The organism is Sphingorhabdus buctiana (assembly GCF_042680825.1).
Classification (GTDB): Bacteria; Pseudomonadota; Alphaproteobacteria; order Sphingomonadales; family Sphingomonadaceae; genus Sphingorhabdus_B; species Sphingorhabdus_B buctiana.
This window is the reverse complement of sequence record NZ_JBHUEL010000010.1, coordinates 223,637-277,231: the sequence shown is the minus strand read 5'-3', so window position 1 is coordinate 277,231 and position 53,595 is coordinate 223,637. Positions and strand designations below refer to the sequence as shown.

Genomic DNA, 53,595 nt, shown 5'->3' with positions numbered 1-53,595 from the left:
GCGCACCTTCATCCGGCGCGAACCATCGGCCCATTCCATCAGAGTGCCAAAGTCCCCTACCAGTTCAGGCTGCAGCGTCGGGACGGCGCCCGCCATCACCTCGCCGGTCGCACCATCAATGGTGATGATATCGCCTTCCTTGAGCTCACGGCCCGATACCCGCAGCAGCTTTGCCGCATTGTCGATGGCAAGGCTGCCTGCGCCTGAGACGCAAGGGCGGCCCATGCCGCGCGCCACCACTGCTGCGTGGCTGGTCATCCCGCCACGCGCGGTCAGGATGCCGCGCGCTGCGTGCATGCCGTGAATGTCTTCAGGGCTGGTCTCGACGCGTACAAGGATCACGGCCTCGCCGCGATCGTTCCATTTCTCGGCGGTATCGGCATCAAACACGATCTTGCCCGAAGCGGCACCCGGCGATGCTGGCAAGCCTTTGGTGAGCACATCACGCGGCGCCTGCGGATCGAGCGTCGGGTGGAGCAGCTGGTCCAATGCCATCGGATCGACGCGCAGCACGGCTTCCTCTTGGCTGATCAGCCCTTCGGCCGCCATGTCGACCGCAATCTTGAGCGCGGCCTTGGCGGTGCGCTTGCCCGAACGGGTCTGCAGCATCCACAGCTTACCGCGTTCAACGGTGAACTCGATATCCTGCATGTCGCGATAATGGCGCTCAAGCGTATCAAAGACCCGCGCCAGCTCGGCATAAGCCTCGGGCATCGCCTCTTCCATGCTCAAGGGCTTGGCGCCTGCTGCCTCACGCGCGGCTTTGGTCAGATATTGCGGGGTGCGGATACCCGCGACAACGTCTTCCCCCTGCGCATTGATCAGATACTCGCCATAATAGGCATTCTCACCGGTGGCGGGGTCACGCGTAAAGGCCACACCCGTCGCCGAGGTATCGCCCATATTGCCGAACACCATCGCCTGCACATTGACCGCAGTGCCCCAGTCGCCCGGAATGGAGTTCAAGCGGCGATAGACCTTGGCACGGTCCGATTCCCAGCTGGCAAATACTGCGCCCACCGCGCCCCACAGCTGCTCGTTCACATCCTGCGGGAAGGGTTTGCCCCATTCGGCTTCGACAAGGCTCTTATATTCGCCGACCAGCTCGATCAGGTCATTGGCCTGCAATTCGGTGTCGAGGAAGTAACCGCGATCTTCCTTGGCAATCTCCAGTGCATCCTCGAACGCATGATGGTCCAGCCCCAGCACGACATCGGCATACATCTGGATGAAGCGGCGATAGCTATCCCACGCAAAGCGTGCATCACCCGATGAGGCCGCCAGCCCTTCCACGGTCACATCGTTAAGGCCCAGGTTGAGGACCGTATCCATCATCCCCGGCATCGACACCCGCGCACCCGAACGCACCGAGACGAGCAATGGATTGGCAGGATCGCCAAAGCTTTTGCCGGTCACGCCTTCGATATGCGCGATGCCCTTTGCAACCTGATCGGTCAGGCCATCGGGAAAGGCCTCGCCATTGGCGTAATATGCGGTGCAGACCTCGGTCGTGATCGTAAAGCCGGGGGGCACAGGCAGGCCAATCGCGGCCATGCCGTCAAGGTTCGCGCCCTTGCCGCCGAGGAGGTTCTTGTTCCCCTCGCCCTTGTCATCAACGCCGCCGCCGAAGCGATACACATATTGGGTCATGCACTTTCCTTTATGGCTATCTCGCATTCCCCGGGGAGAAAATGTCAGCCTTCGATTCGGGAGAAATCCGCCACGCGGTGCACCGCATCACGAAACCTTGCCAGCAACCCCAGCCTGAATGCCCGTTTTGCCGGTTCTGGATCATTCACCATAACGCCATCAAAAAAGGCGTCGATCGGTGCGCGCAATGAGGCGAGTGCCGCCATGGCGTCTTCAAATTTTTCGGCTTCGATCGCGGCCGCAGCCTTGGGCTCGGCGCTGTCGAGGGCGGTGAGAAGCGCTCGTTCTTCTGCGACCAGATCGGCTGGTGCTGCGGCATTGGGATCAACGCCTTCGGCCTGTTTCAATATGTTCGCCGCACGCTTGTAACCCGCAAGCAGGTTTGTGCCTTCGTCGGTGTCGACAAAGCCCTGCAACGCCTTCACCCGCGCGAGCAGGCGGACGAGATCGTCTTCCCCGCCAAGTGCGAATACCGCATCGATCAGGTCATGCCGAACGCCAGCCTCGCGCTGCTGGACTTTGAGGCGGTCTGCGAAGAAATCGAGAACGGCGCCTTCTCCGATTCCAAAGCGGAGACTGTTGGTCGTCACTATCTGAATGATTCCGATCGCTGCGCGACGCAGGGCGAACGGATCCTTGGATCCAGTGGGCTTTTCGTCAATCGCGAAGAAGCTTCGGACGGTATCCAGCTTATCCGCCAAACTCACCGCAACCGTTACCGGAGCGGTGGGTACATCGTCACCTTGCCCTACCGGCTTGTAATGGTCGCGCACCGCGTCGGCGACGGCATCGGCCTCGCCCTGCGCGCGGGCGTAATAGCCGCCCATGATGCCTTGCAGTTCGGGGAACTCGCCGACCATGCCAGTGACGAGATCGGCCTTGGCTAGGCGAGCTGCGCGTTCGGCATCATCGGCGCTTGCGCCTTTGACGATGCCTTGCTCGACCAGCCAGCGAGCAAGCTTCGCCAAGCGCTCAACCTTGTCGGCGACGGTGCCCAATTTCTCATGGAAGGTAATTTGCGACAGTTTCTTCGCCTGCTCATCGAGCGGGATCTTCAGGTCCTGCTCCCAGAAGAATTTGGCATCGCTCAATCGCGCCGCAAGCACCTTTTCATTGCCCGCAACAATCGCCGCGCCGCCATCGTTGGCGACGATATTGGCGGTGCATACAAAGGCGTTTGCGAGCTTGCCCGACTTGTCATGGCAGACGAAATATTTCTGGTTCACCCGCGCGGTCAGTTGGATGACTTCCTCCGGCACCTCAAGATAGGCCGGGTCGAACCGGCCGAGCATCGGCACCGGCCATTCGGTGAGGCCGCTATTTTCGTTCACCAGCCCTTCGTCGGGCACCAGCACCAGCCCGGCATCGGCGGCAGCCTTTTCCGCACCCGCACGGATGATCGCGCGGCGTTCTTCCTGATCGACAATCACATGGCAGGCGCGCAGTTTTTCGACATAATCGTCAGCGCCGCCGATGGTGATTTCGCCCGGATGGTGGAAACGGTGGCCGAGCGTCTGGTAGCCGCTCAAAATGCCATCAACCTCGCACGGCACGACATCCTGCCCGAACAGCGCGACAATGCCCTGCAACGGACGCACCCAGCGCAGCGATTCTGTCGAGATCGACGCCGCGCCCCAGCGTTGCGATTTGGGCCATGGGAAAGCGCGCACAATGGCCGGAATGGCCTGTGCCAGCACTTCGGATGTCGAACGGCCGGGTTTTTCAACCACGGCAAAATAAACACCGTCGCGTTCGACCAGTTGGTCCTGCGTCAGGCCGACCTTGCGCAGGAAGCCCTCCATCGCCTGCGGCGGGGCGCCGACCTTGGGCCCCTTGGTCTCTTCCGACACTGCCTCGGTTTCTTGCGGCAGGCCCTTGGCAATCAGCGCCAGTCGGCGAGGAGTTGCGTAGGTGACGATCTCGGCAGCCGCGAGGCGTGCCTTGTCGAGTTCGGCGGTGAACAGGCGCGCCAGATCCTCGCGCGCCTTATCCTGCATGCGCGCAGGGATTTCCTCGCTGCGCAGTTCAAGAAGGAAGTCGGTCATTCCGCCCACCCATTCTTGTGCATCCATGCCTCGCAGCTGCCCTTCGCCAAGTCACGCACGCGGCCGATATAGCTGGCGCGTTCCTGCACGCTGATCACGCCGCGCGCCTGCAAAAGGTTGAAGAGGTGGCTTGCCTCGATCGCCTGATCATAGGCGGCGAGCGGAACGCCCGCATCGATGCAGCGCTTGCACTCCGCCTCTGCATGCTGGAAGCCTTTGAAGAGCTGTTCGGTATCGGCAACCTCGAAATTATACTTCGAATGCTCGCGTTCATTCTCAAGGAAGACGTCGCCATAGGTGACACCCGCCGAGTTAAACTTCAGGTCATACACCCGGTCGACGCCCTGAATATACATCGCCAGGCGTTCGAGGCCGTAGGTCAGCTCGCCCGCAACCGGTTTGCAGTCAAACCCGCCAACCTGCTGGAAATAGGTGAACTGGGTCACTTCCATCCCGTCGCACCAGACTTCCCAGCCAAGGCCCCAAGCGCCGAGCGTGGGCGATTCCCAGTCATCCTCGACGAAGCGGATATCGTGCTTCAGCGGATCGATGCCGATTGCATCGAGCGAACCCAGATAGAGTTCCTGCAGGTTTGCAGGGCTGGGCTTCATGATCACCTGATATTGGTAATAATGCTGCAGCCGGTTCGGGTTCTCGCCATAGCGACCGTCGGTCGGGCGGCGCGACGGCTGGACATAGGCCGCATTCCATGGATTCGGACCAAGCGCGCGCAGCGTGGTCGCCGGGTGAAAGGTACCCGCGCCCATGCGCATGTCATAAGGTTGCAGGATGACGCAGCCCTGTTTGCCCCAATAATCATGGAGCGTCAGGATAAGGTCCTGGAAAGTTAGGGGCCCGGATTCAGACATGGTTCGCCCTTGGCGGATGGACGCCCCTAAATCAAGCATCTGTGCCGCAGCGCAGCAAAAGGCCTGCGCAAAGCCGCAGCCAAGCTGGTTTTTGTCAGGTTTTACATACAAAATGTCAGGGGTTGTTGACATTGTCAGCGAATCGCGACATGTAGTCATGGAAAGCTGACATATGGACAATAAAAGCTGACATGGAAAACCGATTGAGAGTGTTGCGTGCCGAGCGCCAATGGAGCCAGGCCGAGCTTGGCGAAAGGCTGGATGTCTCACGTCAGGCGGTGAACGCGATCGAAACGGGGAAATATGACCCCTCGCTTCCGCTCGCGTTCAAAATCGCCCGGCTGTTCGGCATGAAGATAGAGGAAATTTTCGACGATGGTTTCGATGGAGAACAAAATGACTGATCTTTCTCCCATGGATGATGCCCCAGCCGAGGGCAGTATCGGCCGCCCGATTGCCTGGATGGCGGCGGCAGGCCTTGCCACTGTATTCACTGCAGGTGCGATCGTCGGCGTGATTGCCGCCTCGAAGGAAGATGGCGGTGCATTATCGACAACCGCCATTGCCATTATCGCGGCGTTTGTCGCGATCATTGGTGGCCTGATCTATGCCCAATGGCGGCTTGCCCGCCGGATCGCGGCGAGCGGCGGAGCGATGACGCGGCGCGAGCGGCTGAACCGCAACATCATGATTGCCTGTGGCGTGATGGGCGGGTTAATCGGTTTGGTGCTCGCGATCACCAGTGACACGTTGACTGCTGATCCACTCACCGTCTTCAGCGAGGCACCCCTGCCCTTGGCGCTGGCCATTTTGCTGGCGCTATTCTGGGGTGCGGTCATGTCGGTCATCGCATGGTTCTGGCATACCCGCGCTATCGATGAACAGGAGGCGCACGCCTATCGCGATGGAGGCTATTATGCCGCCTATGCCTATCTGATCGCCGCCCCGACCTGGTGGTTCCTGTGGCGCGGCGGGATTTTGCCAGAGCCGAATGGCATAGCCATCTTCATTGGCTTTTCGTTAATCTGGAGCAGTGTCTGGTATTGGAAAAAATACCGCTGAACCTGAATTTCCCTTTCCCCCAACCTGACTGAAAACAAGGACCTAAAAATGAAGAAACTGCTTTTGAACAGCACCCTGCTTGCAATCACCCTCTCCCTTTCGGCCGTGGGCGGGCCGATTTCCTCCCCGGCGCTAGCCGCAGATACACCTGCGCCGGCCGCCGTACCCCCTGTCGATGTCGACCCTGCTTTATGGGTGGTGAAGGATGCCGACACGACGATCTATCTTTTCGGCACTGTGCACATTCTGAAACCCGGAATGGGCTGGTTCGACGAAGCGGTGAAGGACGCGTTCGACAAATCCGATCGTCTTGTGCTTGAAATCGTCGAGCCTGACCAGGCAACCACGCAGCAGCTGTTCGCCAAATATGGCCTCGACCAGAGCGGCAAGACGCTGACATCGAAGATGACCGAAGAGCAGAAGGCCACTTACACCAAGGCGATGGAAAAGGTCGGTCTGCCGGCAGCGGCATTCGAACCCTTCGATCCCTGGGCCGCAGCCGTGACCATGCAGGTCATGGGTCTGCAAAAGGGCGGTTATGATGTGAATAGCGGCGTCGAAACGCAGCTGACCGCAGCAGCAAAGGCATCGAAAAAGCCGATTGGCGCGGTCGAAACCATGGAACAGCAACTGCAGATTTTCGACTCGCTGTCGCAAGAAACGCAGGTCAAGTTCCTCGTGGAATCGGCGGCAATGGTCGACCAGATGACGAGCAGCATGGACAATATGGTGACGCTGTGGGCAAAGCCCGACCCCGATGGGCTGGCGCAAGTGATGAACCAGGGCCTGTCCGACCCCAAACTGCATTCGGCGCTTCTCACCAACCGCAACGCCAACTGGGCGGCTTGGATCAAACAGCAGCTTGAAAAGCCGGGCACCACCTTCATGGCCGTGGGTGCCGGCCACCTTGCAGGCAGCACCAGCGTGCAACACCTGCTATCGGCCTATGGCATCGAGGCACAGCGCGTCGAATATTGAGCATAGCCACAAAGTTGGATGGGGCGGGCCGCATAGCCTGCCCCATTTGTTTTGTGCGGGGCACCCAGCAATGGGCGTTGCGACTCTAACGCTTGCAATTGCGCGGATTTGCGCCTAATGGCGCGCGCTTGCCGTGATGGTCATCCCTGGAGGCGTGACGGCAAATATCGAACTTATTTGGAGAAATACTATGAGCGATCTGCTGACTTTGTCGGCTGAGCCGCGCGAACGGGCTGGCAAGGGAGCCTCCCGTGCATTGCGTCGCGAAGGCCGTGTACCTGCCGTAATCTATGGCGACAACAAGGACCCGGAAACCATCCATGTCGAGGAAAAAGCCCTCGTCAAGGCGTTGATGACCGGCCATTTCGGCAACTCGATTGTCGAAGTCACCGTCAACGGCAAGACCGAGCGTACCCTGCCCAAGGATGTGGCATTCCATCCGGTCACCGATCGCCCGATCCATGTGGACTTCATGCGTCTTTCGAAGAACGCGACCGTCCATGTCGACGTCCCCGTGTCGTTCACCAATGAAGACGCATCGCCCGGCCTGAAGCGCGGTGGCGTTCTCAACATCGTTCGCCACGAACTCGAACTGATCTGCGACGCCAATGCGATCCCCGACGAAATCGTCATCGACGTGACCGGTTTCGACGTGGGCGATTCGATCCATATCAGCCATGTTACGCTGCCGGCTGGTTCGAAGAGCGCGATCACCGACCGCGACTTCACCATCGCGACCGTTGTTGCTCCTTCGGGCCTGAAGAGCCAGGAAGGCGACACGACCAAGACCGAAGGCGAAGCTTGATTTGACGTGCAGCCCCTGCGAATGCGGGGGCTACAGTCGGACAAGGCCTGAACGGTTCAAAGCCAAGTGGCCCCCGCCTGTGCGGGGGCTTCGTTTTTTCAGGAAGGTGCGATGCAAATCTGGGCAGGCCTAGGCAATCCAGGACCGCAATATGCCATGCACCGGCACAATGTCGGCTTCATGGCGATAGATGCGCTTGCTGATCGCTATGACGCCCCGGCACCAGCCAAGAAATTCCAGGGATGGGTGCAGGAAACCCGCATCGGCGGTGACAAGATGATCCTGCTCAAACCCGGTACCTTTATGAATGAGAGTGGCCGCAGCATTCGTGCCGCGATGGATTTCTACAAGCTCTCGCCTGCCGACATCACCGTCTTTTATGACGAACTCGACCTTGCACCATTCAAGATCAAGGTGAAGCAAGGCGGGGGTGCCGCAGGGCACAATGGCATCCGCAGCACCATCGACCATATCGGCGCCGATTTCCGCCGCGTGCGGCTTGGCATCGGCCACCCTGGCCATAAAGACAAGGTAACCGGCCATGTCCTTGGCAATTTCGCCAAATCCGAAATCGACCCGCTGGCCGATATGCTGGGTGCGATTGCTGCCGAAGCCGACTGGCTCGCCAAAGGCGATGATGTGCGCTTCATGAGCGAGGTCGCGCTCCGGCTGCAGGACTGATCCAATGCAGCGTGTCCTGATTGTCGGGCCATGCGGTGCAGGCAAATCAACGCTCGCAGCACAATTGGGGCCGGCCCTCGATTTGCCACTATTTCATATGGACCAGCTCAACTGGAAACCCGGCTGGGTCGAAAGCAGCAAGGAAGAAATCCGCGAAAAGCTGGCCGCTATAACCGCACAGGAACGCTGGCTGATCGACGGCACTTATGGAGGCACGCTGGCGCCGCGGCTCGAACGCGCCAATACTGTGCTCTATCTCGATTACCCCATTCGACTGTGTGTCGCTCGGCTTTTGAAGCGGATCTGGACCCACAGGGGGCAATCGCGGCCTGACATGACCGAAGACTGCCCGGAACGGTTCGACCTTGGTTTCCTCTTCTACCTACTGCGCTGGAACAGCGGCCCCAAACACAGGCTGGAGGCTGCACTGAAAGGCCACGAGGCCAAGGTCATCCGATTTCACGATCCGATACAGTTGAAACGCTGGCTGGACTCGCAATCGGCGTGAATCCAGATATCTTAGCATTCGAAGGAGAGCCAAGATGTCCGACATGGAACGCCGCACTGTAATCAAAACCGCATTGGCCGCAGGCGCCGCCGCTGCCATTCCCTCCACCGCCTCCGCTTCAGACAAGCCACTCGCCGGCAAATCGATTCTGATCACCGGAGCCTCGTCCGGTTTCGGCTATCTGGGTGCGCTGCATTATGCGCGACTGGGGGCAAAGGTGATTGCCTCGATGCGCGGGCTGCCACGCAAGGAAGCCGATGAACTCAAGGCCGAGGCGGCGAAGGAAAAACTCGATATCCATATCATCCAGATCGACGTCACCTCGGATGAGCAGGTCGCCGATGGGGTTGAAGAAGCGGAGCGTATCGCTGGCGGGCCGCTCGATATCCTGATCAACAATGCCGGTGTCGGCTATGCCGGGCCGATCGAATTGCAGGATATGCAGGCAACTGCACTGATCTTTGACACCAATGTCTATGGCTCGCACCGCATGGCGCGCGCCGTGCTGCCCGGCATGCGCAAAGCGAAACGCGGGTTGATCTTCAACATTTCCTCGCAACTCGGTCGGGTGATCGTGCCCTCTGCCGGCCATTATTCTCCCACCAAATTCGCGTTGGAGGCGATGAGCGAAGCAATGGCCTATGAACTGGTGCCGCACAATGTTGACGTCTGCGTGATCCAGCCGGGCGGCTATCCGACCAAGGTTTGGGTGAACCGCAACCAATTGGCGAGCGAACTGAAATCAAGACTTACCGAAGATCAGGCTGCGGCCTATCCAGCACTGGTCAACTCCATGGGTAAGGAAGATGGCACCCGTAGAAGCGCCGATCCGATGGATGTACCCCGCGCCATCGCCGAAATCGCAGCCATGCCAGCCGGCACCCGTCCGCTGCGCCGTGCAGTGCATCCGGGCATGAAACCGCAGGAAGCAATCAACAAGGTATCTGCGGAAACGCAACTGGCCATGCTGGGCAATTCGCCATTCGGGCCCTGGGTGAAGGCGGTGCACGACTAGCCTGATCATTCCCCCTTGGGTGGCATGATCGGCGATCCATCCCTTGTCTGGGCGAGGACGATGACGCACATGTTGCGCCATTGCCGGTGGCTGCCGCAAGCGACGCCGGCATAGCGATATTGCGGCAAAAACAGCAGTTTGCGATGCCCGCGATCGGGTACGCCATCATCGACGACCAGTTGCTGGACGGCATTTTGCGCGCTCGTGTAGTTGTAAACGATCACCTCGCCGACATAGACATTGCCACCGCGGGCTTTGACACGCTGCCCGGGTCCCTTCCCGTTGGAATAGTGCCCAGTCTGACCGCTGGCCCCCTGCGCACGCACATGATCGGCGGCAGCGCGGGCCAATAGGTCGCTGGGCATCAGGGTATTGACCGCGCGCCTGCGGCGCAACTCGCGCGCTGCTTCAGAAACCGCTCTAGGACCTTCATGGGTTGTGAAGTCTGGGCCATCTCCCTCTCCCAACAGGATATCGCCATCGAAGCGGTCCCTCAAATCATCCAGTTCCCGCGCAAAGGCGCTCGGATTGCTTCGAAGGAAATTGACCTCTTCGAGTATGTCTGCCTCGACGCCACTGCGACCCGATAAGGGTGCAGCCATCATACCAAACATCGAAATTAGGAGGACTTTCGATTTGAATCCTGCTGTCATCTTGCCACCCGAGCGAATTTGTCTCCAGGCGCTGGCCTAGCAACACTTGCCTGAACGGCAGGCTACAAACAGTTGAACCATGGCAAGGCTGGCCTTTCGCGCCCACTACCGCTAAGGCGCGCGCAATTCATTCCCAACGAGGATTTTATGGGTTTCAAATGCGGTATTGTCGGGCTGCCCAATGTGGGCAAGTCCACCCTCTTCAACGCGCTGACCGAGACGCAGGCAGCGCAGGCGGCCAACTATCCCTTTTGCACCATCGAGCCCAATGTGGGCGCGGTGGCAGTGCCCGATCCGCGCCTGCATATAATCGCCAAAATTGGTGGCAGCGCCAAGGTTATCGAAACCCAACTGAGTTTTGTCGACATTGCCGGCCTGGTGCGCGGTGCCTCCAAGGGTGAAGGACTCGGCAACCAGTTCCTCGCCAATATCCGCGAAGTCGATGCCATCGTCCATGTGCTGCGTTGTTTCGAAAATGACGACATCCAGCATGTCGACAACAAGATCGATCCGATTTCGGATGCCGAAACGGTCGAGACCGAATTGATGCTCGCCGACCTCGAAAGCCTCGAGAAACGCGTGCCCGCCTTCCAGAAAAAGGCGACCGGCGGCGACAAGGAAGCGAAAATTGCGGCAGCCGTGCTGGGTCGCGCGCTCGACCTGTTGCGCGATGGCAAGCCTGCGCGCTTGCTGACACCCAACGATCCCGAAGAGGCGCGGATCTTCCAGCAAGCCCAATTGCTGACGTCAAAGCCTGTCCTCTATGTTTGCAATGTCGAGGAAGCCTCGGCTGCAAATGGCAATGCGCTTTCGGCCAAGGTGTTTGAAAAGGCGAAGGCTGAAGGTGCCGAGGCCGTTGTGGTTTCGGCGGCGATCGAAGCGGAAATCTCGACCATGCCGGCCGAAGATCGTGAGGTTTTCCTCGCTGACCTTGGGCTTGAAGAAACCGGCCTCGCCCGCGTGATCCGCGCCGGATACGAACTGCTCCACCTCATCACCTTCTTCACGGTCGGCCCCAAGGAAGCGCGTGCCTGGACGGTGTTCAAGGGTGCGAAGGCCCCGCAGGCCGCGGGCGTGATCCATAGCGATTTCGAGAAAGGCTTTATCCGCGCCGAGACGATGGCCTATGATGACTATGTCCAATATAATGGCGAGGCCGGCGCCAAGGAAGCGGGCAAGTGGCGGTCTGAAGGCAAGGAATATGAAGTCAAGGACGGCGACATAATGCTGTTCCGCTTCAACGTTTGATTTCGCTCAAGGACAATCCAGCGCGATAGCGACAAAAGCAACAGCATGAGCGAAGCCGATCCCAAATCCCGACCGCAATTGCCCTTTGACCGTATTGGCGGGCGCGAACCGATTGCGCGCATGGTGAACCGCTTTTACGACCTGATGGAAAGCGAGCCCGATTTCGCCGAGCTGCGTGCAATGCACGCGCCGGACCTGACACCGATGCGCGAATCGCTCACCGACTTCCTGATGGCTTGGATGGGCGGGCCGCGCGACTGGTTTGAAAAGCGCCCCGGTGCCTGCATCATGTCTGCCCATCGCGCGCTCGACGGCATGAATTTTGCGACCGCGACCCAATGGGTACTGGCGATGCAACAGGCGGCGAAGGAAACCATTCCGCACGATCCCGATTTTGCGGATTCGATGGTTTCGGCTTTTGCCAGCATGTCGAAGGGCATGGCCGCCAATGCGGGCAAGAAAGATGACCATTGAGGCTGACGCCTAGAGCGTGAATGCCTCGATGATCGGGCATGGCCCCTCATCACCATGCGCACAGGCATTGGCAAGGCCAACCAAGGATTTCTTCGCCTGTTGCAGACGGGCGATTTCCTCTTCAAGGGCAGTTATCCGCGCGCGCGCCAGTTGACGGACCCGCGCCCGGTCGCGTCCCTTGTCGAGCGCGAGCAACTCGGCAATTTCAGACAGCGTAAAGCCAGCCTGCTGCGCGGTTCGGATGAAGCGCAACTGCCGCACATCCGAATCGCCATAATGCCGGATGCCGGAATTGCGGCCCGCCCCAGCGGGAACATCGAGCAATTTCTTGCGTTGGTAAAAGCGAATAGTTTCAACGCCTACACCGCCTGCCTTCGCCAATTGTGATATGGTCAGCATTAGCCGCTTGACTCCGTACTATGGTACGGATGCTAGATAGGCGTGGCACGACCCAATTGAAAGGAAACAAGTCATGCCCTCCCCCGAACCGACGGCGATCTTGTATCGCATGGTGCTTCCCGATCATGTCTGCCCTTATGGCCTGAAGGCGCGACACCTTCTGCGCAGCAAGGGCTATGTTGTTGACGACCGACCGCTAACCACGCGCGCCGAAGTCGATGCCTTCAAGCAAAAGCATGGCGTTGCCACCACACCGCAAATATTCATCGATGGCGAGCGGATCGGGGGGCATGATGATCTGCGCCGCCATCTCGGCCTCAAAGTAGCCGACCCCAACAAGCCAACCTATCGCCCGGTACTCGCCGTGTTTGCGATTGCTGCGGCTCTTGCGCTCACGATAGAGATAGGAACTGGCCACGGGCTGGCTCCCGTGCCGATCGTCGAACGCTTCATCGCCTTGAGCATGGTCATTCTCGCGCTGCTCAAATTGCAGGATGTAGAGCGCTTTGCGACAATGTTCCTGAACTATGACCTGCTGGCCCGCAAATGGGTGCCCTATGGCCGCGTCTATCCCTTCGCAGAGGCTTTGGCAGGCATCTTGATGGTGGGGCATTTGCTGCCCTGGCTGTCGATCCCGATTGCACTCTTCATCGGCACCATCGGAATGGTTTCGGTGTTCAAGGCCGTTTATATCGACAAGCGCGAGTTGAAATGCGCCTGCGTCGGCGGCAACAGCAATGTTCCGCTTGGCTTTGTCTCGCTCACCGAAAATGTGATGATGGTGGCGATGGCGCTATGGATGGCCGCTCGCTTGCTGGCTTAAACGTCCTGGGCAGACAGGTGCCGGTAGATTGCGACGGTGAGGGAAACCATCAAAGTCGCAATCACCGCACCAAAGCCCGCATCAACCCCGGTTTCCACAAAAGGCACACCCTCTGGCCCGGCAAGCAACCGACACGCCAAACCGACGATCAGACCAATGATCATCGCGGTCAGGCTGGCGACCAGGGCGACGATCAAAGTCAGGAAAAACACCGACCATCCATTGCCCCGCGTCAAATCCCAAGCGCGGGAGAATGCACCGGAAAAGCCACGTTCCGTCTCCGCCACCACTATCGGGCCCAAGGGCGTAAGACGCCCAGACAGGTACATTCCGGGCAGGATGAATAACAAGAAGCCACCCAGCATGACTAAACCGCCACTGACCTGCACAAGGAAATAGAATGGCAGCAGGGCCAGCGCCTTGCCGAGCGCGGAGCCGACGGTCGATAGATCATTACGCGTCAGCAGCACATAGATCGCCACGGCCCCAAAAAATCCCAGCAGCCCTGTAGGCAGCAGAACCGGCCAATTTTCAAAATAGAAATCCTGGAATGCGAGGAGCATCTGGGCGGGCGTCGATGCCCCTTGCAGATCGGGTTGGCCGGCAAAAAGCCGCGCGATCCAGTCCGGCAGGAAAAGGAACAGGCCCGATATGGCACCCACGCCTTCGCGATGCGCATTCAATTGGGATTGGGTGGTTTTCCAGACGCTGGAATAATCGAGCTTGCGGTTCATGTGCCCTCCGGTGGTACGCATCGGTTAAAGGCTAGGTGCGGGGCTGGCAAGCGGCGCAGTGAGGCGCTAAGGGGCCATGCATGAAGGTCATGGGCGAAATCGACTGGGACGTCAGCGACGGGCAGGTGCCCTATCCCGAAGCACTGGCCCGGATGGAGGCGCGGCAAGCGGCGATCCACGAAGGCAGCGACCGCGAACTCATCTGGCTACTCGAACATCCACCGCTTTACACAGGTGGCACCAGCGCCGATCCTACCGAGCTTCTAAGCCAGCAATTCCCCGTATACGATACCGGGCGCGGCGGACGTTACACCTATCACGGGCCCGGACAGCGCGTAGGCTATGTGATGCTCGACCTTGCCAAACGGTGCAAGGATGTGCGCTGCTATGTCCATTCGATAGAGGGCTGGGTCATCAACGCGCTGTCACGCTTTGGTGTAGAAGCTCGACGGGCCGAAGGGCGCATCGGTATCTGGTGCGACAACCGCTTCGGCCAGGAAGCGAAGATAGGCGCGATCGGCGTGCGCGTGCGCCGCTGGGTCACCGCGCATGGCTTTGCAGTGAATGTAGCGCCCGATCTTTCCCATTTTGGCGGCATCGTGCCTTGCGGCATCGCCGAATATCCGGTCACGAGCCTTGCTGATCTTGGAATTTCGGCCAGCCTGGCGGATTTCGATACAGCATTGGAAGCAACGCTGCCCGAATTCCTGAACGCGCTTGCAAAAGCCGGCGGCAATTGCGACCTAGGTTTGTAAATTGCATTCAATTGAGGGGTATTTATGCGTCGCGCTTTGATCCTGTTGGCAATCACCCTTCCCGCGCTGTCGGCATGCGGAGGGAATGATGCGGATAGCAAGGTTACCGAAACCCGCATGGACGATATCGACAGCATCGAGGGCACGATTAGCGACGAGATGGTTTCGACCGATGAATCGACCGAAATGGCCCCGGTAGAAGCAACCGCCGCCCCTGCGGCTGCAAAGACCGAAACGCCAGACAAAGCAGCGCCTGCCGACAAGGAAGCAGCTACGCCCGCGCCTGCCGCCGCCGAAGCCGAGTAAAATCTGCAATGCCGTCGCTTCTTGCCGAACCCTTGACGCTGCCCTGCGGCGCAACGCTGCCGAACCGTATCTCCAAGGCCGCCATGACCGAGGGCCTAGCCGACATTTACGGCCGCGCCACGGGCGAGCTTGACCGGCTCTATCTCGCATGGAGCGAAGGTGGTGCCGGGATGCTGCTTTCGGGAAATATCCATGTCGACGCCGACCATTTGGAGCGCCCCGGCAATGTGATTATCGACCGCGAGCCCGATGAGGATAGCAAGCGCGCCCTATCGCATTGGACCGCGGCGGCGACGCGCAATGGCAACCATTTCTGGGCGCAGATCAGCCATGCCGGTCGGCAAACGCAAAAGGCGGTCAATCCGCATCCCAAGGCACCATCGGCAGTGAAACTCGGCCTTCCCGGCGGTCAGTTCGGTGAACCGGTCGCCATGACCGAGGATGAAATCCTGAACGTCATCGGCCGCTTTGGCACTGCGGCCCGGGTGTGCAAGGAAGTCGGCTTTACCGGTGTGCAGATCCACGCGGCGCATGGTTACCTTTTTTCGCAATTCCTCAGTCCGCGCGCGAACCAGCGCGATGATCGTTGGGGCGGCAGCCTGGAAAACCGCGCGCGCATCCTGATGTTCACGGTGAACACTGTCCGCACGCTCGTCGGTGCGAACTTCCCGATTTCGGTGAAGCTCAACAGCGCCGATTTCCAGAAAGGCGGCTTTGCGTTCGAAGACAGCCTGCAAGTGGCCAAATGGCTGCAGGATGCCGGAGTCGACCTGATCGAAATTTCGGGCGGCACATATGAGCAGCCCAAGCTGCTCGGCATCGAAGGCATGGAAGAACCTGAGGAGCAGAATGTCGCTGCCTCAACCATGCAGCGTGAGGCCTATTTCGTCGACTTTGCAAAGGCGATGCGCAGCGAGGTCAAAATTCCGCTGATGGTAACGGGCGGTTTCCGCACGCGATCGGCCATGGAACAAGCGCTCAAGCAAGGCGCCGCCGACGTCATCGGGATTGGCCGCCCATTATGCTATTTCCCCGATGCGCCCAAGCGGCTGCTGGGCGGAATGGAAATGCTGCCGCGCAAGGAACAGGACCTCGCGCTCTTCCCACCTTCGCTCGAATGGCTGACCCGCTGGAAGATGTTCCGCGCAATTGATGGCTTTGCCTGCCAATACTGGTTCTACAGCCAGCTTTATGCGCTGGGCCGCACCGGTCGCCCCGCCACCGAAATGAGCGTGTTCCAAGCCTTTCGCGAAGTTGAAAGCACGCACAAGCGCTGGCTGAAAGAACGTCGGGCGGCTTTGAGGTAAAAGTCTACTCCCCTCCCGCAAGCGGGAGGAGAGAACCAAAACTCACATGCAATTGCTTCCCGTTCCCGCGATCAGGTCAACGCAGCGCCCGTCAATCTCATCCTTGGGCACTTGCAGGCCGATTAGGCTTGCCAAGGTCGGCATGATGTCTGCGGTTTCGATGCCGTTTGGCTGCTCATAGGGGGCAACGCCGGGCCACCAGAACAGGATCGGCACGCGGCGGTCATAGCCCCAGGGCGAGCCATGCGTCGCGACATAGCCGAAACTGGTGTTCGGGATCGGCGTGACATAGCGTTTGAGCGCCACATAGAAATCACCCGACCGTTCGGGATCGAAATTGGCGCGCACGCGCTCGATCAGGCTCCAATCTTCCGGCGGCCCTGACGGTGATGGCGTCGCAGCAATCTCTTCCTTGGTGAACACGGTTTCAACCTGTGGATGCGTGCGATAATGTTTGAGCGCCGCCTCCAAAACAGCGGGTCGTTTTTCCGCCGGGATCTTGGTTGAAAGATACATATCGCCAAATGGTGCGTCGCCCATGATTGCCGGTTCGGGCAGATCAAACGCCTTGGCGAGCACTGGCCCCACGCCCTGCGGCATCAGTTTGATATCGGCGCGCTCAGCCGCGGGTAGCCCCTGGATGGCGTTACGCTCGGGCAGGTCATGCCCGCCATGGTCTGCGGTGAGCATCACGACATAAGGGACCTTGCTCTTGTCGAGCGCGGCAAACATGCGGCCCAAGGTTGCATCAAGTGCGGCCATCTGGGTGCAGGTTTCCGCCCCGGCCGTTCCAAAGGTGTGGCCGATATAGTCGGTCGCCGAAAGGCTGATGGCGAGGACGTCGGTCACCGTGCCCTTGCCCAGTTTCTTCTCGCCAAATGCTGCCAATGCAAGGTCCATGGTCAGCGCATCAAATTCACCCGAAGCACGGAAGGCCCGCGCGTCACCAGCCTTGCGCTGCTGGAGCGTTCCCACCGTTGCATCCCCGCCAATGCTGACAGCGCGCGAGTGGCTGGTGCACATGGCAGGAAGCTTGGCTGGAGCAGGTTTGTCGATGGCCGCCTTGGCGCGGCTGTTAACGAGCGCCGCGCCCTTGGGAACCTCAGCTTCGCTGCCCGCATAGCTGCGGAAGGATTTGCCATCCCACCACATGGTGAGCGTGGTGTTGTGCCCACCCATCATCACTGCGCCGCGATCCTTGCCCGAAACCGCAATAACCTGCGACGCCGGGTTCACCGCGCGCATGCGATCACCCAAAGTCGGCACTTTCAGCAGTTTTGGCGAAACGGTGTAATCGCTGCTGTTGCTACCCTCGACGCTGGTGTCTTCCGAACAATAAACCCCATAATCAGGCTTGCCATTCTTGCCAGTGCGCGCGCGGGTCGGATCGAACCAGCTATTGGCGATGACCCCGGTGCGTGACGGGCGGCTGCCCGTGAGGATGGTCGAATGTCCGGGGCAGGTTTCGGTCGCTGCATGGCTTTGATAGCCATTGGGAAAGGCAATCCCGCCTGCCAGCCGTTTCAGACCGCCGTTGAAATCTTCGCGATATTCATTGAACAGGTCGGTCGAGAACTGATCGACCGAAATCGCGACGATCAGTTTGGGTTCCGGCACCTTGGGCGCATCCTGTTCGGCCATCGCCGGACTTGCGGCCAGCACCGCTGCGCCCAGCATCCATGCGGTAAACCTGTTCATCTTTCCCTCCTGAGACCTATACGCCAATTTCGGCGCGCAATGCCTTGCGATCGAGCTTGCCGATCATCGTTTTGGGCAGCGTGTCGCGGACGACCACCGCCAATACCCGTTCATGCTTGCCCAATTGGGGATTGAGCCAGTCGGCAAGTTCCTCCCCTGTAGCCGTTTGCCCATCGCTCAAGGTGACAAAGGCCTTGGGCCGCTCGCCCGAATAGGTGTCGGGTACGCCAATCACCAACGCCTCTTTCACCGCCGGATGCTGGTAGAGTATGTCCTCCACCTGGCTTGGGAACACCTTGAAACCACCCACTGCAATCATGTCTTTCAACCGGTCAACGATGAAGATGAAGCCGTCCTCGTCTATGGTGGCCACATCGCCGGTGCGCAGCCAACCGTCGACGAAAACCTCTTCGGTTGCATCCGGCTTGTTCCAATATCCGGCCATGATCTGCGGCCCTTTGGCAAGCAATTCGCCGGGCTCACCCTCGGGAGCATCCTTGTGCGGATCTTCCTTGTCGGCAAGCCGTACCCATGTGCCGGGAATGGGCTGCCCGATACTGCCGATCTTGTTCAGACCTTCGTAGGGGTTGCACGAAATCACACCCGAACTTTCAGTAAGGCCATAGCCTTCGATAACCACCGAACCACTGCGTTCCTCAAAACGGGATTTCAACTCCGCCGCCAAAGGAGCGCCGCCTGAAATGCATCCGCGCAGGCTGGAAAAATCGGTTCCCGCGATTGCCGGATTGTCGAGCAGCGCCTGGTACATGGTCGGCACGCCCGGAAGCGCGGTCACCTTGGTGCGGTTGATGGCGGCGAGCGCCGCCTTGGCTTCAAAACGTGGCAGCATCACGATTTCGCCGCCATTGTCGATCGTCCGGTTCAGCACCGTCGCGTTGGCGAACACATGGAAGAAGGGCAACACGCCCAGGATGCGATCCGTGGCATTTTCCTGCGGGTTGTTCACCCGGCTGTGCGGATCGAGCAGGTTTATCTGCCGTGCATTGGCGCTGATATTCTGGTGGGTCAGCATCGCACCCTTGGGTGTACCGGTCGTGCCGCCGGTATATTGCAACTGGGCGACATCCTTTTCAGGATCGCACGCGACAGGCTGGTTGGCACCATCATTGTCCAGCAACGTTGCAAATGCAGTGATGCGGCTGTCCTTGGGCACGTCGGCAATCTCTGTCCGTTTGAACAGGCGATAGGCCAACCCTTTCAGACGCGGCAGCGCCTCGGCAACATTACCGACAACCAGCTGCTTGAGGCTCGATTGGTTGAGTACCTTGATCGCGGTCGGCAACAGCGCCGCAGCAGAGACGGTCACCAATATCGACGTACCGCTGTCGGCCACCTGATGCGACAGTTCGTCGACGGTATAGAGCGGCGAGAAGTTGACAACCGTGGCACCTGCGGCGAGCGCGCCATAATAGGCGGCGATATAATGCGGCACATTGGGCAGGAACAGGCCGACATGGTCACCCTTGCCGATGCCTTGCAACTGCAGCCCACGGGCAAAACGGCGCACCTGCCCGGCCATTTCAGCATAGCTGAATTTACGGCCCATAAAGTCGGCGAGCGGGGCCTTTCCCTGCCGCTCGGCGGAACGGAAAAACATGTCGTGCACCGAAAGCGGCGGAAATGCCTGCTCCCATTTCGTCGGGTGCAGATAGTTCGAAACCCAAGGGGTCTTGACGGTCATAAAGCTCCTCTAGGCGGCGCTATACCAGCCCACCCCATCGAGCTTTTCCACCTTGGCCCGACCGGTCGCCACCAGATGCACAAGATGCGCATGCGATTCCCCCGCTGCAAGCCCGAATACGCTTTCGTCGATCGGCCTGTCGAAAAGCAAGGCGAAGGTATCTACAGCGCGCATCGGTTTTTCGCGCAATGCTTCTTCCAGCTTGTCGAGGCGATCGTGATGCCCCTCGGCGAGTTTGTCGAGCCGAACATGAACCCCGCGGAAAGGCGAACCATGCGCGGGCAGCACCAGCATGTCGCCGGGCAGCTTGCGGCGGAACTTGGCAATCGAATCGAGCCATTCCCCGAGCGGATCGGCGTCGGGTTCGCTATCCATGATCGAAACATTGCTGGTGATACGCGGCAATATCTGGTCGCCAGCGATGATCACACCATTGTGATGGTCCACAAGGCAGGTGTGCTCCGGCGTGTGGCCACCGCCTGTCATCGCCTCCCATACCCGGCCGCCGATGCGGACATGCTGTCCATCTTCGAGCCGGCGGTGCCCGGTGGGCAATTGCGAAACGGCGCGGGCAAAGCCTCCGAAGCCGCGCTTGCGCATATCTTCGACCTGCTGCTCGCTATAACCTTGGAAGCGACGACGATCGAGAATCTCCTTGGGCGGCTCGTCGCGTTGGTCGGCGGTCAGCATCCGCGCCATCAACCATTCGGTGCGGTTCATCCAAAGCTGCACCTTGCAGCGATTGGCGAGCCAGCCCGCGCAGCCGACATGGTCGGGGTGGAAATGCGTCACGAAAATACGCGTCATCCGTCGGTCGCGAAGGGCGCCCTCAAGCAGTTTCTTCCACTCTTCGATCACCACCGGCATGAACAGGCCGGTGTCGGCAATCGCAAAACCCTCGCCCTGCTCGTCGCGGTCGTCGAGCAGCCAGATGTTGATATGGTTGAGGTTTCCGGGAACCGGCATCCGCGTCCAGCCCATGTCAGGCGCGAGCGGATAGATTTCGCCATAGCCGGGCACATGTTCGCCCAGCGGATAGGTCAGCCCCTTGATTTCGATGGGTTCGAAGCCATGATCGGCAAGCGACATGTCATAGGCGGGCAGTGTTTCAGCAGTCATCACCGACTGCCTGCCCCATACGTCACCACAGCGCAATGGTGACGTTAGGGAAGGTCGTCGAGATTATTCGCCGGTCTTCTTGAACAGCGTTTCTGCAGTCAGTTCGACAGGGGCCTCTTCTTCGCCATGCAGCGCTTCTTCGGCGGCACGCTTGGCTTCGTCGCGCTCGTTGCGCAACTGTTCCAGCAGCGCTTCCTTGTCGCCGGCGAAGCGGGTGTCATCAGCGGCCTTGTCTTCGAGGCCGGCCTTCTTGGCGGCGCGTGCGACGATCGCGTCAAGTTCGCGCTGCGAGCAAAGTCCCAGCGTTACCGGGTCCTTCGGCTGGATTTCGCTGATGTTCCAGTGGCTGCGTTCGCGGATCGCCTGGATCGTGTTGCGCGTGGTGCCGATCAGCTTGCAAATCGCACCGTCCGAAATTTCGGGGTGGTTGCGCAGCAGCCATGCAATGCCATCGGGCTTGTCCTGACGCTTCGATACCGGGGTATAACGCGGGCCCTTGGTGCGGCGAACCTGCTCCGGACCCTTGCTGATCTTGAGCGAATAATCAGGATCGGCCTGGCCCTTTTCGATTTCTTCCATCGAAAGCTCGCCAGCGCGAACGGGATCGCGACCGGTATATTTGGTGCCGGTCATGTCGTCAGCCATTGCCTGCACCTCAAGGATGTGCAGACCGCAAAATTCGGCGATCTGCTGAAAGCTGAGCGCGGTGTTGTCGACCAGCCATGCTGCGGTCGCGTGCGGCATCAGGGGAACTAGTCCGTTCTGGGCCATGTCTGATTCTCCAATAAATAGGGCCGCCCCTTACCGGAGCGGCCTGAACATGGCTGCCGCTTAGGCCAAAGCCGCCCTTACGGCAAGCGACATTCGTGCGACACTGGTCGGATAACTCTGCATTCCTATGCAGGAAAGGCTTGACTGCCTTAAATGCGCACTTAACACTACGCATTGCCAAAGGTTTGAGGAGACCTTCGAAGACGCAATTTGATTTCATGACATCACAGTCTCGTAGCAATTAATGGAGGGAGAAGACCATGCGTAAGCTACATCTGATAAGTGCGACTGCGCTTGCCGTTTCGATGGCAATGCCAGCCTATGCACAAACCACACCACAAGCCGATGATGAGGACACCGGCTTCAGGGAAGAAATCGTTGTCACGGCACAGCGACAGGCACAAAGCCTGCAAGACGTTCCAATTGCCGTATCGGCATTTTCAACCGAAGCGCTGGAGCGACAGCAGATCGACAATCCGCAAGAATTGCAACTTGCACTGCCGAGCACGTCGATCACATACGGAAACTTCTCGGGCACCAACATCACCATTCGCGGCATCGGTTCGCCGGTGGTTGCAGCGTCTGGCGACGCAGGTGTCGCCATCCACTTCAACGATATGCCGTTGATCGGCAGTCGCATCTTCGATTCCGAATTTTATGATCTGGAACGCCTCGAAGTATTGCGCGGCCCTCAAGGGACTCTATTTGGACGCAACGCGACAGCGGGCGTTTTCAACATCATCACCGCCAAGCCGGATCTGAACGCATTTGCGGCCGCTGGCGAAGCCTCTTACGGAAAATATAACACGATACAGGCCAAGGGCATGGTCAATGTGCCGATCGGCGATATCGCCGGTGTCAGGCTGGCTGGCATGTACCTGAAACGCGACGGGTATACGAAGAATCTCAACACCGGAAATGACATTGACGGCCGAGATTATTATTCCGTTCGCGGTTCCTTCAAGCTGGAACCCAGCGATTCAACGAAATTCACCGTAACGGCCCAGTATTTTAAGGAAGACAGCAACCGCTCACGTGGTCAGAAACAGCTGTGCGCTACGGATGTCACTGCCATTCTCGGTTGCCGCCCCGACCAGGAAGCCTTTCAGGTCATCAATGGCGACTCTACGGCTGTCGGGACATTGGGAAGCCGTGAGTTCCTGACGATCGCAGGATTTGGTCCCTTGGCGGCTTTCGGACTGGGCAGTGTTTACGGAGACGATGGACACTCCTACGATACGGCGATCAATCCGACCAATGTTCGGCGAGTCGCAGTTGACTTCGAGCCCTTCTGGAAATCCGACCAGTTGACGATCAGTGCAGAACTGGAGCAGAGCTTCGGAGACCTGACGGCCACATTGACCGGTGGCTATTCTGAGAACGAATATTCATCCAGCCTTGATTATAACCTGACAACGACGCGCAGCCTCGCCAATAATCCTGGCCTAGTTGCATTGCGGGCCGCCGGTGCTGGCGGAAACCCCATTGCGCAAGCAATATTGAGGTCAGGTGCATTCCGAGGAAACCAGCTTTGCGCTTCAGCGTTTGACCCGTTGCATGCAGGCTCGATCGGCGGACGAGTGCAATCGTGCGCCGATAATACGACCGAGTTCGATTATTCCGGGGGCAAGAACAAACAATGGTCGATTGAAGGACGTCTGGCATCTGATTTTGATGGTCCCTTCAACTTCCTGTTGGGCGGTCTGTATCTTGAGAGCACAGGGCGAAATATTGATTATGCGGTCATGGCCTCTGGCTTCGACTACATGTCAACGTTCCTCGGTGTCGTCACAGCGCTGGGTGCCGGCCTTCCATCGCTGGACTACGCTTTGGCCCCGCCATTCTTTCACAGCAATACGGACAAAGCCCATTTGAAAACCTACGGTTTGTTCGGTGAGGTCTATTTTGACTTGGCTGACAATTTGAAGGTGACGGGTGGCCTGAGATACTCGAATGACAAAAAATATATTCGGGCTCGCCAGCCGTTCCTAAACGTACTCGTCCCTTATGGAACGACCGACGTTAATTCGATACTGGCAAACTTCGACGGAGACAGTTCGAAACCAGGACAACAGGAATTTGCCATACAATCTGGCACGTTCGACGAAATAACGGGACGCGTTGTTGTTGACTGGAAACCTGATGTCTCCTTCACGGACGACACACTGGTTTATGCAAGTTACACGCGTGGTTATAAGCCCGGTGGATTTAATCCGCCTTACGATCCAAACTTGTTCCCGCCCATTCCGTTGACATTCGACGGAGAGCTTATCGATGCTTTCGAAATCGGGACCAAAAACAGCTTCATTGGCGGTCATCTGCAGCTCAATGCAACCGGCTTCTATTACAAATATAATGGCTTTCAAGTCAGCCGGATCATCAACCGTACATCGTTCAATGACAATACGGACGCAACGATCTACGGGGTCGAACTGGAAGCAATCGTTAGACCGGTAAGGGAATTCACGGTCAATGCCAGCCTTTCCTATCTCAAAACCGAGATCGCCGACTTTAATACAGTAGACACGCGAAATCCTTCCAATGGACGTAGCGATGTGGTGATCATCAAGGATCTGCAAAGCGCTGCTAACTGCGTCGTTGCTCCCGCTGTCGCTGGAAGTGTTCCCATTGCCAACACGCTGGCGCTTGTAAACGGGTTCAATGCTGTTGCCGGAGGCGGCCTGATCAGGCCTGCAGTCCAGGTACCCGGAACAAACTCCTTTGGTGCCTTCTCACTTTGCGGCGCATTGGGCAGCTTCATTCGCGCCAATACTCCCGCAGGTACCTACCTGTTTGACGCGGGCGCGGGCGGTGGCTTCTTCCTGCCTGGCGGTGTGGAACGCAACCTGAAAGGTAATGAACTAGCCAACTCGCCAAACTTTAAATTCTCTGTTGGCGCTCAGTATGACATTAAAACCAACAGTGGCTGGACCATTACGCCGCGTGCAGACCTGTACTTCACGGGTAATGCATGGGGCAGCAATTTTAATACAATCCGCGATCGTATTAAGTCATATGAAATTGTCAGCACACAGCTGACTGTCTCTGGACCAGAAGACAAGTTTTATGCGCGGGCATTTGTATCGAACTTGTTCAACTCGCAGGCGATCACAGGCAAGTATATTACAGACCCGTCATCGGGCCTGTTCACAAATATCTACACGCTGGATCCGCGCACCTACGGCGTTGCGGTAGGTTTCCGGTTCTGACCTGAGCCGGTAGCGCAAACATCAAACCCCGGAGGAAACTCCGGGGTTTTTTGTTGCCTTCAGGCCAGCAATATAATCTTTCCGACAAAATCACCGCTTTCCATCAGCCGATGCGCGGCGGCGGCTTCGGTCAAAGGAAAGGACTGGGCCATTTCCGGCCGCAGTCGCCCCTCGACTACATCCGGCCAGACATTCCGGTAAATTTCCTGCGCCAGCAACGCCTTGAATGCGTTCGAACGCGGGCGCAGCGTCGATCCGGTCAACGTCAGGCGGCGGCTCATCACCTGCGCCATGTTGATTTCGGCAACCAGCCCGCCCTGCACCGCTATCGTCACATGCCGGCCATCTTCACGCAGGCATTTGAGGTTGCGGGGAACATAGCTACCCGCGACCATGTCGAGCACGAGATGCACCCCCTGCCCGTCGGTAATCTTGCTGACCTCTTCAACGAAATCGCTTGCTTTGTAATCAATCGCGTGGTCCGCACCGATTGAGAGAGCGGCTGCGCATTTATCCGCAGAACCGCAGGTCACAATCACCTTCAATCCGAACAGCTTGCCCAATTTGATGGCCATTGTGCCAATCCCGCTGGTGCCGCCATGAACAAGGATGGTCTCACCTTCGCGCGCATATCCGCGTTCGAATACATTGTGCCATACTGTCATCAGCGTTTCAGGAATGGCCGCGGCTTCCTCCATCGATAGCGACGGCGGCACCGCCCAGCACACGTCCGCACGGGCGATGCAATATTCGGCATAGCCTCCACCTGCTACCAACGCGCAAACCTTTTGCCCCATACGCTCAGTCGCAACGCCAGGGCCGATGGCGACGACCGTCCCCGATATTTCGAGCCCGGGTAGGTCGCTTGCACCCGGCGGCGCGGGATAAAGACCCATGCGCTGGACGACATCGGGGCGGTTCACCCCGGCGGCTGCAACCTTCACCAGCACTTCGCCTTCGCCCGGCACCGGCACCGGCCTTTGGCACGGCACAAGCACGTCTGGCCCACCGGGTGCGGAAATTTCTATCGCGGTCATCATGTCAGGCAAAGCCACGGCTACCCCCTTGGCCATTTCATTCGAAAAGCGGCGGCATATTGACAGCGGCGAAGGTCCAGTCAACACTCGCGCCATGGATATGGATGATAATTTGCCGCTACGCGGTTCCGATCCGCTGAAGCTGCTGCTACGCGAAGACCTTGATCCTTTGTCGATTGACGAGCTCAAGGAACGGATCGAGCTTCTGAAAGGCGAAATCGCACGGTGCGAAGCCAAGATCGGCGCGGCATCCAGCCATAGAAGCGCTGCCGATGCACTGTTCCGGAAAGGCTGAACGCCGTTCCGTTAAGCGTTTATCCGCAACATTTCGGCAACCATTTTCAGGAAAAATCGAAAACCGCCGCAAGTGCGGTTGAAAAGCGTCGTTAAAAGGGCGACATTGCATCTGCGGGGCAACCGGCGGTCGGGGGCGCTGCCACGGAGTTATCAAATGCCCAGTTTTGCTGAATCGCTTGAAGCCACGCTGCATAACGCATTGAAAAATGCGGCTGAGCGCGCGCATGAATATGCAACGCTGGAGCATTTGTTGCTGGCGCTAATCGACGATCCCGATGCATCCAAGGTGATGCAGGCATGCGGAGTCGACCTGGGTGAACTCAGCGATACGGTGATCCAGTATCTCGACAACGAACTCGAAAGCCTGAAGGTCGGTGGCAATGTTGATCCATCGCCTACCAGCGGCTTCCAGCGCGTGGTGCAGCGTGCCATCCTGCATGTGCAGAGTTCGGGCAAGGATGTCGTCACAGGTGCCAATGTGCTGGTGGCGCTTTTCTCGGAACGCGAGAGCTATGCCGTCTATTTCCTGCAACAACAGGATATGAGCCGCCTCGATGCCGTCAGCTATATCAGCCACGGCATCGGCAAGGATGGCAAGCTCGTCGAGCAGCGCCCAGTCGAAGGCACCGAAGAGCGCAAGGAAGAAGCCGCGGCCGATGGCAAGGACAAAAAGGGTAAGGAAGGTGCGCTTGAACAGTTCACCGTCAACCTCAACGAAAAGGCAAAGCAGGGTCGTATCGATCCGCTGATCGGCCGCAGCGAAGAGGTGGACCGCACGGTTCAGATCCTGTGCCGCCGTTCGAAGAACAACCCGCTTTATGTAGGCGAACCCGGCGTCGGGAAAACCGCAATTGCCGAAGGCCTTGCTCGCCGCATCGTCGAAAAGCAGGTGCCCGAAGTATTACTGCCGGCTGTCATCTACTCGCTCGATATGGGTGCGCTGCTAGCCGGCACGCGATATCGCGGTGATTTCGAAGAACGGTTGAAGGCAGTGGTTTCGGAACTTGAAAAGCTGCCGCACGCGATATTGTTCATCGATGAAATCCACACCGTAATCGGTGCGGGTGCCACCAGCGGCGGCGCAATGGATGCATCGAACCTGCTCAAGCCTGCTCTTTCGGGCGGAACAATTCGCTGCATTGGTTCAACAACTTACAAGGAGTTCCGCAACCATTTCGAAAAGGATCGTGCGCTGCTGCGTCGGTTCCAGAAGATCGACGTTAACGAACCGACCATCGACGATACGATCAAGATCCTCGCTGGCCTGCGCAGCGCGTTTGAAGAGCATCACAAGGTCAAATACACCCCCGATGCGTTGAAGGCTGCGGTCGAATTGTCGGCGCGCTACATCAACGACCGCAAGCTGCCGGACAAGGCCATCGACGTGATCGACGAGGTTGGGGCGATGCAGATGCTGGTGCCGCCGTCAAAGCGTCGCAAGCTGATTACGCCCAAGGAAATCGAGGCTGTGATCGCCACCATCGCGCGCATCCCGCCCAAAAATGTCTCGACCGATGATCGCGCCGCCCTCGGCAACCTTGAGGCGGACCTGAAGCGCGTCGTCTTCGGGCAGGACAAGGCCATCGAAGTGCTGTCCTCGGCGATCAAGCTCAGCCGTGCCGGCCTGCGCGATCCGGACAAGCCGATCGGCAACTACCTGTTCAGCGGACCCACCGGCGTCGGCAAGACCGAAGTTGCGCGCCAGTTGGCATCCATCCTCGGCATTCCGCTGAAGCGGTTCGACATGTCGGAATATATGGAACGGCATAGCGTTTCCCGCCTCATCGGTGCGCCTCCGGGTTATGTCGGGTTCGACCAAGGCGGTTTACTGACCGATGCGGTCGACCAAAACCCGCATTGCGTGCTGCTGCTCGATGAAATCGAAAAGGCGCATCCCGATCTGTTCAACATCCTGCTGCAAGTGATGGATAATGGCCGCCTGACCGATCATCACGGCAAGACGGTGGATTTCCGCAATGTCATCCTGATCATGACGACCAATGCCGGTGCCAGCGATATGGCGAAGGAAGGCATCGGTTTCGGCACCAATATCAGCAAGGAAGATGCAGGCGAGGAAGCGGTGAAAGCGATGTTCGCCCCCGAATTCCGCAACCGCCTCGATGCCACCGTGCCCTTTGGCTACCTGCCGCCAGAGGTTGTCGCGATGGTGGTCGACAAGTTCATCCTGCAGCTCGAGCTCCAGCTCGCGGACCAGAATGTCCATATCAAGCTCGACGACGAAGCTCGCTCCTGGCTCACCGAGCGTGGCTATGACAAGCTCTATGGTGCCCGCCCAATGGGCCGCGTGATCCAGGAAAAGATCAAGCAGCCGCTGGCCGACGAATTGCTGTTCGGCAAGCTGGTGAATGGCGGTGAGGTGGCGGTCCATATCAAGGACAACCAGCCGGTGTTCGAGGTGACTCCTGCGGCACCCAAGGCTGGAAAACCCAAAAAGCCGAAGAAGAAGGTCAAGACCGACTGAAGCCTTCGCAGCGGATAAGGACGGTAGGGCGCTAAAGCCGCCCTATCCCCCCGCCAACATATCCTGATTTGGCCTTTGCCGCGCCAAGGCGCATCTTGGCAGCATGGAAAAAGGCACAGTCTATCTGGTCGGCGCAGGCCCGGGTGATCCCGATTTGCTGACAGTCAAAGCCGCGCGGCTGATCGCCGCCGCGGATGTTGTCGTGCATGACGGGCTGGTCGACGATACGATATTGGCGCTCACACGCGCCGATGCGCGTTTGATTTCGGTCGCGAAGCAGCGCAGCCGCCACTCCGTTCCGCAGGAAGGCATCAACGCCATTCTGGTGCGCGAAGCGCTGGCAGGACATGCTGTCCTGCGCCTGAAGGGCGGCGATCCCTTCATCTTCGGGCGCGGCGGCGAAGAGGTCGATGCCTGCCGCGATGCGGGCGTTCCGGTTGAAGTCATTCCCGGAATCTCGGCGGCGGTTGCGGGTGGTGCGCAAACTCTCCTCCCCCTCACCCATCGCGATGCATCCAGCGCGGTCACCTTTGTCGCGGGGCAGTGCAAGGGATTGAGCGACCAGAATTGGGCAGGCCTCGCTGGCAAGGGCCGCACGCTTGTCATCTATATGGGCGTCGCGACTGCTGACGACATAAGCGAGAAATTGATTGCCGACGGGCTTTCCCCCGACACGCCCGTCGCCGTGCTGGAGCGTGTGGGCCGTAAAGACGGCCGCGCGCTCCGCACCATTTTAACCGACCTTGGCGGAATGATCGCGCGCGAAGCCGTCCGGTCGCCTGCCATCATTATTGTGGGTGATGTGGTGCTGATGTCCAATGCCGAAGACCGGCTGGCAGCACTTGCCCGTGAAGCGGAGTATCTTGCGTGAAATTGTTGACTGGAAATGATCTCGCCTCTGGCGCGGTGACTTGGTGGACCGGCAATGGCTGGTCGATCCATGTCGAGGATGCCGTCGATGTCGGCGAAAGCGGCGATGCAATCTTGCATGCCGAAGAAGGCGCGCGCCGCGTGAATGCGCCTTACATTATCGAAGCTGTTTCCACGCCGGAAGGCCCGCGCCCTGCGCACATCAAGGATCGTGTGCGCGCACTCGGTCCGACCGTCCGTCCCGACCTGACTTTGAAACCTGCCGACCCTGCTGCCGGCGATTGGGTGATTTGAAATGTATAAATATGACAATTACGATCAGGCGATCGTCGATGCACGCGTCGAGGAATTTCGCGATCAGGTGAAACGCCGTCTTGCCGGTGAAATCACCGAAGACCAGTTCAAGCCACTGCGGCTGATGAACGGCCTCTATCTGCAACTGCACGCCTATATGCTGCGCGTCGCCATCCCCTATGGCACACTCGACAGTCGCCAGATGCGGATGCTGGCGCATATCGCGCGCAAATATGACCGCGATTACGGCCATTTCACCACCCGCCAGAATATCCAATATAACTGGATCAAGCTGGAAGAATGCGCTGACCTACTCGCCGAACTGGCGTCGGTCGAAATGCACGCAATCCAGACCAGCGGCAATTGCATCCGCAACATCAGTTCTGACCAATATGCCGGTGCAGCCGCCGACGAAGTGGCCGATCCCCGCCCCTGGGCGGAGCTGTTGCGCCAGTGGAGCACCTTCCACCCCGAATTCAGCTACCTGCCGCGCAAGTTCAAGATTGCCGTCATCGCTGCCGATGAAGATCGTGCGGCAATGCGCCTCCACGATATCGGCATCCAGCTGGTCAATCGCGATGGTAAGTTGGGCGCTGCCTTCTATGTCGGCGGCGGCATGGGCCGCACGCCGATGATCGCGCCGCTGATCAAGGATTATGTGCCGATCGAGGATTTCCTCAGCTATGCCGAGGCCTGCCTGCGCGTCTACAACCGCTATGGCCGCCGCGACAATATCTACAAGGCGCGCATCAAGATCCTCGTCCACGAAATCGGTGCCGACGAATATCGCCGCCAGGTTGAGGAAGAATTCGCCCATGTGAAGACGCTGGGCATCGATCCGCCGGCTGCCGAACTGGAACGCATTGCCGCTTATTTCGCGCCACCAGCGTTCGAAGCTGGCCTCAGCGACGAAATAGAGCGCAGCGATCCCGATTTCGCGGTGTGGCTTGACCAGAATGTGAAGCCGCACAAGCAGGCGGGTTATGCCATCGTCAATATCAGCCTGAAGCCGATCGGCGGCATTCCGGGTGATGCCTCCTCGGCACAGATCGACGTGATGGCTGATCTTGCCGAGAAATACAGCTTTGACGAATTGCGCGTCACCCATGCGCAAAACATCGTGCTGCCGCATGTCGCCAAGCGCGATCTTTATGCCGTCTGGCAAGCGCTCAACGCGGCGGAACTGGCCAATGCCAATCTTGACCTGATCAGCGATATCATTGCCTGCCCGGGCCTCGATTATTGCAGCCTTGCCAATGCCCGTTCAATCCCGATCGCGCAAAAGATTGCGAAGCGCTTTGCCGATCCGGCGCGCCAGCGCGACCTGGGCGAACTGAAGCTCAAGATTTCGGGCTGCATCAATGCCTGCGGGCACCACCATGCGGGCCATATCGGCATTTTGGGCGTCGATCGCAAAGGCGTCGAAAACTACCAGCTCACGCTGGGTGGATCGGGCGCCGAAGATGTCTCGATCGGCAAGATCACCGGCCCCGGATTTGACGAGGACGGTATTGTCGATGCGGTCGAGCGCGCAACCGACAAATATAAGGAACTGCGCGAGCCCGGGGAACGCTTCGTCGATACCTATCGCCGCGTAGGCATGGAACCGTTCAAGGAGGCGATTTATGGTTGAGCATCATGCAGCTGAGGGCGAAGAGCCCGCCGTCACGCTCGACGCATTCCTTGACCAGTCGAATGCCACCGCAGTGCGCCTGGAGCCCGATGACGATGCGCGCGCGCTGATCCCGCATCTGGACCGGCTGGCGCTGATCGAAATTGCCTTCCCCAAATTCCGCGACGGTCGCGGCTACAGCTCCGCACGCATCCTGCGCGAAGCTGGGTATACGGGTGAACTGCGTGCGCAAGGCGATGTTCTGGTTGACCAGATCGCCTTCATGAAGCGTTGCGGCTTCGACAGCTTCTCACCCGAAGCCCCGTTGAACCAGGCCGATGTCGAAGCGGCCTTGTCGCGCTATGACCATGTCTATCAGGGCGCAGCCGATGCTGCCGTTCCCGTATGGAAATTGCGGCATGGCTGAGCAGATCGTCCGCACGCCCGACCGTATCGACGCCGCACCTCGCTATAGCGAGACGGATGCGATCCGCCTGAACCATATGTTCCGTGGGCGGGACACGGTCGAGATGCTGGAAATCCTGCTCAAGGAAAATATGCTGGGCGATGTTGCCATCGTATCGAGTTTCGGCGCGGAAAGCGCGATTTTGCTACACCTGATTGCGAGCATCGATCCAACGGTGCCGGTGCTATTCCTCGACACGGGCAAGCATTTTCCCGAAACGATTACCTATAAGGAAGAGCTGCGCCAGCAACTGGGGCTTCAAGATCTGCGCGATCTGAAGCCGGACGCAGATCTGTTGCAGCAGAAGGACGGCAATGGCCTGCGCTGGTCTTATGACCCCGATGGCTGCTGCGAAATCCGCAAGGTCTTGCCGTTGAAGCAGGCTCTGGCGGGTTTCGACGCGCAGTTCACCGGTCGCAAGGCATTCCAATCCTCGACGCGCAGCGCGCTGCCCCGTTTCGAGGTCGAAGATGGCCGACTGAAGGTCAATCCGCTCGCCGATTGGAGCAAGGAACGGCTCGACGCCTATATGGTGGAAAACAACCTTCCCGCGCACCCCTTGGTCGAACTTGGCTATCCGTCAATTGGCTGTTCGCCGTGCACCAGCAAGGTCGCACCGGGCGAAGACCCGCGCTCTGGTCGCTGGAAGGGTTGGGACAAGACCGAATGCGGCATCCACACCGCGGTGACGCCGCTCGATGATGATGGCGCCAACGATCCGGTATTTTGAATTGAACGTCGCCCCTGAGCTGACAGAGGCGACGTTCGATTATTGATTAGATTTCCCGATCACCGATCCGGATGTCATCCACGCGTCCGTCACTAACCGTGCAGACGAAATTGTCGTTGCCGATTTCACCCTCGATCCGCCAACCATCGCCTTCGCGCGTTACCGAAGCGATTTCATCCACGCGTCCGTTGTTGGTGCGTTCCGCTGCGTCGGTACAGGCACTGACCGCGCTGCCGACATCATCATTGCCGCGAAAGCTGGGTTCGGGTTCGCGATCATAATCAGCACTGCGCGGATATTCATCGTCGCTTCGGTTGCGACGATTCTTTTCCGCGGAATCTGCGACCGCTGCAATCGCAGCGATCAGGCCGATACCCAGGATCACATCGCCAGCATCGACATCAAGCCGGCGTTTGCGCCAATGGCGATGGTGATAGTCCGCCGCTTCGCCATAATAGGTCGTGCCGTCGATTGCTTTCACCGAAGTGGTGACGCCGGTTGCGGCGATAGCTGGAAGCGGCGTGGTCGCGACCATTGCCGACAGGCCAGCCGCCAAAGCTGCCTTGCTGAACTTGTTCATTTAAACCTCCTGCAAAAGGAGGGGATTCACCCCTGTTTGTTGCAAAGATGGGCGGCCCAGCCTGTCACCAAGCTGAACCACCCGTTGAATTTACGAAAGTTTGCGTGTCACCGATCAGCGCCAGCGATCCAGTCCGCGATAATCGACATCGACAACCCGTCCGCGCTCAACATAGCAGGTGAACCTGCCCTTGTCGTAGCCGCGATTATAATGGTTGCCATAGCCACGACCACGCCAGCCATCCTTCACAACGACATTGCCTTGGACGCGATAGCCGTAACGCGTGCGATCAATGTCGTAGATGCGGGTCACGTCGCTTCGGCTGTAACGGTTGCCCCAGTTTTCAACAGCGTTGACACACTGGCTGACTGCTGATCGGCTACCGCCATAGCGGTTGTTATAGCCATATCCGCGGTCATAACGGTCGCCATAGCGCCTGTCGTAGCGGTCGTCATAATAACCGCGATTATTGTACCCACGATCATCATCGGCACTTGCGATTACCGCGGCAAGTCCGCCAAGGATCACGGCACCGGCGATCACTTCGCCTGCGCTGATCCCATCATTGTCGCGATGATCGCGAGCTTGGGCGGGGGCGGCGGTGCTGACCAGGGCCGCAGCTGCGGCACCGGCGCTGAGCAGGCTCTTGGTCAAAATCTTCATCGTCATTCTCCTTTTCGGCGGCTGGATGATTCCCGCCGTCGAACAGGATTTATGCGATTCGAAATGATGCGTTGCTGAATCGACTTGTCAGCGATTGTTCAGAAAAAGACGCATTTTGATGAACAATCGTTCAAATGCGGGCTTCGCCCCACTCGATCCAGCTGAACGGTCGGGGTGATTTCGGCATATAGCCCTTGTCGCCCCCGCCAACCTTGAAACCTGCCGCTTCATAGGCCGAGGTGATGGGGCGGGTCAGGTGGCAATTGCCACCAATCCGCTTCCAGATCGGCTCAATCCGCCTTTGCCATTTGCGCACATCTTCGTCGGGAGCGCTGCCATGTTCGAGGAACAATATCTTGCCGCCCGGGCGCAGCACGCGGCGCATTTCGGCAAGCACCTGTTTCTGGTCATCGACCGAGCAGAGCGTGAAGGTACACAGCACAGTGTCGAAGCTCTCACTGGCAAAGGGTATTGCCTCCCCAACGCCGCCGCGAATGTCAGCTTCAATACCAATGGCCTGGGCGGCCTCGCGCGATCGATCGAGCAGACCTGCCGAAGGGTCAACACCCGAAAAGCTTTTGAGCCGCGCCGGATCGTAAAACGCCATGTTGATCCCGCCACCGCAGCCAAGTTCGAGCACGTCACCTTCTGCCTTGGGAACAATTCGGCTGCGCGCCTTCATGATCTGCGGCTGGGCGCAAGCGCAACCGATAAGCTTTGGAACCATGACCCGTTCCCACCAACCGGCGGGGCGGGGTTGCCATTCACTTTGCTGCGTCATCCTCCAACTCCAATCCTGTCCATTTGGCTAGAAAGCCATAAACGTCCGAATATTCCTCAATCAGCTTGTCTGTTGGTTTGCCAGACCCATGCCCTGCCCGCGTTTCGATGCGGATGATATGCGGTTTTGGCCCGGCGTTTGCTGCCTGAAGTGCAGCCGTATATTTGAAACTGTGGCCGGGCACGACGCGATCGTCGGTGTCCGCGGTGGTTACGATCATTGCCGGATATTCGACCCCGGACTTGATGTTGTGATAAGGCGAATAGCCGAGCAGATTGCGGAAATCGGTTTCCTTGTTCGGATAACCATAATCATCCACCCAATAACGACCAGCGGTGAAGCGGTCGAAACGCAGCATATCCATCACCCCCACGGCGGCATGGCCGGCCGCAAACAGATCAGGCCGCTGGTTCACCACCGCGCCGACCAGCAAACCGCCATTGGAGCGGCCTTCGATCGCCAGTTTGCCCTTGGCCGATATCCCTTGCTGGATCAGATACTCCCCCGCCGCGATAAAATCGTCGAACACATTCTGTTTGTTGAGCAGGCGTCCGGCATCATGCCACGCTTTTCCATATTCGCTGCCACCGCGGATATTGGCGAGTGCGAACACGCCGCCGGATTCAATCCACGCCATCCGCCGCGCATCGAATGTCGGTAATTGCGCGACGTTGAACCCGCCATAGGCGTAGAGCAAGGTCGGCGCACCTTTTGAAAGGTCGAGGTCCTTTTTGTGCACGATGAACATCGGCACCTTGGTGCCATCCTTCGATACGTAGAAATGTTGCTCGATCGCAATCGAGGCCGGATCGAAACTCAATTCCGGTCGGCCAAAAATGCTGCTTTTGCCGGTCAGGGAATTGAAGCGATAGATCGTGCTGGGCTGATTGAAGCTGGAAAAGGCGTAGAAGGTTTCGGGATCGCCGGGTTTGCCCGAAAAGCCGGAAGCAGTGCCAATCGAATTCAGGCTGATGGTTTGCAGCGGGGTGCCATCGAGTGCCGTCATCTCGGCAATCGACGTCGCGTTTTGCAGATAGGATAGCACCAGCCGGTCGCCGACAATCTGTGCACGCGCCAAAGGCTCGCTACGCTCGGGAACGACGTCTTTGAAAACAGGCTCCCCATCGCCCAGATCAACTCGGACGATTTTCAGCTTCGGCGCATCCTTGTTGGTGATGAACCACAATTGATTGCCAACACCTTCGACCAGCTGCCAGTCATGATCGAGCCCCGGAACCAGCGTACGCGGTTTCCACTGATCGATCGGCAATGTTTTGCCCTTGCCATTCGAAATCGGGATCAGGGTGATCTCATATTTCTCGTCGGTGCCTTTCGATGACGTAATCACCACCCAGCGATTATCATGCGTGACCTGCGCGCTATGGCCCAGCTTTGGTCTGTCCAGGGTTGCATAGATGGCGATGTCTTCAGCCTGACTTGTGCCGATGCGGTGGAAATAAAGCGTCTGGTTTTCGTTCAGAGCCTGAAATTCCTGCCCCTTCGCGGGTTCTGCAAAGCGCGAATAGAGGAACCCTTCATTCCCGACCCATGCGATATTGGTGAATTTCGCCCAGCGGATTTCATCCCCCAGTTGCGCGCCGGTCTTCACGTCAACAACCTTGATCGTCCGCCAATCCGAACCGCCGTCCTGTATTGCGTAGGCAAGCAGTTTGCCGTCGGGTGATGGCTCCCACTGGTCAAGGGCAGTCGCGGCATCTTTTGCCCAGGCATTGGGATCGATGAGGACGCGATCCTTACCCCTCAGCCCGTTGCGGTAATATAGCGGCGACTGGTTTTGCAGTCCGTCATTCTTGGTGAAGAAATACCGTCCGCCTGCCTTTTGCGGCAGTCCGTAACGCTGGTAATCGAACAGCGCTTTCATCCGCGCCTTGAGCGCATCACGACCAGGAAGGTTGGACAGGTAAGCACGGGAAACCTGGTTCTGTCCCGCCACCCATTCGGCCACCGCCGGATTGACGCGCACATCATCTTCAAGCCAGCGAAAGGGATCGGCAACTTTCACACCGAACTGTTCTTCGATCACATCAAGCTTGCGTGTTTCGGGATAGGACAGCGCGGTTGAGCCGCCTGCATGGGCAACAGTGGAAGCAGTCATGGCAAATATGCCCAACAGCAACGAAACACGCATGAAATCATCAACCTCTTTCACCCGGAACCAAGTTAGCTGAGCGTAAGGCGAACCAGCCGGGCTTGCCAATAATTTCTGTGCGATTTTGGCTGTTTGTTTAGGCCTTACCGAGGCGCTGTCCATCGACGTTCGGCGTGCACAATCATCGAAGAGAGGCAGATGCAGAAAAGCATGCCCTCCAAACCCGCCGAAAGCGCTTCGCTGAACGGTCCGAAACCAGCCTCCCCCAGTGCTGCACCCAAAGGCGCAAGCCTCAGCCCCGCCGCTTCGAATTGTTGGGTCAAGGCTTCGAGGCTGCCGCCAAGCAACTTGCCACCGGCAAGCGAAATCGCTGTCCCTGCGCCAAACCCGATCAGCGATGGCAATGCCAAACGGCTAAGGATGGAAGCAGACCCGCGGTGACGGCGTGCGACGGCAAGCGCCAATCCCGTAGCCGCGCCCAAAGCTGCGCCTTCCGAGGCACCAGTAAATTCAACTGGCGCTGCACCCAGCAGCAGGTTGAAGGCATCGACACCCAGCAGTTTGGCAAAGGCACCAACCGCCAACCCGCCTGCTGCCCCGCCGATAATTGGTCCTATCCAATCCCGCTGCACCCACTTGTCAGCAGTCGCTATGCCAAAACCGACCGCTGCAGCCCCAATTGTCGCCAAAATCATCGTCAGCAGCCACAGGACCAGCAGCGCCGACAATGCCCCGCCCCCGCTGGCGGCTCCCAATGCTGCAGCAAATCCATAGAGCAACCCGCCGATCACGCCGGCGATGGCACCGCCGGCCGTTCCAGCAAGACCGGTTACCAGAAAACGCTGCAACGCTGTGTAAGAAGCCGCGGTTTTGGGAACCTCGGTAGGGTGAAACTCGACCGCCGCGATGAAGCGATAGCCATGTTTGGGAACGGTTTCGATGAAGCGCGGGCTGGCGGCATCATCGTCCAGCGCCTTGCGCAACATCTTGATGCACTGGGTGAGCGCCTCGTCCGTCACCGGAATACCTTGCCACACTTCGTCGAGGAATCGATCCTTGGTGACCAGCGCGCCTGCATCGCGCACCAAGAGGTGCAAGGCATCGAGATATCTGCTGTTGAGTTCGACCGGCCGGCCATTTCGCGCCAGCAGACGGTTTTCGGGATGGAGCAGAAAATCGCCAAAGCGAAATGCGTCATTCGCCATTTTTCACCGATTGCTCACAACTTGCTCATGCCTTTGCGGCTCATGCTTCCTAATTGGCGTGCCTCAACCATTTAAGGGAACAAGGCAATGGAAAATGGACGAACGGCTTTGGAAAGGCCGAAGCGGAACCTGTGGCGTATCATCGGCTGGGGAACGGCAACCGCACTTGTGTTCGCGCCCGCTGTGGCCATGCAGTTCACGAGCGAAGTCAATTGGACGCCGAGCGATTTCGGTTTTGCAGCGATGCTGTTCGGCGCGCTCGGCCTCGGTATCGAACTCGCTGTGCGGATGACACCCGATCGCTTTTATCGTGCCGGCGCATTCTTCGCCCTGCTGTCGGCGTTCATGGTCTTTTGGGCCAATGGCGCTGTCGGCATGATCGGCAATGAGGATAATCCCATCAACTTGCTGTTCATTGGTGTTATCCTGATCGCGCTGGTGGGGGCGATAATGTCGCGATTTGGCAAGGACGGAATGGCGCTCGCAATGTTCACCGCAGGTACGGTTCAGGCGAGCATTGCGACGATCTTCGGCATCCTCGGCAGTGACTTTCGCGGCGGCGTATTTACGTTAGTGCTATCGAGCCTGTGGATCCTGTCGGGTGCTTTGTTCAAGGCGAGCCGCGCATAGACCATCGAAAAAGGGCGGCTCCAACCGGAACCGCCCTTTGAATTTCGTTTAAAGAGCTATCAAGCCGCTTCGTCGAGATCCGCTTCAACCGGGCCCGAGTCCTGGCCTTTGGCCGAAACATCGCGGTCTACCAGTTCGATGATCGCCATCGGCGATGCGTCCGACGCACGGTAGCCGGCCTTGATGATGCGGGTGTAGCCGCCATTGCGGTCAGCATAACGCTCTGCAAGCACGTCAAACAGCTTGGCAAGCTGCGCGTCGTCCATCAGGCGGCTCTGCGCGAGGCGGCGGTTCGAAAGACCACCCTTCTTGGCAAGCGTGATCAGCTTTTCGACATAGGGGCGAAGTTCCTTCGCCTTGGCAACGCCGGTGGTGATCTGTTCGTGCTTGATAAGCGAAGCCGCCATGTTGCGCAGCATCGCAATGCGATGGCTGCTGGTGCGGTTCAGTTTACGATGGCCTACTTTATGGCGCATGATCTTTTCCTTCGTTCGTTATGGACCCGTGTCAGGTAGTCCGTACCAGGCCGTTTTGCGGGTGGCCCATTGCCCGTTTTCCTCCCCGCGAACGGGGAGGAGAATTCAGGTTCAGCCCAGCAGTTCTTGTTCGAGCTTCTTGGCCATTTCTTCGATATTCTCAGGCGGCCAGCCCGGAATGTCCATGCCGAGGCGCAGGCCCATCGACGAGAGGACTTCCTTGATCTCGTTGAGCGACTTGCGGCCGAAGTTCGGCGTGCGCAGCATCTCGGCTTCGCTCTTCTGAACGAGGTCGCCGATATAGATGATGTTGTCGTTTTTGAGGCAGTTGGCCGAACGGACCGACAGTTCAAGCTCGTCGACCTTCTTGAGAAGGTAACGGTTGAGCTGGTTCGCGTCCGATTCCTCGCTCGAAGCCGGAGCGGCAGCAAGGCCGATCATCGGCGACGAAGCAGCCATCGACTCTTCGAAGTGGACGAAGACTTGCAGCTGGTCCTGAAGGATGCGGGCCGCATAAGCGACTGCGTCTTCCGGGGTAACCGTACCGTCAGTTTCAACGGTAAGGTTCAGCTTATCGAAGTCCAGTTCCTGACCGATACGCGCATTGTCGATCTTGTAAGCGACCTGGCGGACCGGCGAATAGAGCGAGTCGACCGGGATAAGGCCGATCGGCGCATCTGCGGGACGATTGGCAACAGCAGGCACATAACCTTTGCCGGTGTCGGCAGTGATTTCCATGTTCAGCGTTGCACCATCATCGAGGTGGCAGATGACCAGTTCCGGGTTCATCACCTGGATGTCACCGGTAACCGCGATGTCGCCAGCCTTTACGGTGGCGGGGCCGGTAGCCGAAAGCTGCATGCGCTTCGGGCCTTCGCCTTCCATCTTCAGGGCAACCTGCTTGATGTTGAGGACGATGTCGGTGACGTCTTCACGCACGCCGGCGAGCGACGAGAATTCGTGAAGGACATTTTCGATCTTGATCGAGGTGATCGCTGCACCCTGCAGCGACGAAAGCAGCACGCGACGCAGCGCGTTGCCGAGCGTAAGGCCAAAACCACGCTCGAGAGGTTCGGCGACGAAGGTTGCCTTGCGACGTGCGTCGCCAGCGGGCTTCACTTCGAGGCCCATGGGCTTTTTCAATTCCTGCCAGTTCTTCATGTTGACGGACATGGATTTCCCCTAGGTTGGGCGGGATCGGTGTATTGGTGCACCTTACCGAACCGCCTTGAAAATGAAGGACGCGGACCGACCGGCCCGCACCCTTGAAACGGCTTCAGACGCGGCGACGCTTCGAAGGACGCACGCCATTGTGCGGGATCGGCGTCACGTCGCGGATCGAGGTGATGGTGAAGCCGACAGCCTGCAGGGCGCGCAATGCGCTCTCGCGGCCCGAACCGGGACCCTTCACTTCGACTTCGAGCGTGCGAACGCCATGTTCCGCAGCCTTCTTGCCGGCGTCTTCTGCGGCTACCTGGGCGGCATAGGGAGTCGACTTGCGGCTGCCCTTGAAGCCCATCATGCCTGCCGACGACCAGCTGATGGCATTGCCCTGAGCGTCGGTGATGGTGATCATCGTGTTGTTGAAGCTGGCGTTGACGTGGGCAACACCTGCCGAGATATTCTTGCGTTCGCGCCGTTTGATGCGCTGTGGTTCGCGTGCCATTTTGCTCTATCCTGTCTGTATCTGGGAAAAGCTGCGGAGACCCGCGCTTACTTCTTCTTACCGGCGATGGGCTTCGCCTTGCCCTTGCGGGTGCGCGCATTGGTGTGCGTGCGCTGGCCGCGGACAGGAAGACCCTTACGATGACGCAGGCCGCGATAGCATGCGAGGTCCATCAAACGCTTGATGTTCATCGCAGTGTTACGGCGAAGGTCACCTTCGACGGTGTGGTCGGCGTCGATCGTTTCACGGATCTTCAGGACTTCGGCGTCCGAAAGATCCTGCACCCGGCGGGTGTGATCGATTCCCAGTTTGTCGGCAATTTCGACCGCCTTGGTGCGGCCAATGCCATGGATGTAGGTGAGCGCAATGATAACGCGCTTGTTTGTAGGTAGGTTAACCCCGGCAATACGTGCCAATTTCTTGCTCCTTGCTCCACAGGGTCCGGTTAGGAACCCTATCTCAACGCGAAAGTGATGGGCCGACAACGCAGAAAAAACCAGCGGGCGCAAAAAAGCGCTGCTGGTTTTACCAGTGTTTCGGATGCACTCCCTTTACGGTGAGTCGGAGCAGGTGTCAAGCCGCGCTCCGCCGTCGTCCTTCATGCTCAACCACTGCCCTTGGTGCGCGTCTTGCCGGCGACTGCATTGTCCTCGATGAACTGGATGATCTTGGTTGCGATATCCTTGTTCGTCGCCTTTTCGATGCCTTCAAGGCCAGGCGAGCTGTTCACTTCCATGATCACCGGGCCGTGGTTGGATCGCAGCATATCCACACCTGCGACATTGAGGCCTAGCGCCCGTGCCGCGCGAACCGCGGTCGAACGCTCTTCGGGAGTAATCTTGATGGCGCTCGCCGTTCCGCCGCGGTGCAGGTTTGACCGGAAGTCGCCTTCGGCACCCTGCCGTTCCATCGCCGCGACCACCTTGTTGCCGATGACGAATGCGCGGATGTCGCTGCCTTTCGCTTCCTTGATGAATTCCTGAACCAGGATGTTCACATTGGCCCCGCGAAACGCCTCAATCACCGAACGTGCGCTATTCTCGGTTTCGGCCAAGACCACTCCGATGCCCTGCGTTCCTTCGAGCAGCTTGATGACGACCGGCGCACCGCCGACCATCTGGATGACTTCACCCGTCTGGCGCGGATCATGGGCGAATGCCGTCACCGGCAGTCCCAGCCCCTTGCGCGCCAAAATCTGCAGGCTGCGCAGCTTGTCGCGTGAACGTCCGATCGCGACGCTTTCGTTGAGCGGCCAGATCTTCATCATCTCAAACTGGCGCAGCACAGCCAGCCCGTAAAAGGTAACCGACGCGCCGATGCGCGGGATTACCGCATCATAGCGCTTGATCTTTTCGCCCTGGTAGAACGCCTCTGGTCGGTGCGAGGTGATGTTCATCGTCACCCGCAGCGTGTTCAATATATCGATTTCATGCCCCCGCGCCCGTGCCGCTTCGGCAAGGCGTTGGTGCGAATAAAGCCCGGCGTTACGCGCGAGCATTGCGATCTTCATCTTTCCTCCGACGGTGCGGGCTTTCCCAGCACCCATTTACGTCCGCTGTTCACGACCAGCAGGCCGCGGCGCAATGCCCGTCGCCCAACAAGGACGGGAAAGGCCATCGACCGGCGGTTCGCCAGCGTCAGCTGTGATTTCCAGCATAATCTGCCGAGGCAGATTTGCGTTTCTATGACAAAGCGATGTTGCCGCTCTCCGTTCGAACTGCGCACCTGCCGCCGATCCACCAATGGGGCTTCGAAACGGCGAGGCTTGTCTCCCGGAAAAGGGCGAAACCAGAATTCAACCCATTCCTTGCCGTCTTTTTCAAACGGCCTGACACGGGTTGCATGGATTGACGAGGTAGCGGCACCCGTATCCATTTTCGCATGGATTGCGGCGAGCCCCAGCCCCGGCAAGTCGACCAGTTCGCACCAGCCGATTTCAGCCTTTGCACGCACCGGTTTTTTGCGCCGCAAGCGGGGCATAGCAGAAGGTGCGTGCATCGCGCGGTTTATTCTGGCTGTTCTGAACTTCCGGAGTCATCCGGCTCAACCTTTTCAGGTTCCCCCGCTTTCTCCGGTTCAATTTCGTTGACCGTTGCCTCAAGGTCGGTTGCCTTTTCCGGTTTCGTGGCATCGGCACCGTCTTCGCCCGCCGGCTTTGCGGCCGTATCATTGCCCACGACCTTGCCCAACGGCTTGATCAGCCGTTCAAACTGGTCGCGCAGCATTCCGTCCGCTGCGGGAGCAATGTCTGCAGTCTTGAAGCGCATATAGCCGCCGACAACATAGGAAAAGCTGATGCGGGTACCTGCACCATTCTTCAGCGGTTCCATGGCGATGGTCAGTGTTGCATTGACGGCCTCTGCCTGGAACGGGCCCAGTCCGCCGGTCATCCGCAAAACCTTCGCGGGTTGCGCGAATATCACCCGCATGTGTTCGACACTACCTTTGGTGACGAACTTGCCGTCCTTGTCCTTTTCCTGGAACAGTTCGCAGAAGCAGCCGCCTGCCTGCGGATCGATGTAGAAGCCTTCGGTGCTGCCAGACCAACTATGCGCCGGATTCCACCAGTCCTTCGGGGCAAGCAGGCGCTTCCAAACGTCCTCCGGTTTGGCCAGTACATCGGCGGCGTGGAGGGTGGAGAAGCCTTGCTCAGTCAGGGTCTTGACCTCTGCTTGTGCAGGAGCCGCGAACAGCGCCAGCGATGTGGCGCCCATTGCTATATATTTGATCATGCGCCTTGATAGCCGTGCAGTCCCCTGCTCCGCAATGCGGATTGCAATAGGGGCTGAGGCTTAGCCTAAAATAGCTGCGATTGCCTTAGTCACATCGTCGATATCGGCCATGCCATCAACCTTGCTTACCAATCCGCGCGCTTCATAGATCGGCAGGATCGGTTGGGTCTTGGCGCGATATTCGGCCATGCGGGTGCGCACGGTTTCTTCATTATCGTCCGGACGGCGCTTGAACTCGGTTGAACCGCATTTGTCGCAGACGCCATCCTTGGCGGGCTTCTTGAACGTGTCGTGATAACCTTCGCCGCAATTGGCGCAGGTGAAACGGCCCACAATGCGTTCGACCAGCTTGTCTTCGTCTACCGCCAGTTCGATCACATGGTGCAGCGTGCGGTTGCGCGCTTCCAATATGCCGTCGAGCGAGTGGGCCTGTGCCTCAGTGCGTGGATAGCCGTCAAAGATCACACCGGTTTCAGGGCCCAGTTGGTCAAGCGCTTCACCGATGATTCCGGAGACGATCTCGTCCGAAACCAGCTCGCCCGCATCCATCACAGCCTTGGCCTTGAGGCCGATTGGCGTACCAGCCTTCACCGCCGCGCGTAGCATATCACCGGTCGACAGCTGCACCATGCCGCGCGTGTCTACCAATATGCCTGCCTGCGTTCCCTTGCCGGCACCCGGAGGGCCGAGAAGAATGATGTTCAGCGTCTTGCTCACTTTGCCCCGTCCCTTGTTTTTATCGAGCCTGCCGGATCAACGTCCGCGGTTGCCCTTCAATTTGGCTTTCTTCAACAGGTCGCCATATTGGTGCGCCATCAAGTGGCCCTGGATCTGCGCGATCGTATCAACCGTCACGTTCACAAGGATCAACAGGCTGGTTCCGCCCAGTACGAAGAACTGGGTCTGGCCAGTCTGCCCCATCATGAAGTCCGGCAGCAAGCAGACCAGAGTGAGGTAAGCAGCGCCGAGCACCGTGATGCGCGTCAGCACATAATCGAGATAGTCCTGCGTGTTCTTGCCGGGGCGGATGCCCGGGATGAAACCACCGGCCTTTTTCAGATTCTCTGCGGTTTCTTCAGGGTTGAAGACAACCGCGGTGTAGAAGAAGCAGAAGAAAATGATGCCGAGGCCATAGAGCAGCAGGTAGACCGGCTGGCCGTGCTGCAGCCATTGCAGCAACTGGATGATGAAATCGCCGCTCGCGCTTTCGCCAGCGACCTGATTGCCGCCCAGCTGGCTGATGGTCACGGGCAACAGCAAAAGCGAGCTTGCAAAGATTGGCGGGATGACACCTGCGGTGTTGAGCTTGAGCGGCAGGTGGCTGCGATCAGCCTGCATCATGCCGCGCTGCGTTGCCCGCTTTGGATATTGCACCAACACCCGCCGCTGCGCCCTTTCGAAGAAGCAAATCAGCAGCGTAAGGCCGACAAACATCGCGATGAAGCCGACAACGATCACACCGCTGATCGAACCGGTACGGCCGCCTTCGAACAGGTTGGCGATAAGCCGCGGCATCTGCGCCACGATACCCGCCATGATGATCAGCGAAATACCGTTACCAATGCCGCGCGAGGTAATCTGTTCACCCAGCCACATCAGGAACAATGTGCCGCCGATCAGGCTGATGGTGGCGACAATGCGGAACATCAGGCCAGGTTCGACAACTGCCCGAATACCATTGGCCGCGGCCAGCGATTCAAGCCCTGCCGCAAGGAAATAGCCCTGCACCGCAGTCAGCAAGACCGTGCCATAGCGGGTATATTGGTTGAGCTTCTTACGCCCGCTTTCACCCTCTTTCTTGATCGCGGCGAGTGTTGGCGACAGCGAAGCGGCCAACTGAACCACGATCGACGCGGTGATGTAGGGCATCACGCCAAGCGCGATAAGGCTCATACGTTCCAGCGAACCGCCCGAGAAAGTGTTGAAGATATCAAGGACGCCGCCCGCAGCATTGTTCGCATATAGCGCAGCCTGCGCGATCGGATCGACGCCGGGCAGCGGAACGAAGCTGAGCAGGCGGAAGACGATCAAGGCGCCGATGGTGAACCAGATGCGGTTCTTCAAATCGGTCGCTTGGCCGAAATTCGAAAAATTGATGTTCGATGCCATCTTGTCGGCTCGCGATGCCATGCAGATACTTTCCCTTGATTCCCGATTGCTGCGCTAGCGGCTTGGTCGCGCGCAATCTACCCCGAATTCACAAATCGACGTTCCGGTTGTCGTAAAACACCAAACCCCGCAGCCCCTATCGGCCAAGGCCAATATCGGGATGCGGGGTCTGTTGCACAAGAGGACTATGCCTCTTTAATCACTTGGCCTTCTTGGCGCTGCCCTTCTTTTCGGCAGCTTTTTCGGCCGCCGGCTTCACGGTCAGGATCTCGACCTTTCCGCCAGCCTTTTCGACAGCTTCAACAGCAGCCTTCGACGCGCCAGCAACCGAAAGGTTGATCTTGGCAGTCAGCGTGCCCTTGGCGAGGATGCGTACGCCGTCCTTGCCGCCACGCGACAAGCCGGCAGCCTTCAACGCGGCCTGATCGATCACAGCCTTGGTGTCCAGCTTCTTCGCATCGATGAACTTCTGGATCATGCCCAAGTTCACTTCGGCATAATCCTTGGCGAAGATGTTGTTGAAGCCGCGCTTCGGAATACGCATGTGAAGCGGCATCTGGCCGCCTTCGAAGCCCTTTACGGCAACGCCCGAACGGCTCTTCTGACCCTTTTGGCCACGGCCAGAGGTCTTGCCTTTGCCCGAACCGATACCACGGCCAACGCGCATTTTGCGGTGACGTGCACCTGCATTGTCACGGATGTCATTAAGTTTCATGTCTTGCACTCGCTTTCGCTTTGTTTCGCGCACCTCTCCCGAAAATGGGAGAGGATTGTATTTTAGCCGATGACTTCGACCATGTGCCGCACGGAGCGGATCATGCCGCGCACTTCGGGGGTGTCTTCGAGTTCAACCACCTTGTGCATCTTGTCGAGGCCCAGACCCTGCAGCGTCTTGCGCTGAACGGCGGGGCGGCGGATCGGCGAACCGGTCTGCTTGATCTTGATTTTCGCCATGTCGAATTACTCCGTAATCGCTTCGGCGTCGGCTTCGGCAGTCTTGCTGCCACCGCGACCGAGAAGGTCGGCGATTTTCTTGCCGCGACGCTGCGCAACCGACTTCGGGCTGGTCTGGTCGACCAGGGCCGCGAAGGTTGCGCGGATCATGTTGTAGGGGTTCGAGGTGCCGATCGACTTGGTCACCACGTCAGCAACGCCAAGGCTTTCGAAAACGGCGCGCATCGGACCGCCGGCGATGATACCGGTACCCGGAGGAGCCGAGCGGACATAGACGTTACCCGCACCGAAACGGCCATTGCCGTCATGGTGCAGCGTGCGGCCTTCCTTCAGCGGAACGCGAACCATCTTTTTCTTGGCAGCAGCAGTTGCCTTGTTGATCGCCTCAGGCACTTCGCGTGCCTTGCCGTGACCGAAACCGACGCGGCCCTGGCCATCGCCGACAACGACGAGAGCTGCAAAGCCGAAGCGCTTACCGCCCTTTACGGTCTTCGAAACGCGGTTGATGTGAACCAGCTTCTCGATGAAGCCGTCATCTTCCTTTTCCTCACGGGGGCGGCGATCTTCGCGACGGCCACGGCCGCCACCTTCGCCACGGCCACGACCGCGACCACGACGACCACCTTCGGCTTCAGCTTCTACAGCTACGCCGTCGGTGACGATTTCTTCGTTGGTGTTGTTTTCGTCAGCCATTATCAGAACTCCAGCCCGCCTTCACGGGCAGCATCGGCCAGCGCCTTGACGCGACCATGGAACAGGAAACCACCACGGTCGAACACGACGCTGGTGACACCGGCTTTTTTCGCAGCTTCTGCAACGCGCTTGCCAACTTCGGCAGCGGCAGCAGAGGTCGAGCCATTCTTGGTTTTGACCGCCTTGTCGTTGGTCGAAGCCGAAGCCAGGGTCACGCCCTTGGAATCGTCGATGACCTGCGCATAGATATGGCGACCGGTGCGGTGAACCGAAAGACGGGGACGTCCAGCAACCTGCGCACGCAGTTTCGAACGAACGCGCTGGCGGCGCTTTTCAAAGAGAGACAGTTTAGCCATGGCTTATTTCTTCTTCCCTTCTTTGCGGAAGATATATTCGCCGCGATACTTGATGCCCTTGCCCTTATAGGGCTCCGGCTTGCGCCAGCGACGGATTTCGGCAGCAACCTGCCCAACCTTCTGCTTGTCGATGCCCGAGATTTCCACCGTGGTGTTATCCGGGGTCTTGATTTCGATGCCTTCCGGAACGTCGAAGTTCACGTCGTGGCTGTAGCCGAGCTGCAGCTTCAGGACCTTGCCCTGAGCGGTCGCACGATAGCCGACGCCGGTGATTTCGAGAACCTTGGTGAAACCTTCGGTCACACCGGTGACCAGGTTCTGTACCAGGGTACGCTGCATGCCCCAGAATGCGCGAGCTTCCTTGCTCTTGTTCGCGGGCTGCACCGAAACGCCTTCGTCCTTGATTTCATAGGAAATCAGTTCGCTCATCGGCATGCTGAGTTCGCCCTTCGGTCCTTTTACCGAAAGCGTGCCTTCACCGATGCTGGCAGTAACACCAGCCGGGATGGCAACGGGTTTCTTACCAATGCGGCTCATTAGAACACCTCCGCCAGGATTTCGCCGCCGACATTGGCTTCACGTGCTTCGGCGTCCGAGAGCACACCCTTCGGCGTGGAAACGATGGTGATGCCAAGGCCATTGCGAACGATGGGAAGCTCGGTGCTGCCCGAATAGACGCGGCGGCCGGGCTTCGAAACGCGTGCAACATGCTGGATCGCAGGCTGGCCTTCGAAATATTTCAGCTCGATGCGCAGGCCCTTGTGCTTGCCAAGGTCTTCTTCGCTGTAGCCACGGATATAGCCTTCGCGCTGCAGCACGTCGAGGACGCGGGCACGCAGCTTCGATGCGGGCGAAACGACAGAGTCTTTCTTCGCGCGCTGTCCGTTGCGGATGCGGGTGAGCATATCACCCAAAGGATCGGTCAATGCCATTTTCTCTATCCCTTACCAGCTCGATTTGGTCACGCCGGGGATCAGGCCCTTGTTGGCCAGATCGCGCAGCTGCACACGGCAGAGCCGGAATTTACGGTAATAGGCACGCGGACGGCCCGTGGTTTCGCAACGGTTGCGAACGCGGGTCGGGTTGCCATTGCGCGGGATCTCGGCCAGTTTCAGGCGCGCGATCAGGCGCTCGCTCTCGTCTTTCGACTCGTCGTTGGCAATTGCCTTCAGCCGGGCATATTGCCCTGCATATTTCTTGACGAGCTTCTTACGACGCTCATTCTTGTTGATCGAACTCAGTTTCGCCATGACTTAAGTTCTCGTCCTTTCTTGACGAGGAAGCACGCTTACGCGGCTTCCTTTTCCTCAGCTTGTTCTTGCGGGAAGGGGAAACCGAACAGGCGCAGAAGCTCACGAGCTTCGTCGTCGCTGTTCGCGGTGGTGGTGACGATCACGTCCATGCCGCGCACGGTATCGATCGCGTCATAGCTGATTTCCGGGAAAATGATCTGCTCTTTCAGACCCATGGCAAAGTTGCCACGGCCGTCGAAGCTGTTCGGGTTCAGGCCACGGAAGTCGCGGATGCGGGGCATCGCGATGGTGACGAGACGGTCCAGGAATTCGTACATGCGGGCACCGCGCAGCGTCACCTTGACGCCGATCGGCATGCCTTCACGCAGTTTGAAGCCTGCGATCGACTTGCGGGCACGCGTGATAACCGGCTGCTGGCCAGCGATCAGCTTCATTTCCTCAAGAGCGGTCGTAACCTTCTTTTTGTCCTGCGAGCCTTCACCCACACCCATGTTGAGCGTGATCTTTTCGATCTTGGGGATCGCCATGCGGTTCTTGTAGCCGAACTTTTCCGTCATCGCCTGGGCGATCACGTCTTCGTAACGGCTCTTCATGCGAGGCGTGTATTTGTCAGCCATCGATCTTCTCCCCGGACTTGACGGCAACACGTACCTTCTTGCCATCCTTGCCGGCTTCAATGCGAACGCGGGTTGCCTTGCCCGACTTGGGATCGGCCAAAGCTACGTTCGAGATGTGCAGCGGAGCTTCGAAACGATCGAGGCCGCCCTGCGGGTTTGCCTGGCTCGGCTTGCGGTGACGCACGGCAACATTGACGCCCGAAACGACGACTTTCGACGCCTTCGGATCGACGCGGGTGACTTCACCAGTCTTTCCCTTGTCCTTGCCGGCGAGCACGACAACCGTGTCGCCCTTTTTGATTTTCGCCATAGCCATGATTACAGCACCTCCGGTGCCAAGCTGATGATTTTCATGTGGTTCTTGGCGCGCAGTTCACGAACCACGGGGCCAAAGATACGGGTGCCGATCGGCTCCTTGTTGTTACCGATCAGAACGGCAGCGTTGGAGTCGAAGCGGATGACGGAACCGTCGGGACGACGGATGTCCTTGCGGGTGCGAACGATGACGGCCTTGTGGACGTCGCCCTTCTTCACCTTGCCGCGCGGCTGGGCTTCCTTGATCGACACCACGATGATGTCGCCAACGCCAGCGGTACGGCGCTTGGAACCGCCGAGAACCTTGATGCACTGGACGCGCTTGGCGCCGCTGTTGTCAGCCACATCGAGATTGGATTGCATCTGGATCATGGATCAACCCTCCGCGAGTTCGGCTGCAGCCTCGGGTGCAGCGCCGACGCGTTCCACCAGAGTCCAGGTCTTGTTCTTCGAAATCGGCGCACATTCCTGAATGCGAACCACTTCACCGGCTTTCGCGGTGTTGGCTTCATCATGCGCGTGATACTTCTTCGAACGACGGATGATCTTGCCGTAAAGCGGGTGCTTCACCTTGCGCTCAACGAGCACAACGACCGTCTTGTCGTTCTTGTCGGACACCACGGTGCCGGTAAGAATACGTTTAGGCATCGGTTGTGCTCCTTATGCCGATTGCTTCGCGGCGCTTGCACGCTCGCTCTGCAGGGTTTTGATGCGCGCGATGTCGCGGCGCACTTCGCGGATGCGGGCCGGCTTTTCCAGCTGGCCGGTAGCGCCCTGGAAGCGCAGGTTGAACTGTTCGCGCTTCAGCTCGCCGAGCTTGGTCGCCAGTTCATCGTCGCTCTTGACGCGGAAGTCTTCGGTCTTGCTCATCCTTCAGCTCCCAGATGCGAGGTGTCGCCGAGACGGGCAACAACCTTGGTCTTGATGGGCAGCTTCATCGCAGCGCGGCTGAAAGCCACGGCAGCGAGCTGGCCCGGAACGCCGTCGAGTTCGAACAGGATGCGGCCAGGCTTAACCTTGGCTGCCCAATATTCGACCGAACCTTTGCCCTTACCCTGACGGACTTCGGCAGGCTTCTTCGACACGGGAACGTCGGGGAACACGCGGATCCACAAACGTCCCTGACGCTTGATGTGACGGGTGATTGCACGACGTGCCGCTTCGATCTGGCGCGCGGTGATGCGTTCCGGCTCGAGGGCCTTGAGGCCGTAGGAACCGAAGTTCAGTTCGGTACCGCCCTTGGCATTGCCCGAGATGCGGCCTTTGAACTGCTTGCGGAACTTGGTTTTCTTAGGTTGCAACATGATGCTTGCCTATTCTCTATCAGCGGCGGTCAGACTGCGGGCGAACGCCCGAGGTCTGCGCTTCCATCATCAACCGGTCAGTCGCCATCGGGTCGTGGCCAAGGATTTCACCCTTGAAGATCCAGACCTTGATGCCGATGATGCCATAAGCGGTCAGCGCTTCGGCTTCGGCATAGTCGACATTGGCGCGCAGCGTGTGCAGCGGAACGCGGCCTTCGCGATACCATTCGGTGCGGGCGATTTCTGCACCGCCCAGACGGCCACCGCAGGTGATCTTGATGCCTTCTGCACCCAGACGCAGCGCCGACTGAACCGCACGCTTCATGGCGCGGCGGAAGGCGATACGACGGATCAGCTGGTCAGCAACACCCTGGGCAACGAGCTTGGCGTCGATTTCGGGCTTGCGGATTTCGACGATGTTGAGGCTGACGTCGGCATCGGTGTACTTGCCAATGGCTTTCTTCAGCTTCTCAATGTCGGCACCCTTCTTGCCGATGATCACGCCAGGGCGCGCCGCATAGATCGAAACGCGGCACAGCTTAGCCGGACGCTCGATCACCACCTTGGAGATCGCAGCCTGGGGCAGCGTCTTCATGATGAACTTGCGGATGTTGATGTCTTCCAGCAGCATGCGGCCATAGTCCGCACCTTCGGCGAACCAGCGGCTGTCCCAAGTGCGGTTGATCTGCAGGCGGAGGCCGATCGGATTGCTCTTCTGACCCATGATTAAGCCTCTTCTTCCTGTTCGCGAACGACAATGCGCAGGCGGCTGAACGGTTTCAGGATGCGGGTCGACTTGCCGCGGCCACGAGCGTGGAAACGCTTCATGGTCAGCGACTTGCCGACGCTGGCTTCGGCGACGACAAGGCTGTCGACGTCGAGATTGTGGTTGTTCTCGGCATTGGCGATTGCCGACGCCAGAACCTTCTTCGCATCGACAGCCATCGCCTTCTTCGAGAAGGTGAGGATGTTGAGCGCTTCTTCGACCTTGCGGCCGCGGATCAGCGCTGCGACGAGGTTCAGCTTCTGCGCGGAACCACGGATGGTGGTGCCGACAGCCAAAGCTTCCTTATCGCCGACGCGGCGGGGGGCTGCTTGCTTGGACATTAGCGTTTGCCCTTCTTGTCTGCGCCGTGACCATGATAGGTACGGGTGGGCGCGAACTCGCCCAGCTTGTGGCCGACCATGTCTTCATTGACAGAGACGGGCACGAACTTGTGGCCATTGTAGACGTTGAACGTCAGGCCGACGAACTGCGGCAGGATGGTTGAGCGACGCGACCAGGTCTTGATCGGGCCAGCCTTCGCACCAGCGTCCTGCGCGGTTTCTGCTTTTTTCAGCAGATACAGGTCGACAAACGGACCTTTCCAGACGGAACGAGCCATGACTTACCTCTTCTTCTTCGCATGACGCGACCGGATGATCATCTTGTCGGTCGACTTGTTGGAGCGGGTACGAGCACCCTTGGTCGGCTTGCCCCACGGAGTCACCGGATGGCGACCGCCCGAGGTGCGGCCTTCACCACCGCCGTGCGGGTGGTCGACCGGGTTCTTGGCAACACCGCGGGTCAGCGGGCGCTTGCCCTTCCAGCGGTTGCGGCCAGCCTTTGCCAGGGTCTGGTTCGAATTGTCCGGGTTCGACACGGCGCCAACGGTGCCCATGCAGCTGCCCAGGATATAACGCTGTTCACCCGAGTTCAGGCGAACGATGACCTTGCCACCATCACGACCGACGAGCTGCACATAGGTGCCTGCCGAACGGGCGATCTGGCCACCCTTGCCCGGCTTCATCTCGACATTGTGGCAGATGGTGCCAACCGGCATCTGCGACAGAAGCATCGCATTGCCCGGCTTTACGTCGGTCTTTTCGCCAGCAACGATTGTGTCACCAACATTCAGGCGCTGCGGCGCGAGGATGTAAGCGAGTTCGCCATCTTCATACTTCACAAGCGCGATGAACGCGGTGCGGTTCGGGTCATATTCCAGACGCTCGACAGTTGCCGGCATGTCCCACTTGCGGCGCTTGAAATCGACGATGCGATAACGCTGCTTGTGACCGCCGCCAATGCCGCGCGAAGTGACATGGCCCTTGTTGTTGCGTCCGCCGGTCTTCTTCTTGCCTTCGGTCAGCGCCTTGACGGGCTTACCCTTGAAAAGGCTCGAACGGTCGACGAGCACGAGGCCGCGACGCGCCGGGCTGGTTGGTTTGTAGCTCTTGAGTGCCATTTTCCTGCCCTTAGATACCGGTGGTGACGTCGATCGACTGGCCTTCAGCCAGGGTCACGACGGCCTTTTTGACGTCGGTGCGGGTGTAGGGCTTGCCCTTCCACCGCTTGGTCTTGCCTTTTTGCACCATGGTGTTGACGCCCTTTACCTTGACGTCGAACAGCGCCTCGACAGCCGCCTTGATCTGCGGCTTGGTCGCGGAGCCGGCCACCTTGAAAACAACGGCGTTGTTTTCAGAAAGCAGGGTTGCTTTCTCGGTGATGTGCGGCGCAACGATCACGTCATAATGACGGACGTCGATTGCTTCTTTCTTAGCCATTGAAACGG

Annotated in this window: 66 protein-coding genes (2 of these 66 only partly in view); 22 read left to right on the top strand and 44 right to left on the bottom strand. The window is 58.7% G+C overall.

The features are described from left to right. The 3 genes in view from ppdK to ACFSAG_RS12070 are tightly spaced (at most 44 nt apart) and all read right to left on the bottom strand, a layout consistent with a single transcriptional unit that may run on beyond the window. Positions 1-1,650, bottom strand: partial view of a pyruvate, phosphate dikinase gene (gene ppdK / locus ACFSAG_RS12080; protein ID WP_374613473.1) — the 5' portion only. 1,002 nt of this gene lie to the left of the window's left edge; only the first 1,650 of its 2,652 coding nucleotides appear in the window; its start codon is at positions 1,648-1,650; the stop codon falls past the left edge of the window. 44 nt (positions 1,651-1,694) lie between these two features. Next, complete coding sequence (gene glyS, locus ACFSAG_RS12075; protein ID WP_381515334.1) at positions 1,695-3,695, bottom strand: glycine--tRNA ligase subunit beta; 2,001 nt, start codon at positions 3,693-3,695, stop codon at positions 1,695-1,697. Continuing rightward, positions 3,692-4,564 carry a glycine--tRNA ligase subunit alpha gene (locus ACFSAG_RS12070; protein WP_381515100.1) on the bottom strand — a complete coding sequence of 291 codons (873 nt, stop codon included), beginning with the start codon at positions 4,562-4,564 and terminating at the stop codon, positions 3,692-3,694. The genes glyS and ACFSAG_RS12070 overlap by 4 nt, the downstream gene beginning before the upstream one ends. Before the next feature lie 191 nt (positions 4,565-4,755). On the opposite strand from ACFSAG_RS12070, the gene ACFSAG_RS12065 reads away from it, so the two are divergent. The 7 genes from ACFSAG_RS12065 to ACFSAG_RS12035 all read left to right on the top strand — a co-directional run bounded on the left by ACFSAG_RS12065 (position 4,756) and on the right by ACFSAG_RS12035 (position 9,613). Then, positions 4,756-4,968, top strand: a complete 213-nt coding sequence (locus ACFSAG_RS12065) for a helix-turn-helix transcriptional regulator (protein WP_374613470.1) — start codon at positions 4,756-4,758, stop codon at positions 4,966-4,968. Beyond that, on the top strand, positions 4,961-5,626 hold the full coding sequence (locus ACFSAG_RS12060; protein ID WP_381515097.1) for a hypothetical protein: 666 nt from the start codon (positions 4,961-4,963) through the stop codon (positions 5,624-5,626). Before ACFSAG_RS12065 ends, ACFSAG_RS12060 begins: the two co-directional genes overlap by 8 nt. Positions 5,627-5,674: 48 nt before the next feature. Further along, positions 5,675-6,604 carry a TraB/GumN family protein gene (locus tag ACFSAG_RS12055; protein ID WP_381515094.1) on the top strand — a complete coding sequence of 310 codons (930 nt, stop codon included), beginning with the start codon at positions 5,675-5,677 and terminating at the stop codon, positions 6,602-6,604. Between the two features lie 190 nt (positions 6,605-6,794). Continuing rightward, a complete protein-coding gene (locus ACFSAG_RS12050) occupies positions 6,795-7,409 on the top strand; it encodes a 50S ribosomal protein L25/general stress protein Ctc (protein WP_381515091.1) in 615 nt (204 codons plus the stop codon). Between the two features lie 111 nt (positions 7,410-7,520). Next, positions 7,521-8,090, top strand: a complete 570-nt coding sequence (gene pth, locus ACFSAG_RS12045; protein WP_381515089.1) for an aminoacyl-tRNA hydrolase — start codon at positions 7,521-7,523, stop codon at positions 8,088-8,090. Positions 8,091-8,094: 4 nt separating this feature from the next. Beyond that, a complete protein-coding gene (locus tag ACFSAG_RS12040; RefSeq protein ID WP_381515086.1) occupies positions 8,095-8,598 on the top strand; it encodes an AAA family ATPase in 504 nt (167 codons plus the stop codon). A gap of 34 nt (positions 8,599-8,632) precedes the next feature. Then, positions 8,633-9,613 (top strand): SDR family oxidoreductase, encoded by a 981-nt coding sequence (locus ACFSAG_RS12035; protein ID WP_381515084.1) that lies wholly within the window; start codon positions 8,633-8,635, stop codon positions 9,611-9,613. A 5-nt stretch (positions 9,614-9,618) separates the two neighbouring features. Here ACFSAG_RS12035 and ACFSAG_RS12030 read toward each other — a convergent pair whose 3' ends face one another. Beyond that, positions 9,619-10,266, bottom strand: a complete 648-nt coding sequence (locus tag ACFSAG_RS12030; RefSeq protein WP_381515081.1) for a CAP domain-containing protein — start codon at positions 10,264-10,266, stop codon at positions 9,619-9,621. Positions 10,267-10,413: 147 nt separating this feature from the next. Between ACFSAG_RS12030 and ychF the strand changes: the two genes are divergently transcribed. Then, the gene (gene ychF, locus ACFSAG_RS12025; RefSeq protein WP_381515078.1) at positions 10,414-11,514 is read left to right on the top strand and encodes a redox-regulated ATPase YchF; all 1,101 of its coding nucleotides are present in this window, start codon (positions 10,414-10,416) and stop codon (positions 11,512-11,514) included. 45 nt (positions 11,515-11,559) lie between these two features. Continuing rightward, positions 11,560-11,988: a group II truncated hemoglobin gene (locus tag ACFSAG_RS12020; RefSeq protein WP_381515075.1), complete on the top strand. Its 429-nt coding sequence runs from the start codon at positions 11,560-11,562 to the stop codon at positions 11,986-11,988. 9 nt (positions 11,989-11,997) lie between these two features. Here ACFSAG_RS12020 and ACFSAG_RS12015 read toward each other — a convergent pair whose 3' ends face one another. Then, positions 11,998-12,387 carry a MerR family transcriptional regulator gene (locus ACFSAG_RS12015; protein ID WP_374613453.1) on the bottom strand — a complete coding sequence of 130 codons (390 nt, stop codon included), beginning with the start codon at positions 12,385-12,387 and terminating at the stop codon, positions 11,998-12,000. A gap of 73 nt (positions 12,388-12,460) precedes the next feature. Here ACFSAG_RS12015 and ACFSAG_RS12010 point away from each other — a divergent pair, with 73 nt between their 5' ends. Beyond that, a complete protein-coding gene (locus ACFSAG_RS12010; RefSeq protein ID WP_381515071.1) occupies positions 12,461-13,210 on the top strand; it encodes a MauE/DoxX family redox-associated membrane protein in 750 nt (249 codons plus the stop codon). Here ACFSAG_RS12010 and ACFSAG_RS12005 read toward each other — a convergent pair. Beyond that, positions 13,207-13,965 carry a DUF7847 domain-containing protein gene (locus ACFSAG_RS12005; protein ID WP_381515067.1) on the bottom strand — a complete coding sequence of 253 codons (759 nt, stop codon included), beginning with the start codon at positions 13,963-13,965 and terminating at the stop codon, positions 13,207-13,209. The two genes, ACFSAG_RS12010 and ACFSAG_RS12005, sit on opposite strands and share 4 nt — an antisense overlap. A 59-nt stretch (positions 13,966-14,024) precedes the next feature. Here ACFSAG_RS12005 and lipB point away from each other — a divergent pair, with 59 nt between their 5' ends. The 3 genes from lipB to ACFSAG_RS11990 are packed head-to-tail and all read left to right on the top strand — an operon-like array spanning position 14,025 to position 16,312. Beyond that, a complete protein-coding gene (gene lipB, locus ACFSAG_RS12000; RefSeq protein ID WP_381515064.1) occupies positions 14,025-14,699 on the top strand; it encodes a lipoyl(octanoyl) transferase LipB in 675 nt (224 codons plus the stop codon). A gap of 24 nt (positions 14,700-14,723) precedes the next feature. Next, positions 14,724-15,005 carry a hypothetical protein gene (locus ACFSAG_RS11995; RefSeq protein ID WP_381515061.1) on the top strand — a complete coding sequence of 94 codons (282 nt, stop codon included), beginning with the start codon at positions 14,724-14,726 and terminating at the stop codon, positions 15,003-15,005. Positions 15,006-15,013: 8 nt separating this feature from the next. Further along, positions 15,014-16,312 (top strand): NADH:flavin oxidoreductase/NADH oxidase family protein, encoded by a 1,299-nt coding sequence (locus ACFSAG_RS11990; protein ID WP_381515059.1) that lies wholly within the window; start codon positions 15,014-15,016, stop codon positions 16,310-16,312. Between the two features lie 42 nt (positions 16,313-16,354). Here the strand turns inward: ACFSAG_RS11990 and ACFSAG_RS11985 are convergent, their stop codons facing one another. From ACFSAG_RS11985 to ACFSAG_RS11970, 4 genes are all read right to left on the bottom strand, one after another. Further along, complete coding sequence (locus tag ACFSAG_RS11985) at positions 16,355-18,010, bottom strand: alkaline phosphatase family protein (RefSeq protein WP_381515056.1); 1,656 nt, start codon at positions 18,008-18,010, stop codon at positions 16,355-16,357. A gap of 16 nt (positions 18,011-18,026) precedes the next feature. Then, positions 18,027-19,712, bottom strand: coding sequence for a long-chain-fatty-acid--CoA ligase (locus ACFSAG_RS11980; RefSeq protein ID WP_381515053.1), 1,686 nt, complete (start codon positions 19,710-19,712; stop codon positions 18,027-18,029). A 9-nt stretch (positions 19,713-19,721) separates the two neighbouring features. Next, a complete protein-coding gene (locus ACFSAG_RS11975; protein ID WP_381515050.1) occupies positions 19,722-20,831 on the bottom strand; it encodes an MBL fold metallo-hydrolase in 1,110 nt (369 codons plus the stop codon). Between the two features lie 63 nt (positions 20,832-20,894). Continuing rightward, the gene (locus ACFSAG_RS11970; RefSeq protein WP_381515331.1) at positions 20,895-21,575 is read right to left on the bottom strand and encodes a DUF1013 domain-containing protein; all 681 of its coding nucleotides are present in this window, start codon (positions 21,573-21,575) and stop codon (positions 20,895-20,897) included. Between the two features lie 287 nt (positions 21,576-21,862). Here ACFSAG_RS11970 and ACFSAG_RS11965 point away from each other — a divergent pair, with 287 nt between their 5' ends. Further along, complete coding sequence (locus tag ACFSAG_RS11965) at positions 21,863-24,811, top strand: TonB-dependent receptor (protein WP_381515047.1); 2,949 nt, start codon at positions 21,863-21,865, stop codon at positions 24,809-24,811. A 59-nt stretch (positions 24,812-24,870) separates the two neighbouring features. Here ACFSAG_RS11965 and ACFSAG_RS11960 read toward each other — a convergent pair whose 3' ends face one another. Further along, positions 24,871-25,884: an NAD(P)H-quinone oxidoreductase gene (locus ACFSAG_RS11960; protein ID WP_381515044.1), complete on the bottom strand. Its 1,014-nt coding sequence runs from the start codon at positions 25,882-25,884 to the stop codon at positions 24,871-24,873. 58 nt (positions 25,885-25,942) lie between these two features. Between ACFSAG_RS11960 and ACFSAG_RS11955 the strand changes: the two genes are divergently transcribed. The 7 genes from ACFSAG_RS11955 to ACFSAG_RS11925 all read left to right on the top strand — a co-directional run bounded on the left by ACFSAG_RS11955 (position 25,943) and on the right by ACFSAG_RS11925 (position 32,599). Beyond that, a complete protein-coding gene (locus ACFSAG_RS11955) occupies positions 25,943-26,143 on the top strand; it encodes a DUF1192 domain-containing protein (RefSeq protein ID WP_381515042.1) in 201 nt (66 codons plus the stop codon). Between the two features lie 156 nt (positions 26,144-26,299). Further along, positions 26,300-28,627 (top strand): ATP-dependent Clp protease ATP-binding subunit ClpA, encoded by a 2,328-nt coding sequence (gene clpA, locus ACFSAG_RS11950; protein WP_381515039.1) that lies wholly within the window; start codon positions 26,300-26,302, stop codon positions 28,625-28,627. A gap of 103 nt (positions 28,628-28,730) precedes the next feature. Then, entirely contained in the window at positions 28,731-29,498 is a 768-nt protein-coding gene (gene cobA / locus ACFSAG_RS11945; protein WP_381515037.1) for a uroporphyrinogen-III C-methyltransferase, read from the top strand. Beyond that, positions 29,495-29,791: a DUF2849 domain-containing protein gene (locus ACFSAG_RS11940; RefSeq protein ID WP_374613430.1), complete on the top strand. Its 297-nt coding sequence runs from the start codon at positions 29,495-29,497 to the stop codon at positions 29,789-29,791. Before cobA ends, ACFSAG_RS11940 begins: the two co-directional genes overlap by 4 nt. A gap of 1 nt (position 29,792) precedes the next feature. Beyond that, the gene (locus ACFSAG_RS11935) at positions 29,793-31,424 is read left to right on the top strand and encodes a nitrite/sulfite reductase (RefSeq protein WP_381515033.1); all 1,632 of its coding nucleotides are present in this window, start codon (positions 29,793-29,795) and stop codon (positions 31,422-31,424) included. Then, positions 31,417-31,830 carry a DUF934 domain-containing protein gene (locus ACFSAG_RS11930; RefSeq protein ID WP_381515030.1) on the top strand — a complete coding sequence of 138 codons (414 nt, stop codon included), beginning with the start codon at positions 31,417-31,419 and terminating at the stop codon, positions 31,828-31,830. Before ACFSAG_RS11935 ends, ACFSAG_RS11930 begins: the two co-directional genes overlap by 8 nt. After that, on the top strand, positions 31,823-32,599 hold the full coding sequence (locus ACFSAG_RS11925; RefSeq protein WP_381515027.1) for a phosphoadenylyl-sulfate reductase: 777 nt from the start codon (positions 31,823-31,825) through the stop codon (positions 32,597-32,599). Before ACFSAG_RS11930 ends, ACFSAG_RS11925 begins: the two co-directional genes overlap by 8 nt. Positions 32,600-32,645: 46 nt before the next feature. On the opposite strand, the gene ACFSAG_RS11920 is transcribed toward ACFSAG_RS11925, so the two are convergent. The 5 genes from ACFSAG_RS11920 to ACFSAG_RS11900 all read right to left on the bottom strand — a co-directional run bounded on the left by ACFSAG_RS11920 (position 32,646) and on the right by ACFSAG_RS11900 (position 37,938). Continuing rightward, positions 32,646-33,179 (bottom strand): hypothetical protein, encoded by a 534-nt coding sequence (locus tag ACFSAG_RS11920; protein ID WP_381515024.1) that lies wholly within the window; start codon positions 33,177-33,179, stop codon positions 32,646-32,648. A gap of 114 nt (positions 33,180-33,293) precedes the next feature. Continuing rightward, positions 33,294-33,842, bottom strand: coding sequence for a hypothetical protein (locus ACFSAG_RS11915; RefSeq protein WP_374613420.1), 549 nt, complete (start codon positions 33,840-33,842; stop codon positions 33,294-33,296). Between the two features lie 130 nt (positions 33,843-33,972). Further along, positions 33,973-34,623, bottom strand: a complete 651-nt coding sequence (locus ACFSAG_RS11910; RefSeq protein ID WP_381515021.1) for a class I SAM-dependent methyltransferase — start codon at positions 34,621-34,623, stop codon at positions 33,973-33,975. Next, the gene (locus ACFSAG_RS11905) at positions 34,607-36,739 is read right to left on the bottom strand and encodes a prolyl oligopeptidase family serine peptidase (RefSeq protein WP_381515019.1); all 2,133 of its coding nucleotides are present in this window, start codon (positions 36,737-36,739) and stop codon (positions 34,607-34,609) included. The genes ACFSAG_RS11910 and ACFSAG_RS11905 overlap by 17 nt, the downstream gene beginning before the upstream one ends. Before the next feature lie 137 nt (positions 36,740-36,876). Beyond that, a complete protein-coding gene (locus ACFSAG_RS11900; protein ID WP_381515016.1) occupies positions 36,877-37,938 on the bottom strand; it encodes a winged helix-turn-helix domain-containing protein in 1,062 nt (353 codons plus the stop codon). Positions 37,939-38,025: 87 nt separating this feature from the next. Between ACFSAG_RS11900 and ACFSAG_RS11895 the strand changes: the two genes are divergently transcribed. Next, positions 38,026-38,568 carry a hypothetical protein gene (locus tag ACFSAG_RS11895; protein WP_381515013.1) on the top strand — a complete coding sequence of 181 codons (543 nt, stop codon included), beginning with the start codon at positions 38,026-38,028 and terminating at the stop codon, positions 38,566-38,568. Between the two features lie 59 nt (positions 38,569-38,627). On the opposite strand, the gene rplQ is transcribed toward ACFSAG_RS11895, so the two are convergent. The 28 genes from rplQ to rplD form a co-directional block, all read right to left on the bottom strand. Next, complete coding sequence (gene rplQ, locus ACFSAG_RS11890) at positions 38,628-39,044, bottom strand: 50S ribosomal protein L17 (protein WP_381515010.1); 417 nt, start codon at positions 39,042-39,044, stop codon at positions 38,628-38,630. A gap of 111 nt (positions 39,045-39,155) precedes the next feature. After that, the gene (locus tag ACFSAG_RS11885; protein ID WP_374613410.1) at positions 39,156-40,217 is read right to left on the bottom strand and encodes a DNA-directed RNA polymerase subunit alpha; all 1,062 of its coding nucleotides are present in this window, start codon (positions 40,215-40,217) and stop codon (positions 39,156-39,158) included. Between the two features lie 103 nt (positions 40,218-40,320). Then, positions 40,321-40,710, bottom strand: coding sequence for a 30S ribosomal protein S11 (gene rpsK / locus ACFSAG_RS11880; protein WP_298605419.1), 390 nt, complete (start codon positions 40,708-40,710; stop codon positions 40,321-40,323). 47 nt (positions 40,711-40,757) lie between these two features. Continuing rightward, positions 40,758-41,126 (bottom strand): 30S ribosomal protein S13, encoded by a 369-nt coding sequence (rpsM, locus tag ACFSAG_RS11875; RefSeq protein ID WP_298605420.1) that lies wholly within the window; start codon positions 41,124-41,126, stop codon positions 40,758-40,760. Positions 41,127-41,314: 188 nt separating this feature from the next. Then, positions 41,315-42,220 carry a 30S ribosomal protein S6--L-glutamate ligase gene (rimK, locus tag ACFSAG_RS11870; protein WP_374613408.1) on the bottom strand — a complete coding sequence of 302 codons (906 nt, stop codon included), beginning with the start codon at positions 42,218-42,220 and terminating at the stop codon, positions 41,315-41,317. Further along, entirely contained in the window at positions 42,217-42,681 is a 465-nt protein-coding gene (locus ACFSAG_RS11865; protein ID WP_381515004.1) for an ATP-dependent zinc protease family protein, read from the bottom strand. The genes rimK and ACFSAG_RS11865 overlap by 4 nt, the downstream gene beginning before the upstream one ends. A gap of 35 nt (positions 42,682-42,716) precedes the next feature. Further along, positions 42,717-43,442, bottom strand: a complete 726-nt coding sequence (locus ACFSAG_RS11860; protein ID WP_381515001.1) for a hypothetical protein — start codon at positions 43,440-43,442, stop codon at positions 42,717-42,719. A 60-nt stretch (positions 43,443-43,502) separates the two neighbouring features. Then, positions 43,503-44,147, bottom strand: coding sequence for an adenylate kinase (locus tag ACFSAG_RS11855; protein ID WP_374613660.1), 645 nt, complete (start codon positions 44,145-44,147; stop codon positions 43,503-43,505). 48 nt (positions 44,148-44,195) lie between these two features. Continuing rightward, the gene (gene secY / locus ACFSAG_RS11850; protein ID WP_374613403.1) at positions 44,196-45,572 is read right to left on the bottom strand and encodes a preprotein translocase subunit SecY; all 1,377 of its coding nucleotides are present in this window, start codon (positions 45,570-45,572) and stop codon (positions 44,196-44,198) included. A 178-nt stretch (positions 45,573-45,750) separates the two neighbouring features. Beyond that, positions 45,751-46,266 carry a 50S ribosomal protein L15 gene (rplO, locus tag ACFSAG_RS11845; RefSeq protein ID WP_374613401.1) on the bottom strand — a complete coding sequence of 172 codons (516 nt, stop codon included), beginning with the start codon at positions 46,264-46,266 and terminating at the stop codon, positions 45,751-45,753. A 62-nt stretch (positions 46,267-46,328) separates the two neighbouring features. Further along, entirely contained in the window at positions 46,329-46,505 is a 177-nt protein-coding gene (gene rpmD / locus ACFSAG_RS11840) for a 50S ribosomal protein L30 (RefSeq protein ID WP_374613399.1), read from the bottom strand. Positions 46,506-46,511: 6 nt separating this feature from the next. Next, positions 46,512-47,198: a 30S ribosomal protein S5 gene (gene rpsE, locus ACFSAG_RS11835; RefSeq protein WP_374613397.1), complete on the bottom strand. Its 687-nt coding sequence runs from the start codon at positions 47,196-47,198 to the stop codon at positions 46,512-46,514. Between the two features lie 2 nt (positions 47,199-47,200). Continuing rightward, positions 47,201-47,554, bottom strand: a complete 354-nt coding sequence (gene rplR, locus ACFSAG_RS11830) for a 50S ribosomal protein L18 (protein WP_374613395.1) — start codon at positions 47,552-47,554, stop codon at positions 47,201-47,203. Positions 47,555-47,557: 3 nt separating this feature from the next. Continuing rightward, positions 47,558-48,091 (bottom strand): 50S ribosomal protein L6, encoded by a 534-nt coding sequence (rplF, locus tag ACFSAG_RS11825; RefSeq protein WP_381514992.1) that lies wholly within the window; start codon positions 48,089-48,091, stop codon positions 47,558-47,560. Then, a complete protein-coding gene (rpsH, locus tag ACFSAG_RS11820) occupies positions 48,091-48,486 on the bottom strand; it encodes a 30S ribosomal protein S8 (RefSeq protein WP_374613391.1) in 396 nt (131 codons plus the stop codon). The genes rplF and rpsH overlap by 1 nt, the downstream gene beginning before the upstream one ends. 12 nt (positions 48,487-48,498) lie before the next feature. Continuing rightward, on the bottom strand, positions 48,499-48,804 hold the full coding sequence (gene rpsN / locus ACFSAG_RS11815; RefSeq protein WP_374544054.1) for a 30S ribosomal protein S14: 306 nt from the start codon (positions 48,802-48,804) through the stop codon (positions 48,499-48,501). A gap of 38 nt (positions 48,805-48,842) precedes the next feature. Continuing rightward, positions 48,843-49,424: a 50S ribosomal protein L5 gene (gene rplE, locus ACFSAG_RS11810; protein WP_381514987.1), complete on the bottom strand. Its 582-nt coding sequence runs from the start codon at positions 49,422-49,424 to the stop codon at positions 48,843-48,845. Beyond that, positions 49,417-49,740 (bottom strand): 50S ribosomal protein L24, encoded by a 324-nt coding sequence (rplX, locus tag ACFSAG_RS11805; RefSeq protein ID WP_374613387.1) that lies wholly within the window; start codon positions 49,738-49,740, stop codon positions 49,417-49,419. The genes rplE and rplX overlap by 8 nt, the downstream gene beginning before the upstream one ends. Positions 49,741-49,742: 2 nt before the next feature. Beyond that, the gene (gene rplN, locus ACFSAG_RS11800) at positions 49,743-50,111 is read right to left on the bottom strand and encodes a 50S ribosomal protein L14 (protein WP_298605444.1); all 369 of its coding nucleotides are present in this window, start codon (positions 50,109-50,111) and stop codon (positions 49,743-49,745) included. Positions 50,112-50,114: 3 nt separating this feature from the next. Further along, complete coding sequence (rpsQ, locus tag ACFSAG_RS11795) at positions 50,115-50,387, bottom strand: 30S ribosomal protein S17 (protein WP_298605445.1); 273 nt, start codon at positions 50,385-50,387, stop codon at positions 50,115-50,117. A gap of 12 nt (positions 50,388-50,399) precedes the next feature. After that, the gene (gene rpmC / locus ACFSAG_RS11790; RefSeq protein ID WP_374613385.1) at positions 50,400-50,609 is read right to left on the bottom strand and encodes a 50S ribosomal protein L29; all 210 of its coding nucleotides are present in this window, start codon (positions 50,607-50,609) and stop codon (positions 50,400-50,402) included. After that, positions 50,606-51,043, bottom strand: a complete 438-nt coding sequence (gene rplP, locus ACFSAG_RS11785; protein ID WP_374544050.1) for a 50S ribosomal protein L16 — start codon at positions 51,041-51,043, stop codon at positions 50,606-50,608. Before rplP ends, rpmC begins: the two co-directional genes overlap by 4 nt. A gap of 19 nt (positions 51,044-51,062) precedes the next feature. Further along, positions 51,063-51,767: a 30S ribosomal protein S3 gene (rpsC, locus tag ACFSAG_RS11780; RefSeq protein ID WP_374613383.1), complete on the bottom strand. Its 705-nt coding sequence runs from the start codon at positions 51,765-51,767 to the stop codon at positions 51,063-51,065. A 2-nt stretch (positions 51,768-51,769) separates the two neighbouring features. After that, on the bottom strand, positions 51,770-52,150 hold the full coding sequence (gene rplV / locus ACFSAG_RS11775) for a 50S ribosomal protein L22 (protein WP_374613381.1): 381 nt from the start codon (positions 52,148-52,150) through the stop codon (positions 51,770-51,772). Next, on the bottom strand, positions 52,150-52,428 hold the full coding sequence (gene rpsS / locus ACFSAG_RS11770) for a 30S ribosomal protein S19 (RefSeq protein WP_374613379.1): 279 nt from the start codon (positions 52,426-52,428) through the stop codon (positions 52,150-52,152). Before rpsS ends, rplV begins: the two co-directional genes overlap by 1 nt. A gap of 3 nt (positions 52,429-52,431) precedes the next feature. Next, positions 52,432-53,268 (bottom strand): 50S ribosomal protein L2, encoded by an 837-nt coding sequence (rplB, locus tag ACFSAG_RS11765; RefSeq protein WP_374613377.1) that lies wholly within the window; start codon positions 53,266-53,268, stop codon positions 52,432-52,434. Positions 53,269-53,278: 10 nt separating this feature from the next. Continuing rightward, on the bottom strand, positions 53,279-53,587 hold the full coding sequence (locus ACFSAG_RS11760) for a 50S ribosomal protein L23 (protein WP_374613375.1): 309 nt from the start codon (positions 53,585-53,587) through the stop codon (positions 53,279-53,281). Continuing rightward, positions 53,580-53,595 carry the final stretch of a 50S ribosomal protein L4 gene (rplD, locus tag ACFSAG_RS11755; protein ID WP_374613373.1) on the bottom strand. It continues 623 nt past the right edge of the window, so only the last 16 of its 639 coding nucleotides appear in the window; its start codon lies off the right edge, out of view — the gene reads right to left on this strand; the stop codon is at positions 53,580-53,582. The genes ACFSAG_RS11760 and rplD overlap by 8 nt, the downstream gene beginning before the upstream one ends.

Bases quoted from the DNA above. Each gene is read 5' to 3' on its own strand.
- ACFSAG_RS11915 (WP_374613420.1), bottom strand. From the start codon at position 33,842: ATGAAGATTTTGACCAAGAGCCTGCTCAGCGCCGGTGCCGCAGCTGCG.
- rpsK (WP_298605419.1), bottom strand. From the start codon at position 40,710: ATGGCACGCGAACCACAGCGCATCAAACGGCGCGAACGCAAGAATATC.
- ACFSAG_RS11975 (WP_381515050.1), bottom strand. From the start codon at position 20,831: ATGACTGCTGAAACACTGCCCGCCTATGACATGTCGCTTGCCGATCAT.
- ACFSAG_RS11965 (WP_381515047.1), top strand. From the start codon at position 21,863: ATGCGTAAGCTACATCTGATAAGTGCGACTGCGCTTGCCGTTTCGATG.
- rplN (WP_298605444.1), bottom strand. From the start codon at position 50,111: ATGATCCAGATGCAATCCAATCTCGATGTGGCTGACAACAGCGGCGCC.
- rplB (WP_374613377.1), bottom strand. From the start codon at position 53,268: ATGGCACTCAAGAGCTACAAACCAACCAGCCCGGCGCGTCGCGGCCTC.
- ACFSAG_RS11995 (WP_381515061.1), top strand. From the start codon at position 14,724: ATGCGTCGCGCTTTGATCCTGTTGGCAATCACCCTTCCCGCGCTGTCG.
- pth (WP_381515089.1), top strand. From the start codon at position 7,521: ATGCAAATCTGGGCAGGCCTAGGCAATCCAGGACCGCAATATGCCATG.
- rplX (WP_374613387.1), bottom strand. From the start codon at position 49,740: ATGGCTATGGCGAAAATCAAAAAGGGCGACACGGTTGTCGTGCTCGCC.
- rplQ (WP_381515010.1), bottom strand. From the start codon at position 39,044: ATGCGCCATAAAGTAGGCCATCGTAAACTGAACCGCACCAGCAGCCAT.
- clpA (WP_381515039.1), top strand. From the start codon at position 26,300: ATGCCCAGTTTTGCTGAATCGCTTGAAGCCACGCTGCATAACGCATTG.
- ACFSAG_RS12050 (WP_381515091.1), top strand. From the start codon at position 6,795: ATGAGCGATCTGCTGACTTTGTCGGCTGAGCCGCGCGAACGGGCTGGC.
- lipB (WP_381515064.1), top strand. From the start codon at position 14,025: ATGAAGGTCATGGGCGAAATCGACTGGGACGTCAGCGACGGGCAGGTG.
- ACFSAG_RS11920 (WP_381515024.1), bottom strand. From the start codon at position 33,179: ATGAACAAGTTCAGCAAGGCAGCTTTGGCGGCTGGCCTGTCGGCAATG.
- cobA (WP_381515037.1), top strand. From the start codon at position 28,731: ATGGAAAAAGGCACAGTCTATCTGGTCGGCGCAGGCCCGGGTGATCCC.
- ACFSAG_RS12010 (WP_381515071.1), top strand. From the start codon at position 12,461: ATGCCCTCCCCCGAACCGACGGCGATCTTGTATCGCATGGTGCTTCCC.
- ACFSAG_RS12035 (WP_381515084.1), top strand. From the start codon at position 8,633: ATGTCCGACATGGAACGCCGCACTGTAATCAAAACCGCATTGGCCGCA.
- ACFSAG_RS12070 (WP_381515100.1), bottom strand. From the start codon at position 4,564: ATGTCTGAATCCGGGCCCCTAACTTTCCAGGACCTTATCCTGACGCTC.
- ACFSAG_RS12060 (WP_381515097.1), top strand. From the start codon at position 4,961: ATGACTGATCTTTCTCCCATGGATGATGCCCCAGCCGAGGGCAGTATC.
- rpsC (WP_374613383.1), bottom strand. From the start codon at position 51,767: ATGGGTCAGAAGAGCAATCCGATCGGCCTCCGCCTGCAGATCAACCGC.
- ACFSAG_RS11895 (WP_381515013.1), top strand. From the start codon at position 38,026: ATGGAAAATGGACGAACGGCTTTGGAAAGGCCGAAGCGGAACCTGTGG.
- ACFSAG_RS11960 (WP_381515044.1), bottom strand. From the start codon at position 25,884: ATGGCCAAGGGGGTAGCCGTGGCTTTGCCTGACATGATGACCGCGATA.
- ACFSAG_RS11985 (WP_381515056.1), bottom strand. From the start codon at position 18,010: ATGAACAGGTTTACCGCATGGATGCTGGGCGCAGCGGTGCTGGCCGCA.
- ACFSAG_RS12065 (WP_374613470.1), top strand. From the start codon at position 4,756: ATGGAAAACCGATTGAGAGTGTTGCGTGCCGAGCGCCAATGGAGCCAG.
- rpsS (WP_374613379.1), bottom strand. From the start codon at position 52,428: ATGGCTCGTTCCGTCTGGAAAGGTCCGTTTGTCGACCTGTATCTGCTG.
- rpsH (WP_374613391.1), bottom strand. From the start codon at position 48,486: ATGGCATTGACCGATCCTTTGGGTGATATGCTCACCCGCATCCGCAAC.
- rplV (WP_374613381.1), bottom strand. From the start codon at position 52,150: ATGTCCAAGCAAGCAGCCCCCCGCCGCGTCGGCGATAAGGAAGCTTTG.
- rplO (WP_374613401.1), bottom strand. From the start codon at position 46,266: ATGAAACTTAATGACATCCGTGACAATGCAGGTGCACGTCACCGCAAA.
- ACFSAG_RS11955 (WP_381515042.1), top strand. From the start codon at position 25,943: ATGGATATGGATGATAATTTGCCGCTACGCGGTTCCGATCCGCTGAAG.
- rplE (WP_381514987.1), bottom strand. From the start codon at position 49,424: ATGGCTGACAAATACACGCCTCGCATGAAGAGCCGTTACGAAGACGTG.
- ACFSAG_RS11980 (WP_381515053.1), bottom strand. From the start codon at position 19,712: ATGACCGTCAAGACCCCTTGGGTTTCGAACTATCTGCACCCGACGAAA.
- ACFSAG_RS12005 (WP_381515067.1), bottom strand. From the start codon at position 13,965: ATGCGTACCACCGGAGGGCACATGAACCGCAAGCTCGATTATTCCAGC.
- rimK (WP_374613408.1), bottom strand. From the start codon at position 42,220: ATGAAGATCGCAATGCTCGCGCGTAACGCCGGGCTTTATTCGCACCAA.
- ACFSAG_RS12055 (WP_381515094.1), top strand. From the start codon at position 5,675: ATGAAGAAACTGCTTTTGAACAGCACCCTGCTTGCAATCACCCTCTCC.
- ACFSAG_RS12020 (WP_381515075.1), top strand. From the start codon at position 11,560: ATGAGCGAAGCCGATCCCAAATCCCGACCGCAATTGCCCTTTGACCGT.
- ACFSAG_RS12030 (WP_381515081.1), bottom strand. From the start codon at position 10,266: ATGACAGCAGGATTCAAATCGAAAGTCCTCCTAATTTCGATGTTTGGT.
- rpmD (WP_374613399.1), bottom strand. From the start codon at position 46,505: ATGGCGAAAATCAAGATCAAGCAGACCGGTTCGCCGATCCGCCGCCCC.
- ACFSAG_RS12015 (WP_374613453.1), bottom strand. From the start codon at position 12,387: ATGCTGACCATATCACAATTGGCGAAGGCAGGCGGTGTAGGCGTTGAA.
- rpsQ (WP_298605445.1), bottom strand. From the start codon at position 50,387: ATGCCTAAACGTATTCTTACCGGCACCGTGGTGTCCGACAAGAACGAC.
- ACFSAG_RS11970 (WP_381515331.1), bottom strand. From the start codon at position 21,575: ATGCCGCACGCGACCGCAGCATGGCTGGTCGACAACACCGCGCTCAGC.
- ACFSAG_RS11930 (WP_381515030.1), top strand. From the start codon at position 31,417: ATGGTTGAGCATCATGCAGCTGAGGGCGAAGAGCCCGCCGTCACGCTC.
- ACFSAG_RS11990 (WP_381515059.1), top strand. From the start codon at position 15,014: ATGCCGTCGCTTCTTGCCGAACCCTTGACGCTGCCCTGCGGCGCAACG.
- glyS (WP_381515334.1), bottom strand. From the start codon at position 3,695: ATGACCGACTTCCTTCTTGAACTGCGCAGCGAGGAAATCCCTGCGCGC.
- rpmC (WP_374613385.1), bottom strand. From the start codon at position 50,609: ATGAGCAAGACCGAAGACTTCCGCGTCAAGAGCGACGATGAACTGGCG.
- rplR (WP_374613395.1), bottom strand. From the start codon at position 47,554: ATGGCTAAACTGTCTCTCTTTGAAAAGCGCCGCCAGCGCGTTCGTTCG.
- ACFSAG_RS11760 (WP_374613375.1), bottom strand. From the start codon at position 53,587: ATGGCTAAGAAAGAAGCAATCGACGTCCGTCATTATGACGTGATCGTT.
- ACFSAG_RS11935 (WP_381515033.1), top strand. From the start codon at position 29,793: ATGTATAAATATGACAATTACGATCAGGCGATCGTCGATGCACGCGTC.
- ACFSAG_RS12040 (WP_381515086.1), top strand. From the start codon at position 8,095: ATGCAGCGTGTCCTGATTGTCGGGCCATGCGGTGCAGGCAAATCAACG.
- rpsN (WP_374544054.1), bottom strand. From the start codon at position 48,804: ATGGCGAAACTGAGTTCGATCAACAAGAATGAGCGTCGTAAGAAGCTC.
- ACFSAG_RS11925 (WP_381515027.1), top strand. From the start codon at position 31,823: ATGGCTGAGCAGATCGTCCGCACGCCCGACCGTATCGACGCCGCACCT.
- ACFSAG_RS11860 (WP_381515001.1), bottom strand. From the start codon at position 43,442: ATGATCAAATATATAGCAATGGGCGCCACATCGCTGGCGCTGTTCGCG.
- secY (WP_374613403.1), bottom strand. From the start codon at position 45,572: ATGGCATCGCGAGCCGACAAGATGGCATCGAACATCAATTTTTCGAAT.
- ACFSAG_RS11905 (WP_381515019.1), bottom strand. From the start codon at position 36,739: ATGACTGCTTCCACTGTTGCCCATGCAGGCGGCTCAACCGCGCTGTCC.
- rplP (WP_374544050.1), bottom strand. From the start codon at position 51,043: ATGTTGCAACCTAAGAAAACCAAGTTCCGCAAGCAGTTCAAAGGCCGC.
- rplF (WP_381514992.1), bottom strand. From the start codon at position 48,091: ATGAGCCGCATTGGTAAGAAACCCGTTGCCATCCCGGCTGGTGTTACT.
- rpsE (WP_374613397.1), bottom strand. From the start codon at position 47,198: ATGGCTGACGAAAACAACACCAACGAAGAAATCGTCACCGACGGCGTA.
- ACFSAG_RS11910 (WP_381515021.1), bottom strand. From the start codon at position 34,623: ATGACGCAGCAAAGTGAATGGCAACCCCGCCCCGCCGGTTGGTGGGAA.
- ACFSAG_RS11885 (WP_374613410.1), bottom strand. From the start codon at position 40,217: ATGTCCGTCAACATGAAGAACTGGCAGGAATTGAAAAAGCCCATGGGC.
- ACFSAG_RS11900 (WP_381515016.1), bottom strand. From the start codon at position 37,938: ATGGCGAATGACGCATTTCGCTTTGGCGATTTTCTGCTCCATCCCGAA.
- ychF (WP_381515078.1), top strand. From the start codon at position 10,414: ATGGGTTTCAAATGCGGTATTGTCGGGCTGCCCAATGTGGGCAAGTCC.